Source organism: Cellulosimicrobium sp. GQ32 (assembly GCF_059758455.1).
On the sequence record NZ_JCAXEP010000016.1, the window covers coordinates 1 to 56,015 of the forward strand.

Below are 56,015 nucleotides of genomic sequence, written 5' to 3' on the forward strand. Positions count from 1 at the left end.
GGGCGCCCACACCCCCGTCGCCCGCCCCACGTCCCTGCTCACCGGCAAGGACATGAACATCTCCTGGTCGGCGAACTGGGACGACGACCTCGCCGGCTCCACCGCCACCATGGCCGACGACCCGATCCTGGCGCACATGTCCGAGCACGTCGCCACCGAGCTCGACAAGACCTTCATGTTCTACCTGCCCCGCATCTGCGAGCACTGCCTCAACCCCGCCTGCGTCGCGTCCTGCCCCTCGGGGGCCATGTACAAGCGGGCCGAGGACGGCATCGTCCTCGTCGACCAGGACCAGTGCAGGGGTTGGCGCATGTGCGTCACCGGGTGCCCCTACAAGAAGGTCTACTTCAACCACAAGACCGGCAAGGCCGAGAAGTGCACCCTGTGCTACCCGCGCATCGAGGTCGGCCTGCCGACCGTCTGCTCGGAGACGTGCGTCGGGCGCCTGCGCTACCTCGGCCTCGTCCTCTACGACGCCGACAAGGTCACCGAGGCCGCGAGCGTGGCGGACGAGCACGACCTCCTCGCCTCCCAGCGCGCCGTCTTCCTCGACCCGAACGACCCCCAGGTCATCGCCGCCGCGCGTGCCGAGGGCATCCCCGAGGACTGGATCACGGCCGCCCAGCGCTCGCCGATCTGGGACCTCATCACCAAGTACGAGGTCGCGCTGCCCCTGCACCCGGAGTACCGCACGCTGCCGATGGTCTGGTACATCCCACCCCTGTCCCCCGTCGTCGACGTCGTCGCCGCCTCCGGCAACGACGGCGAGGACGGGCGCACCCTGTTCGCCGCGATCTCGAAGATGCGCATCCCCCTCGAGTACCTCGCGGGACTGTTCACCGCCGGCGACACCGCCCCCGTCGAACGCGTTCTGCGCCGCCTGGCCGCCATGCGCTCCTACATGCGCGACATCAACCTCGGCCGCGACCCCGACGAACGCACCGCAGCCGCGGTCGGGATGAGCGGGCAGCAGGTCCAGGAGATGTACCGCCTCCTGGCCATCGCGAAGTACGAAGACCGGTACGTGATCCCCACCGCCCACACCGAGATCGCCCGCGAGCTCGACGAGCTCTCCTGCTCGCTGGACTACGACGGCGGACCCGGCATGGGCGGCATGGGCCTGACCGGCGGTGGGCCGTTCGGCGAGACGTCGGGGAGCCCGGTGCCCGTCGCGGTCGAGAACTTCCACGTGCTCCAGGCCCGCCAGACGGCGGACTCCCCGTACGGGCCGTCGACCCCCGGACGCGTCAACCTCCTCAACTGGGACGGCAACGGCCGCCCACCGGGACTCTTCCCACCCGGCGAGGACGCGACGACCGGCGGGACCGGAGCGGGAACGCGGACCGGCGGCGTCACGCCCGGCGCCCCCGGCTCGCTGCCCGGCGGGCGGCAGGACGCGCGGCACGACACGATCCCCGACCCGTCGTCGGCAAGCGGACCGGCGAGCGGACCGGCGAGCGGACCGGCGCCCGGGAGCGGACCCGGCGTCGAGCCCGACGGGGGCACCCGATGAGGACGCGCTCGCTGCTCCCGACCCCCGTGCTGCGACCTGGGGCGCGACCGCGCGGGCCGCAGCCCGACCACCTGTCGCCCGTCGCGGCGTCGAGCACCCAGCGCCGCACGGCCCACATGGCCGCGTCCGTGCTGCTCGCCTACCCCGACGCGGACGTGCTCGACGCGGCCGTGGCCGTCCGGGCGTCGACGCCAGGGCTGCCCGTGCCGGTCCGCGAGCGCCTCGACGCGTTCTGCGACGTGCTGACGGCGTCCGCGGACGCGACGGACCTGCGCGAGCTCCAGGCCCGCTACGTCGCGACGTTCGACCTCAAGCGCAAGTGCTCGATGTACCTGTCCTACTACGCCGCGGGTGACACCCGGCGGCGCGGGACGGCGCTCGTCGCGTTCGTCGAGGCGTACCGGGCCGCGGGCTGGGAGGTCACCGGCTCGGAGCTGCCCGACTACCTGCCGACCGTGCTCGAGTTCTCGGCCCGCACCGAGGGCGACGACGCGACGATCGCGGCAGGGCTGCTCGCCTCGCACCGCGACGGGATCGAGGTGCTGCGGACCGCGCTCGAGAGCATGGCGAGCCCGTGGACCGGGCTGGTCGAGGCGGTGTGCCTCACGCTGCCCCCGCTCGACGAGCGCACGCAGCAGCGGTACGTCGAGCTCGTGACGGCGGGACCGCCCGCCGAGCTCGTGGGGATGGAGCCGTTCGCGCTGGAGCCGTACGGCGCGGGTGCCGGCCGAACCGGAGGAGCGGAGCGATGAACGGGGTGAGCACGGGCGAGATCCTGCTGTGGGTGGTGTTCCCGTACGTGACGTTCGCGGTGTTCGTCGTGGGGTCGATCTGGCGGTACCGGTACGACAAGTTCGGCTGGACAACGCGGTCGAGCGAGCTCTACGAGAAGCGGCTCCTGCGGCTCGGCTCCCCGCTGTTCCACTTCGGTCTGCTGTTCGTGATCCTCGGGCACCTCATGGGGCTCGTCATCCCGAAATCGTGGACGGAGGCGGTGGGCATCAAGGAGGTCGCCTACCACTTCGTCGCCACGTACATGGGCTCGATCGCGGCGGTCGCGCTCGTCGCCGGGCTGCTCATCCTCATCTACCGTCGCCGCACCACCGGCCCCGTCTTCCGCGCGACGACGCGCATGGACAAGACCATGTACGTGTTCCTCGCGGCGTCGATCCTGCTCGGCTCGTGGGCGACCGTGCAGACGCAGCTCCTCGCCGGCGGCCACGGGTACGACTACCGGGAGACGATCTCCCCCTGGTTCCGCTCGCTCTGGTACCTCCAGCCCCAGCCCGCGCTCATGGAGGGCGTGCCCGCGGCCTTCCAGCTCCACATCGTCGCCGCCAACCTGCTCTTCATCCTGTGGCCGTTCACGCGGCTCGTGCACGCGTTCTCCGCGCCCGCGCCCTACCTGTTCCGCCCGTACGTCGTGTACCGGTCGCGCGAGGCGTCGGTCGCCGCGCGCGCCCCGCGGCCCGGCTGGGACCCCTCGGAGCGCCCGCGCGGGCGGTGATCCGCGCAGCAGCGCCGCGCTCGCGGAGCACCAGGTCAGCGACCGGAAATCGCTGTGGCGCCCCCAGCAGCAACCGGGGACCACCGGGTGAAATGGGCGCCAGGGCGACCACGGAACGTCCTGACGCCCCCTCCTTCCAGGGGCGGTCACCCCGACCGCGACCGTCACCCGGAAGAGGTTTCGAGCATGTCCACCACCGCCCCGACGACCGCCGGTCGTCCCCGCGCCGTCCGCCCGTCAGCGTCCTCGACCACCCCCGTCGCCCGCCGCCGCGTCGCCGTCCTGACCGAGCGCCTGACCGGACGCGTCGACACGGCCGTCGCCGCCACCGCGCGGTTCCTCACCCGCTGGTCCGTCCCCGCGCTGCGCGTCGCCCTCGGCCTCGTGTTCCTCGGGTTCGGCGTCCTCAAGTTCTTCCCCGGTGCGAGCCCGGCGGAGTCGATCGCGGCACGGACCGTCGAGACGCTCACGTTCGGCCTCGTCGGTGGGACCGCGGCCGTGATCTTCACCGCCGTCCTGGAGACGTTCATCGGGCTGACCCTCCTCACGGGCCGCCTCCTGCGGGCCGGGCTGGTCGCCCTCGCCGTCGCGATGGCCGGCATCCTGTCGCCGATCGTGCTCTTCGCCGGCGAGCTGTTCGGCCACGGCATGACCCTCCTGGGCCAGTACGTGCTCAAGGACCTCGTGCTCGTCGCCGGCGCTGCCGTCGTCGCCGCCGTCGCCCTCGGGGCGCGTCTGAAGCTCGACGCATGACACCTCGGCGCTCCCACGCCACCCTGACCCGACCCGAGGACCCCGTGACCGCACCCGTCACGGGGTCCTCGACGTTGGAGCCTCGCCCTTCCTTGGAGCGAGAGGTCGAGCGAACGCTGTTCTGATCGTCGGCGCTCTCGCGGCTCACACCGCTCTCGGTCTCTGGGTGACACAGGCCGCAGCCCGCTCGCTCGCTACGCTTCCACGTGCCTCGCCGTGTGGCATGGAAGCGGGGCACCAGCACGGAGGGGGCGGTGTGGTTACCTACGAAGAGCTCCGGATCGAAACCAGGAGAGACAGGAAGCGGAACTTCAAGAGGACTCCGAGAGTTCTCTTCGGAAGCGTTTGCGACGACGAGATGATTCGCCGACTCGTCCACGAGGGCATCGACCGCGAGGACTGGGCGAGGGCCTCGGTCGCGGCCGACAAGGCGGTCGATGACGCGACCACCCATGCCATGGTCCAGCCGGCACTGAGCATCGCGATCTGGGTTGCGACTGCCGCCATCGCGCTAGGGGGCGTTCAGATCGCCCTGACGCTCTCACCCACGTCGACGGATCCTCGGGCGCTGCAAGCGTCCGGGCTCGCGATCATCGGCTTCTTCGTGGGTGCCGTCGCCAGCGTGGCTCTCGGGATCTGGTTCGCAACAGAGAGCCGCAACCAGACCGCGGACCGCCATAACGCGGTCGCGTGGCGGTGCGCCCTCGCCAAAGCCCTCGTCCACGGCCCTGTCGTCGCCGAGGGTGCTCAGCCAGGGATGCGCGACGGCAAGCGGTCGCCGGGTCTCTTCGCGTGGTTCTGCTGGCCGAGGAGCAGATGACCCCACACCGATCCAGGTCGGAACGTTGCAGATCCGGCAGCGGGACGAGGCGTCCGGCCTGTCCAAGGGCCACGGCCAGCGAGCCGGTGCTTCCTGAGGCGGTCTCAGAGCACCCTGGACAGGTACGCGCTGTTCGGGTCGTCCGTGTAGTCGGCGAACGGTGCGCACGGGACGAACCCGTGGCGCGCGTAGAGCCGACGCGCCGCCGCGAAGTAGTCCTCCGTACCCGTCTCCAGGCTCACGCGGTCGAGACCGCGGTCGCGCGCGACGTCGAGCAGGTGCGCGAGGACCGTGGCCGCGACGCCCCGGCCCCGCGCGGCCGCCGTCGTGCGCATGGACTTGAGCTCGCCCAGCGTCGCGTCGTGCTGCTTGAGCGCGCCGCACCCCAGGAGACCGCCGTCCGCGGACCGCGCGGTGACGAACGTGATGTCCGACGCGCGCAGCCGCTCGACGTCCAGCGCGTGGACGCTCTCCGGCGGCGACGTCGCGTGCATGTCGTCCAGGTGCTCCTGCAGCAGCGCCAGCACGTCGTCGGCCGTCGGGTCCTCCACGGCGACGCGCACGTCCGCCCGGGTCGTGGTCTCGCTCACGCCCCGAGCGTCCCACACCACCCAGCGCCGCTCGGGTGAAACCCCGCAGGTGCGGGTCTATCATCGAATCCATGCCGCACTTTCGGATCCGCGAGGCCGCGAGCCTGCTCGGGGTCAGCGACGACACCGTCCGCCGCTGGGTCGATGCCGGGGACCTCGCCGCGAGCGCCGACGACGCCGGGCGCAAGGTCGTCGACGGCGCGGAGCTCGCGCGCTTCGCCGTCGCCCAGTCGCACCCGACGCCCGACCCGTCCGGCGTCGCGCGCTCGGCGCGCAACCGGTTCGTGGGGATCGTGACGGACGTCGTGAGCGACACGGTCATGTCCCAGGTCGAGATGCTCTGCGGGGGCCAGCGCGTGGTCTCGCTCATGAGCACCGAGGCCGTGCGCGAGCTGCGCCTCGAGCCCGGGAGCCTGGCCGTCGCGGTCGTCAAGGCGACGACCGTCATCGTCGAGACGCCGGGAGGAACCGCGTGAGCGCGTCCACACGGCCCCGCACGACCACCCGCCCGACCGCCTCCCGCCGCCGCGCCCGAGGAGCCCTCGCCGGGCTCGGGACGGCGGTCCTCGTCGCCGCGCTCGCCGCATGCGGCACGGACGCCGGGGACGGCGCCGCGTCGTCGGACGGGGCCACGGACGCCGCGAGCACGCCGGCCGAGGAGCGCACGCTCACGGTCCTCGCCGCGGCGTCGCTGCGCGACGTGTTCACGGACCTCGCGGCCGACTTCGAGGCCGAGCACGAGGGCGTCACCGTGGCGCTGTCGTTCGCCGGGTCCGCGGACCTGGGCGACCAGATCCTCGCCGGGGCGCCGGCCGACGTCTTCGCCTCCGCGGACGAGCGCACCATGACGCGGGTCGTCGACGCGGGCGACGCGTCCGACCCCGTCGCGTTCGCGACGAACGCGCTGACGATCGTCACCCCGCCCGGCAACCCGGCCGGCGTCGAGACGTTCGCCGACCTCGCGCGCGACGACGTCAAGGTCGTCGTGTGCGCACCGGAGGTCCCGTGCGGTGGCGCGACCGACACGGTCGCCGAGGCCGCGGGCGTCACGATCCACCGCGTGAGCGAGGAGGCCAGCGTCACCGACGTGCTCGCCAAGGTGACGTCGGGCGAGGCCGACGCGGGCCTCGTGTACGTCACGGACGCGACTCTCGCGGGCGACGCCGTCGACGTGGTCGACGTGCCCGAGACCGACGCCGCGCTCAACGTCTACCCGATCGCGCTCGTCGCGGCGTCCGAGGAGGCCGGCCCGGAGCAGGTCGAGGTCGCGCGGGCGTGGATCGACCTCGTCGCCGGCGACGCCGGGCAGGCCGCGCTCGCCGCCGCGGGCTTCGGCGCCCCGGACGCGGCGACGCCATGACGTCCGGCCCGCCCCGCAGGTCCTGATGCGCGGGCTCCCCCGCTGGGTCCTCGTCCCGGCGCTGCTCGGCGCGCTGTTCGTCGTCGTCCCCGTGGTGGCGATGGTCGCGCGCGTCGAGCTGGCGCCGGGGCCGGACGGGACCGGCGGCTTCTGGGCCCTCGTGACCTCCCCGGCCGCGCTCGACGCGCTCGGCCTGTCCCTGCGCACCGCGCTCGTCGCGACGCTGTGCTGCGTGCTGCTCGGCACGCCCATGGCGCTCGTCCTCGCGCGCACCACGTTCCCCGGGCAGCGCGTCGCGCGCGCCCTCGTGCTGCTGCCGCTCGTGCTGCCGCCCGTGGTCGGCGGCATCGCGCTGCTCCACACGTTCGGACGCCGCGGGCTGATCGGCCAGCACCTCGAGGTGCTGGGGATCGAGATCGCCTTCACCACGACGGCGGTCGTCCTGGCCCAGACGTTCGTGGCGCTGCCGTTCCTCGTGCTGAGCCTCGAGGGCGCGCTGCGCACGCAGGACACGCGCCTCGAGGACGTCGCCGCGACGCTCGGCGCCGGGCCGACGACGGTGCTGCGCCGCGTCACGCTCCCGCGCGTCCTGCCCGGGCTGCTGTCGGGCGCGGTGCTCGCGTTCGCGCGGGCGCTCGGCGAGTTCGGCGCGACCATCACGTTCGCGGGCGCGCTCCAGGGCGTCACGCAGACCCTGCCGCTCGAGATCTATCTCCAGCGCAGCGCCGACCCGGACGCCGCCGTCGCGCTCTCGTTCGTGCTCGTCGTCGTCGCGGTGCTCATCACGGCGGCCGTCCACGGCCCGCGCGTCCTCGGCGGCCCGGACGCCCGGACGCCCCGTCCTCGGCGGGTCGGCCGGGTGGCCCGCGGGTCGGGCACCCTGCCCGACGGCGACCGGGTCGTCCGGGAGGACGTCTCGCCCCGGAACGGCGCCGACCCGGCGTCGGCGCCCGCCGCGGACCCGACTCCGCACCCCGACGCGGCGCCCGCCGCGCTCTCCGTGCGCGCCGTCGTCCGCGACCGCGGCCTCGACGTGGACCTCGCGCTCGCCCCGGGCGAGGTCGTGGCGGTGCTCGGCGAGAACGGCGCGGGCAAGTCGACGCTCGTGCAGGTCGTCGCGGGCCTCCTCCCGCCCGGCGACGCGCACGACGACCGGGTCGCCGTCGGGGGCGACGAGGTCACGCGCGCCGCGCCGCGCCGCCGCCGGCTCGCGTGGCTGAGCCAGCGGCCGCTGCTGTTCGAGAACCTGTCGGTCGAGGACAACGTCGCGTTCGGTCTCCGGGCGCGGGGCGTGCCACGCTCGCGCGCCCGGCGCGAGGCCCGGGCCGCGCTCGGGCACGTCGGCGCCGCCGACCTCGCGACCCGGCGCGCGACCGACCTCTCGGGCGGGCAGGCGCAGCGCGTCGCGATCGCCCGGGCGCTCGTCACCGACCCGCGCGTGCTCCTGCTCGACGAGCCGCTCGCCTCGCTCGACGTCGGCGTCGCGCAGCACGTGCGGTCGGTGCTGCACCACGCGCAGCGCGAGCACCCGCGCACGACGCTCCTGGTGACCCACGACCTGCTCGACGTGCTGCTGCTGGCGGACCGCGTCGTCGTGCTGGACGCGGGTCGCGTCGTCGAGGACGGTCCGGTGGACCAGGTCCTCACGCGACCCCGGTCCCGGTTCGCGGCCCGCCTCGCGGGCGTGAACCTCCTGGCGGGGACGGTCGTGCACGTCGCCGTGCCGGAGCCCGTCACGGCGGGGAGCCTCGGGACGGAGCCGGACGGGCCGGGCTCCGGCGGGGCGGACGCGGCCCTGGTCCCGACCGAGGCGGGGCCGGACGACGAGGCCGCCGCACGCGAGGCGACCCTCGCCGTCGACGGCACGGAGGTCTGCGTGCACGGGACGGCGGGCGAACCGCTCGCCGCCGGGGACGGGGCCGTCGCGGTGTTCGAGCCGCGCGCGGTCGCCGTCCACCGCGCGACGCCCGAGGGCAGCCCCCGCAACGCGTACCGCGTCGTCGTGACGAGCGTCGAGCCGCACGGCCCGCTGCTACGCGTCTGGGGTCGCGTGGCCGGCGAGGACCCAGGTGCCCCGGCCGCGGAAGCCCCGGCCGCCGTCGGCCACGACACCCCGCACCTGGCCGCGGACCTCACGCCGCGTGCCGTCGCCGAGCTGCGCCTGACCCCCGGCGAGCACGTCTGGTTCGTGGTCAAGGCCGCGGAGGTCCGCGTCCACCCCCGCTGACCCCACCCTGCCGAGGTAGAGCCCTGGTTCGCCGAGGTAGAGCCCTGGTCATGACCAGGGCTCTACCTCGGCGAACCAGGGCTCTACCTCGGCGGATCGTCGTGTCAGACGGCGGCCGGTGCCTCCGGTGCGGGGGCGGGCACCGCGTCGCGCGGCGAGGGCTGCACGGCTCGCGACCACTCGCCGCCGCGGGCGCGGACAGCGACGAGCAGGACGACGAGCCCGACGGCCGTCATCGCCGCACCCGCCCACAGGGGTGACGTGAAGCCGAGCCCGGCGGCGATGGTCAGGCCGCCGATCCAGGCGCCGAGCGCGTTGCCGACGTTGAAGGCGGCGATGTTCGCGCCCGACGCGAGGGTGGGCGCGCCCTGCGCGTAGGACATGACGCGCATCTGGAGCCCGGGGACGGTCGCGAACCCGAAGGCGCCCATGAGGACCAGGCTCACGACGGTCATCACCTGGCTGGTCGCGGTGAGCGCGAAGACGCCCAGCACCACGGTGAGCGCCGCGAACAGCACGACGAGCGTCGTGCCGAGGCGGCGGTCGGCCGCGCGCCCGCCGACGAGGTTGCCGACGAACAGCCCGCCGCCGAACAGCACGAGCAGCCACGGGACCGACGCCGACGTGAACCCGCCCACCTCGGTGAGCGTGAACGCGATGTAGGTGAAGGCGCCGAACATCCCGCCGAACCCGAGCACGGTGATCGCGATCGAGAACCACACCTGCGCGCTGCGGAACGCGGCGAGCTCGCCGCGCAGCCCCGTGCGGCCCGACGCGCGGTGCGTCCCGGGCGAGGCGCTCCCGCCGGGCGAGGGGACGCCGTCGCGCGACCCGACCCGCGACGGGACGAGCAGCGCGATCCCGGCGAGCGCGACGACGCCGATGGCGGTGATGGCCCAGAACGTCGCGCGCCACCCGGCTGCCTGGCCGAGGAACGTGCCGAACGGGACGCCGAGCACGTTCGCGATGGTCAGCCCGGCGAACATGATCGAGATGGCCCCGGCACGCTTCTCGGGCGCGACGAGGTCGGCCGCCACGACGGCGCCGATCCCGAAGAACGCGCCGTGGCACAGCGCCGCGACGACGCGGCCGAGGAGCATGACCTCGTAGGTCGGAGCGACGGCGGACAGCAGGTTGCCCGCGATGAACAGGACCATGAGGCCGAGCAGGGCCTTCTTGCGGTCGACGCGTGTCAGGGCCGCGGTGAGGCCGATCGCGCCGACGGCGACGGACAGCGCGTAGCCCGAGATGAGGTAGCCGGCGACGGACTCGGTGACGCCGAAGTCGGCGGCCACCTCGGGCAGCAGGCCCATGATGACGAACTCGGTGAGCCCGATGCCGAAGCCCCCGATGGCGAGGGCCCAGAGGGCGACTGGCATGACGATCTCCTGGTTCCGGGAAGGTGCGGGTCTCGAGGGCGACGCCACGAGGAGCTCCTGGACGACGAGCGGGAAGGATGGGCGTTGCGCACGCGTTCACCTGGCGTCTGCACTTGTTGCAGACGCGCACTATCGATAGTTGCACACGCCGATTAGTTGCACAAGCGCTATAGTTGTGACGGCACGCACGCACCGAGGAGGACCCCATGGGCATCGCCGACGACGCCGTCGAGATCCGCGCGCAGGGCTGGCGCACGCTCGCCGCGCTGCACGGGCTCATCGACGCCGCGCTCGAGCGCGCCCTCCAGGCGGAGCACGACCTCTCGGTCGTCGAGTACACCGTGCTCGACGCGCTCTCCCGGCAGGACGGCTGGCACATGCGCATGCAGCAGCTCGCGCGCGCCGCCGCGCTCTCCCCCAGCGCGACCACCCGGCTCGTCAACCGGCTCGAGGACCGTGGCCTGCTCACGCGCATCCTGTGCCAGGACGACCGCCGCGGGATCTACACCGAGCTCACGCCCGCGGGCGAGGCCCTCCTGCTCGCCGCGCGGCCCACCCACGACGCGACCCTCGAGGCGGCACTGCACGACGCGACGGAGACGCCCGAGCTCGCGTCGCTCGTCGACGCGCTGCACGCGCTCCCGACACCCGTCGACGCGAGGTAGCCCCGCCGGACGGGCGCACGCGCGAGGGTCCGGTCAGGCTTGCCGGTCGACCCCGCCGAGCGCGGTGCGCACCTCGCCGACGATCGCCGCCATCGCCGCCTCGGCGGCGCGCGGGTCGCCGCCCGCGACCGCCCGTGCGACGGCCTCGTGCTGGTCCAGCGCCTCGGGCACCGGGGACGCGGGCATGAGCCCCAGGTGCGTCCGCCCGCTGAGCACCGCGGCGACGACGCCGGCGAGCGCGCCGAACATCTCGTTGCCGCTCGCGCGGAGCAGGAGCTCGTGGAAGCGGACGTCGAGCGCGAGGAACTCCTCGAGGTCGCCCGCCTCGCCGAGCATCCGCATGCGCGCGGCCGCCGCGACGAGCTCGGTGCGCTCGTCGTCGGTCGCGTGGACCGCCGCCCCCGCGGCCGCGAGCGGCTCCACGGCGTGGCGCAGCTCGGTGAGCGTGCGGAGCTGGGGGTCGCGGCCCGGGCCTTCGAGGCGCCAGCGGATGACGCGCGGGTCGAGCACGTTCCACTCCTCGAGGCCGAGGACGACGAGGCCGACGCGACGCTTCGACCGCACGAGGCCGAGCCCTTCGAGCAACCGCATGACCTCGCGCGCGACGGTGCGCGAGACGCCGAACTCGGACCCGATCGACTCGAGCGTGAGCGGCGCGCCCGGCGGGACGTCTCCGCTGGTGATGCGGCGTCCGAGGGCGTCGAGCACGGTGGTGTGCAGGACCGTCGTCGCCATGGTCAGCAGCCTAGTGGCGGTCATTGGTGATATCAATCACTTGCCAAAGGTGCTACCAATACCGCACAGTGGTCGGCAGTGGGGACCACGACGGTCGTCACCCGGGACGGGGACCGCGCCGCGAGAGACGCACCCGCACCGGACGCCCCGCCCGACACGGAAGTCGACACATGGACACGGACGTCAGCACCACGGCCCGCGCCGAGAGCGCCGCGACCGCCACGACCCCGGCAGCGCCCCCGACGCTGCCCCAGCACCTCGTCGTCATGGGCGTCGCAGGCTCCGGCAAGACGACGGTCGCGACCCTGCTCGCGCAGCGGCTCGGCACCGAGTACGCCGAGGCCGACCAGTTCCACCCCGAGGCCAACATCGCCAAGATGAGCGCCGGGACGCCGCTCACCGACGACGACCGCTGGCCGTGGCTCGAGGCGATCCGCGACTGGCTGAGCGCCGAGGCGGACGCCGGGCGCTCCGGCGTCGTGACCTGCTCCGCGCTCAAGCGCTCCTACCGCGACCTGCTGCGCACCGCGCGGGGCCACGTCTGCTTCGTCCACCTCGACGGCAGCCCCGACCTCCTCGCGGAGCGCATGGCGCACCGCAGCGGCCACTTCATGCCCACGTCGCTCCTGCCCTCGCAGCTCGCCACGCTCGAGCCCCTGGACGACGACGAGCCCGGCTTCACGGTCGACGTCACCCGCACGCCCGAGGAGATCGCCGACCTCGTGCTCGACCGGCGCGCCGGCTGCGGGCGGACCGACGCCAGCACCGCGACCGGGACCTCGACCGGGACGGGGGTGCGGCGATGATCGGCACGCTCACGCAGCACGCCGCCACGGCCGCCCCGTCCGCCGTCGCGGCCGGCGCGCGCGCCGCGGAGGGCGCCCCCGTGACCGACGCCGGGACGGCCCAGCTCGTGCTCGCCGCCGTCGTCGGCATCGCGACGATCGTCGTGCTCATCGTGTGGCTCAAGCTGCACCCGTTCCTCGCGCTGATGATCGGCTCGGCCGTGCTCGCCGTCGTCGCGGGCATCGACTTCGTCGACGCGTTCACGAGCTTCTCCGCGGGGCTCGGCTCGACGGTCGCCGGCGTCGGCGTGCTCATCGCCCTCGGCGCGATCATCGGCAAGATGCTCATCGACTCCGGGGGCGCCGACCAGATCGTCGACACGATCCTCGGCAAGACGACGCCGCAGCGCCTCCCGTGGGCCATGGCGCTCATCGCGTTCGTCATCGGGATCCCGCTGTTCTTCGAGGTGGGCGTCGTCCTCCTCGTCCCGGTGGTGATGCTCGTCGCGAAGCGCGTGCGCACGAACCCGATCCTCGTCGGCATCCCGGCGCTCGCCGGCCTGTCGGCGCTGCACGGCCTCGTGCCCCCGCACCCCGGGCCGCTCCTCGCGATCGACGCGCTCGGCGCCGACCTCGGCCTGACGCTCGGCCTGGGCCTGCTCGTCGCGGTCCCGACCGTCATCGTGTCCGGCCCCCTGCTCGCCAAGCCCCTCGCGCGCTGGGTGCCGCTCCCGCCGCCGACGTCGGTGCTCGGCGTGTCCGAGCGCGACGAGGACGCGCCGCGCCCGAGCTTCGCCGTCTCCGTGGGCGTCGTCCTGCTGCCCGTGATCCTCATGCTCGCCCGCACCCTCGTCGAGGTCAGCGGGTCCATCGACACCGGCTGGGGCCGCGTCTTCGAGTTCGTCGGGACGCCGCTCGTCGCGCTCCTCATCACGGCGCTCGTCTCGCTCGTCGTCCTCGGCTCCGCGCTCGGCCGCACGCGCGACCAGGTGAGCAAGCTCGTCGACTCGTCGTTCGCGCCGATCGCGGGCATCCTCCTCATCGTCGGCGCCGGCGGCGGGTTCAAGCAGACGCTCGTGGACTCGGGCGTGGGCGACGTCGTCGCGAAGGGCATCTCGGACGCGAACGTCACGCCGCTCCTCGCGGGCTGGCTCGTCGCCGTGCTCATCCGCGTCGCCACCGGCTCCGCGACCGTCGCGACGATCACGGCCGCAGGCATCATGGCGCCGATCGCGGCGACCCTGCCGCCCACGCACGCAGCGCTGCTCGTGCTCTCGATCGGCGCCGGGTCGGTGTTCCTCTCCCACGTCAACGACGCGGGCTTCTGGCTGGTCAAGGAGTACTTCGGCATGACGGTCGGGCAGACGTTCAAGACGTGGTCGCTCATGGAGTGCGTCCTGTCCGTCGTCGCGCTCGTCGTGGTCCTCCTCCTCGGCCTCGTGGTCTAGCCCCCGGGTGAGGGCTCCCGGCATCGTGGGACGCCGACGCGCTCGCCGCGCTCGACCGAGAGATCGAGCGCTCCACCGCGGCGCCGCACGCCTGGGCGCGCGACGCCGCCGCGCCGCGGTCGTTCCGGGTGCTCCCTGGCCAGGACCGTCTCGACCGCGTCGCGAGGACCGCCCGGGCACGAGGCCCGGGCGGTCCCGTCATGGTGAGCGTCAGCTCCGGTCGGCGAAGACCGGGGTGTAGGCGGCCGGGTCCGCGACCCAGGACTTCCGGCGGAAGCGCTGGAGCGACAGGCCGAGGAGCGTGAGCAGCCCGGCCATCACGAGCAACCCGAGGTCGCCACCCGCACCGGTGGTGGCGAGGGCCGTCGGCGCCGACGCCATGGCGGTCGAACCGCCGGCCGCGGCAGCCACGGCGCCGTTCCCGGTCACCGGGTTGAGCACACGGGTCACGGTGCCGTCCGTCCCGCCCGACGTCCCCGGGTCAGCAGGACCCGTCGGGTCCGTGGGGTCCGTCGGGCCCGTCGGGTCCGTGGGGTCCGTCGGGTCCGTCGGGTCCGTCGGGTCCGTCGGGTCCGTCGGGTCCGTCGGGTCCGTCGGGTCCGTCGGGTCCGTCGGGACCGTCGCCGTCGGGCACGCGGCGGAGGCGTCGCCCAGCAGGCCCACGCCCACGCCGCAGACCGTGACGGGGACCGTCACCGGCAGGTCGACGTCGAGGTCGGGCAGCGAGCCGAGCACGCCGTCGTCCCCGAGGACCCCGTCGAGCAGGCCGTCGTCGCCGAGCACGCCGTCCAGCAGACCGTCGCCCGACGAACCGCCGCCGAGCAGGTCGTCCACGAGACCGTCCTCGCCGAGGACCGCGTCCAGGACGCCGTCGTCCCCGCCGAGCACGCCATCGCCCAGGAGACCGTCGCCGAGCAGGTCGTCCACGAGGCCGCCGTCACCCAGGACACCGTCGAGCACGCCCGAGCCGTCGGACGCGTCGCCGGAACCGGCCCCGTCCCCGGAGCCCTCACCGGCGCCACCGCCGACCGTCGCGTCGCCGCCGACACCGACCGCGACGCCCGAGACGTCCACGGGGATGGTGACCGGCACGTCGACGTCCACGTCCGAGCCGGACCCGGTCGCTCCGTCGTCGGTACCGTCGGCCGGGGCAGCCGGAGCTGCCGGGGCCGGCGTGACCGCCGCGTCACCCAGGACGCCCACCGCGACGCCGGACACGTCGACGGGAACCGTCACGGGCACGTCGACGTCCACGTCGCCCGCGTCGGCGGGCGCGGGGGCAGGGGCCGGTGCGGGCGCCGGCTGCGGGTCCGCGGCCGGCGCCACCGCGGCGTCGCCCAGGACTCCGACGGCGACGCCGGACACGTCCACGGGAACCGTCACCGGCACGTCCACGTCGACGCCCGCCGGACCTGCCGGGGCGGGCTCCGGTGCGGGCGCAGGCGCCGGCTCGGCGGACGGTGCGGGGGTCGAGGTCACGGTCGCGTCACCGAGGGCGCCCACCGCGACGTCGGACACGGTCACGGGGACGTGCACGGGCACGTCCACCGAGACGTCGGGCAGAACCTCGGTCACCTGGCTCAGCGGAGCCTCGACCGACACGTCCAGCCCGAGGTCGCCGAGGAGGTCGCCCTCGGCTGCGTGGGCCGCTCCGGCCCCGACGACCACGAGGCCGCCTGTGACGAGCGCTGTGCGCAGCGCGCGCCGAACGAAGGTGTGCATGATCGTTCTCTTTCCTGCTCAAGGGTGGTGGCGCACGACGGCGCCGGGTCGCGTCTGCCGCGCGGCGCGCGGCGGCGGACCACCTCAGGCAGGAGAGACGGGGACCTCGAAGAACGTCGAGGGGTGCTTCGACCGCGCGTCGTCCACGACGGCGGTCCAGGACGAGAGCGTGGGGGCGTCGGCGCCGTGGCCGACCGCCGCGAGGTCGCCGCCCGACCCGGCGCGCTGCGCGTTGCCGGAGGGGCTGGGCGAGGTGCCGAGCGCGCCGTCGGAGGGGCCTCCGCCAGGCGCCGTCGGGCCGCCCGCGGGCGCAGCGGTGCCCGGCGGAGCGGTGGCCTGGTCGACGAGGTTCCCGCCGGTCCCGTCCCCGAGCGGCGCGCCGAGTCGGGCACCGAGGGTCGGTGTCAGGCCCGCGCCGTCCGCACCGGCCGGTGGAGCGGACGTCGGCTCGCCACCGGCCGGGAGAGGCACCACCGGGGCGGCGAGACCGTGGTCAGGGCCGGGGCCCACCACGCCCGGTGTCGCCGGATCGACCGTGCCCGGGGCCTCCGGACCGGTCCCGGGCGCCTCGGGGAGCACGGGCGCGAGCGGGTCCAGCGGCGCGAGCGGCCCGGTGACGGGACCGAGCACAGGGTCGGTGACCGGGGCCAGGACGTCGAGGACCGGGGTCAGCGCCTCCAGGACGGGCGTGACCGGGTCGAGCGCCGGTGCCACGGTCTCGAGGACGGGGTTCACCACGGGGGCGACCGCCTCGACGACCGGCGTCGCGGCCGGCACGACCGCGTCCAGGACCGGCGTGGTCACCGGCGCGACGGCGTCGGTCACGGGCTGCACGACGGGCGCCACCGGCGCCACGGCCTCCTCGACCACCGGAGCGGCCGGCGTGACCACCTGCTCCACCACCGGGGCGACGGGCCGCACGACCTCCTCGACCACGGGCGCGGCCGGGGTCACGACCTTCTCGACGACCGGGGCGACCGGCTGGACGACGGGGGCGACGACATCGCGCACGACGGGCTTGACGACGTCCTGCACGACCGGGTCGACGACGGTCTGGACCGTCGAGGTCACGGGAGACAGGGCCTTGCCCAGACCGAGCGGGTCGTCCGCGGCGGAGGCGCCGCCCGCGGTCGCGACGGCGAACGCGAGGCCTGCGCCGAGACCGCCACCGGCCACGAGCGCGCGCACGAGCCAGCGACGGGCGGCTGGTGCGCGCCTGCCCTGCGCGTCGTGCGTCACGTCCATCGTGCGCCCCGTGGGTCGTCGGTGCAGCGAACGGCGGGCCGACAGGCCCGTCCCGGGGTCACGGTAGGCATGCCCGTGTGACGCTCACCACCGGAAGCGTCCGATTTCACCCGACGGTTGCCCCGAACACCAGGCCGAGGAGGTAGGTCGCGGCCGCCGCGCCGAAGCCGATGCCGATCTGCCGCAGCGCGCGCGTCAGCGGCGACGTCCCCGAGAGCAGGCCGACCGTCGCGCCGGTCGCGAGGAGCGCGATCCCCACGAGGAGCGCCGCGACACCCACGGCGACGAACCCCGTGAGGCCGAAGAGGTAGGGCAGCACCGGGATGAGCGCGCCCGACGCGAAGAACAGGAACGACGACACCGCCGCCCCCATCGCCGTCCCGTGCGTCTCGTGCTCGTCGGTGCTGGGCGGCGGGGCGATGACGGTCTGCTGCGTGTACGTCGCGAGGACGTCGGCGGCGTGGTCCTCGGCCTCGGCGGGTGCCATGCCGCGCGCCCGGTAGACGAGCGCGAGCTCGTTCGCGTCCACGTCGAGGTCAGGCAGCGCGGCGGACGCCTGCGGGCTGGGGGTCGAGGCGTCGAGCAGCTCGCGCTGCGACCGCACCGACACGTACTCCCCCGCGCCCATCGACAGCGCGCCCGCGAGCAGGCCCGCCAGCCCCGAGAGGAGGACGGTGCTGTTCGAGGCCCCCGACGCCCCGATGCCGAGGATCAGCGCGAGGTTGGACACGAGCCCGTCGTTCGCGCCGAACACCGCGGCCCGGAACGTGCCCGACATCCGGTTGCGCCCGCGCGTCGCGAGCCCCCGCACGACCTCCTCGTGGATGCGCTCGTCGGCGGCCATCCGAGGCGTCGCGTCGGCGTCGGTCTCGTAGGTCGAGCGCGCCTCGGCGCGCTGGGCGAGCGCGAGGACGAACACGCCGCCGAAGCGGCGCGCCAGCCAGCCGAGCATCCTCGTGCGCCAGTCGCCGCGCAGCGGCTTGCCGACGTCGTCGCCGAGCAGGTCGAGCCAGTGCTGCTCGTGCCGCCGCTCCGCGTCCGCGAGCGCCAGGAGGATGTCACGCTCCTCCCCGCTGCGCCGGCTCGCGAGGTCCCGGTAGACGGCGGCCTCCGCGCGCTCGTCGGCGAGGAACCGGCGCCACCGCCGGATCTCCCGCGGGGTCGGTCGGTGCCCGACGGCGGGGGCCGGGCCCGCGCCCGGCGTCACCCCGCGCGGGGTGCCGGCGGGCAGGCCGGTGTGCGGCTCAGGCGTGGAGGACATGCCTCCATGATGGCGATCTTCGGCCGCGCCGTGTTGCGCGCGGCCGAACGCGGGGCCGGGGGTATCCCCGACCGGTGTTCCGGGCGCCCCCAACCTCAGGCCCGCCCGTCGTCCGCCGTCGTGGTTGGATCGGAGCATGACCACTGGAGAGAACGAGCTGTCCCGCCCCGAGGTCGACGCGCCGGAGGGCCCTGCGCCCACGGAGCTCGTCGTCGAGGACATCACCGTCGGTGACGGCCCGGAGGCCACGCCGGGCGCGACCGTGAACGTGCACTACCTCGGCGTCGAGTACGAGACGGGCGAGGAGTTCGACGCCTCGTGGAACCGCGGGCAGTCGATCAACTTCCCGCTGCGCAGCCTCATCGCGGGCTGGCAGCAGGGCATCCCCGGCATGAAGGTGGGCGGGCGCCGCAAGCTCGTCGTGCCGCCGGAGCTCGCCTACGGCCCCGCGGGCGGCGGCCACCGCCTGTCGGGCAAGACGCTGATCTTCGTCATCGACCTGCTCGGCGTGTCCTGATCCGACGCGCTGACGAGCTGGAGGGCCCCGGTCGTCGACCGGGGCCCTCTGCTCTTCGTCCTGCGGACGACCCGCGTGCGACCAGGCCCTACCGCGCCGGGCCGGGGCAGGGCACCAGCGCGGCGTCGGTCTCCAGGGTGTCGGCACCGGGCGCCGGGCTCGTGACGGGCCCCGGCGCCAGGGCGGCGACCCGCTCCCGGCGGGCCGCCCGGAGGCGGACCACCGTGTCGACGAGGACGCCGAGGAGGATCCCGCCGACGACCCCCACCACGACGGCGAGGAGCGGGCTGTCGCCCACCCAGGCGGCGGCGAGCGTGCCGATGAGGACCGAGTAGGTGGCCCAGGCGACCGAGGCGACGGCGGAGAGCGCCATGAAGCGGCGCCGCGAGAAGCCCACGGCCCCGGCGGTCACGTTGACCGCCGTCCGCCCGACGGGCACGAACCGGGCGCCCAGGACGACGGACGCGCCGCGTCGGTCGAGGGAGCGGGTGGCCCATGCGACGGCGCGCTGACCGCGCGGCCCGCGCAGCACCGGCAACGCCCGCGTGCCGAGCGCCCGGCCGAGCGCGTAGGCGAGCTGGTCGCCGCACCAGGCGCCGAGCGCCGCGACGAGCAGGACCAGACCCCAGGCCACGCCCCCTCCGGACTGCGCTCCCACCGCGAGCATCACGATCACGGTCTCGCCGGGGATCGGCGGGAAGAACCCGTCGCCCGCGGTCGTCGCGAAGAGCGTCGGCAACGCCCACACGGAGTCGACGAGCGCGAGCAGCCACGCCTCGACCTGTCCCCACAGCTCCACGACCCACGCGACCATGCGTCCCAGCCTCGACCGCGTGCGCGCGCGGCACCATGGGGTATCCCCCCGGTTCTCCCCTGAGGCGACCCCGACCAGACGCCCGCGGACAGGTGGTCCGGCGACCCCCCGGTCCGGGGGACAATGTGGCTCGACGCATTCGCCTCCCCGCGCCGCAGCCGGCGGGCGGGGACGTCCGTGATCGAGGAGCGCTGTGATCACTGTCAGCACCGACGGCTCGTGCCTGAGCAACCCGGGCGGCGCCATCGGGTGGGCGTGGATCAACCACGACGGCACGTTCGACTCCGGCGGCGCCGTGAGCGGGACCAACCAGGTCGCCGAGCTGACCGCGCTGCTCCAGGCGGTCCGCGCGCACCCCGGGGCGGAGCCGCTGCTCATCGAGTCCGACTCGCAGTACGCCATCAAGTGCGCGTCGGAGTGGGTCGTCGCCTGGAAGCGCAAGGGGTGGCGCACCGCCGGTGGGCAGCCGGTGAAGAACCTCGAGCTCGTGCAGGCGATCGACCGGGTGATCACCGAGCGCGCGGGGCCCGTGCGGTTCCGCTGGGTGCGCGGCCACGTCGGCGACCCGTTCAACGAGCGCGCCGACCAGCTCGCGGGACTCGCCGCCCAGGACTGGGCCGCCGGTCGTGGCGACCTCGACGGCACGCTCGTCCCCGAGCTCGGCGACCCCACGCGCCCGCCCGGCCGGATGCCCGCCACGGCGCCCAGGCAGCCGACGCCCGAGCCCGCGTGGGACATGGACACCCTGTTCGACTGACGCCCCGCCCGCCGAACACGACCTTGGTGTCGTTATCGAGCGGATAGCGACATCAAGGTCGTGCTCGACGCCGCGCAATGTCGTGCTCGGCCGTCGGCGGCGGGTGCGACGATGGTCCGGTGACCGTCCTGCCGAGCCCGCGCGCTGTCGTCGGTGGAGCGCTCGTCCGACGCGTCCGGTCGGACCGGCCCCTGGACCTGCACCTCACGCTCGGCCGGCTCTCCCGCGGGCCGTACGACCCGACGTTCCGCCGGACGCCGTCCGGCGACGTCTGGCGCACGACGCGGATGCCCGCCGGTCCCGCGACGTGCCGCCTCGCCCAGACCGCGCCGCGCGACGTCGTCGGGCACGCCTGGGGACCGGGCGCCCAGGAGGCGCTCGACGCCCTCCCCCACCTGCTGGGCGAGTACGACGACGACACCGGCTTCACCCCGCCCGCGCCCCTGCGCGACGCGCACCGGCGCAGCACAGGGCTGCGCATCCCCCGCACCGGCCGCGTGCTGGAGGCGCTCGTCCCCGCGATCCTCGAGCAGCGCGTCCAGACGGTCGCCGCGTGGCGGTCGTGGGGGTGGCTCCTGCGCCGGTACGGCGAGCGCGCACCCGGTCCGGCGGGCGACGCCGGGATGCTCGTCGTGCCCGACGCCGCCACGTGGGCGAGCGTCCCGTCGTGGGACTGGCACCGGGCGAACGTCGACCCGGGTCGTGCACGGACCGTCGTCGCGGCCGCGCGCGTCGCCCGCCGCCTCGAGGAGTGCGGCGCGCTGCTCGACGCGCAGGGCGCCGCCGCCGCGCACGCCCGGCTCCAGGCGGTCCCGGGCGTGGGCGTGTGGACCGCGGCCGAGGTCGCGCAGCGCGCGCTCGGCGACGCCGACGCCGTGTCCGTGGGCGACTACCACCTCGCCAAGGCGGTGGGCTGGGCGCTCGTCGGCGAGCGCGTCGACGACGAGCGCATGCTCGAGCTCCTCGCGCCGTACTCCCCGCACCGCTATCGCGTCGTCCGGCTCCTGGAGCTCTCCGGCAGGGCGCACGCCCCCCGGCGCGGGCCGCGCCTCTCGATCCAGGACCACCGGTCGAACTGACGGCCACGCGCCTCCCCCAAGACAGGAAAGAGCCGCCGGAACCTGGCGTTCGGGCGACTCTCTCCTGCGCTCACAGGTCTACTCGGGGAGCGCGCACACCCCGTCGACGCAGACCGCGGCGTCGTCCGCGCCCACGAGCGTGAGCGACGGCGCGGCCTCGCGGTGCGGGGCGGCCGCGTCCGCGGCGCTCACGCTCATGAGCGTCGTGCGGCGCGGGTTCGCGATGGAGTGGTAGAGGTTCGTCGTGGTGTCGGTCATCTGAGGCCTCCTCGTGGGAATCACGGGCGCCGGTGCACGTGCGGAGCCGGCGTCGGTGCGGGCTGCGTCCCAGTCTCGGTGATACCGAGTCGCAGGTCCACCGCACCGGGGTGTGAGATACGTCGCTCTCCGAACCGCGTCTCGCAGAGCGGACGAGTCAGGCGGCGTCGCGCTCCGCGACGGCCTGCTGGAGCACCTGGACGAAGACCGCCGGGTCCTGGGCACCCGAGACGCCGTACCGGCCGTCGACCACGAAGAACGGCACCCCGTTGATCCCGTAGGCACGCGCCTGGTCGATGTCCGCCTGCACGTCCTCGGCGTAGCGGCCGTCCTCGAGAGCCGCGACGACCTCGGCGCGGTCGAGACCGACCTCCGCCGCGAGGTCCGCGAGCTCCTGCACGCGGCCCACGTGCCGGCCCTCCTCGAAGTACGCCTTGAGGAGGCGCTCCTTCATCTCGACCTGCTTGCCGTGCGCCTTCGCGTGGTGCAGCAGCTCGTGGGCGGTGAGGGTCTTGGTGTGCTGGAGCGCGTCGAAGTCGTAGCTCAGGCCCTCGGCGGCGGCGAGCTGGGTCATCTGCCCGAGCATCTGCTCGACCTGCGCGCGCGGCATGCCCTTGTGCCCCGCGAGGAAGTCCACCTCGGTGCCGTCGAAGTCGACGGGCGTGTCCGGCGCCAGCTCGAACGAGTGGTACTCGATGTCGACCTGCGGGCCGTCACCGGCCTCGGCGAGCCGCCCGAGCGCCGTCTCGAGGCGCCGCTTGCCGACGTAGCACCAGGGGCACGCGACGTCGGACCAGATGTCGATCTTCACCGTGGGGGCCGTCGCGTCCGGCGCGGCGGGGCTGTTCGTCGTCATGTGACCGTTCAACCATCTGGAGGACCGCACGATTCCCCCGGGCCGACCGTCAGGGCGTGACGTTCGCCGCACGGTAGAGGTCCTGGAGCACCATGATCTCGGCGCCGTGGTGGATCAGCTCGCGGTTCATGTGCGCGACGAGGTGGACGAAAGGCGACTGCGCGTCGATCTCCGTCGCCTGGCTGAGCCCGACGGTGAACGCCCCCTCGTCCGGCAACGCGTCCACGCCCGCCCGCCACCGGTCCACCTCGTGCCGCAGCCCCGCGACGGCGGCGCCGACCTCGCCCGAGAACGCCACCGCGTCGCGGCGGCGCTCGTGGGGTCCGAACGTCCACTCCCACCGTTCGAAGAAGGCCTCGGTGAGGTGCGCGACCAGCCACCCGATCGTCCGTGGCTGCGACGAGTCCGGGCCCTGCGGCCACTCCATCACCCAGTCGCCGACGCCGAGCGTGCGCGGCGTGCGCTCGGTGCCGCGCCGCACGACGCGCAACGCGTCCGGGCCGGGCTCCCACTCGAGCTCCGCCTGGGTGAGGGTCGCGAGCCGTTCCGCGACCTCGAGCCACGAGAACCCGAGCTGGCCGCGCACCACCGCGAGCGCTGTCGGGACCGTGAGGATCGACCAGTCGAACTCCGGGCTCCCGTACGCGATCTCCCCGTCCGCCGTCTCGTGCACCATCTCGTCCCCCTCCCCCGGCGGCGTCGTCGCCGCCCTTCCGTGTCCGTACCGACGCTAACGGGGACCACCCACCCCGGCGCGCGAGAATGGGGTCGACCGCCCCATCCCCACCCCCGACCTCCGGAGTCCCCGTGCGCGTCCGCCCCCGCACCGTCCTGCTCGTCGCGACCGGGATCGCCGTCGTCCTGCTCGGCGCCCTCGTCGTGTTCCTCGCGATCAACGGCATCGACGGCGTCCCGGACTGACGCCCCCGGCGCGCGCCCCGGGCGCCCCCGGGTGATCCTGCTGGAGGACCCCCCACAGGAAGGCCGACCCCGTGACCGCGAACGACACCGCACCCGACCCGCAGCTCGTCCTCGTGCGCCATGGCGAGACCGAGTGGAGCGCGAGCGGCCGCCACACCGGGCGCTCGGACATCCCCCTCACGGTCGCGGGCGAGCAGCAGGCCGTCGCGGCCGGCGTGTGGCTCCAGCGGTGGGCCGACCGCCGCGGACGACGCCCCGCCGTCGTGCTCTCGAGCCCGCGCCAGCGCGCGCGACGCACCGCCGACCTCGCGGGGTTCCCGGACGCGGAGACCGACGACGACCTCGCCGAGTGGGACTACGGCCCCGTCGACGGCCGGACCGCGGTCGACGTCGGCGAGCAGCTGGGCCACGAGTGGCTGATCTTCCGGGACGGCGTCAACGTGCTCGCGGCGGCGAACGGCCACCGCGGCGAGGAGCTCACGGACGTGGCCGAGCGGGCCGGGCGCGTGGTCCGGCGCATCGAGCCGACGCTGCAGGGTGGCGACGACGTCGTCCTGTTCGCGCACGGGCACCTGCTCCGCGTCCTCGCCACCGTGTGGCTCGGGATCGACCCGTCCCTGGGCGCACGGTTCGAGCTCGGCACGGCCGCGATCTGCCTGCTGGGCTACGGTCACGGACTGCGCACGGTCGAGGGCTGGAACCTCTCGGCACAGGCCTGAGCCCCGCGCGGCCGACCGGCGGGACGGCCCTCCCCCCGGGGTCCGGGAGGTGGCACGATGCTGCCCATGGGTCTGAGCGAGAAGCACCTCACCGAGGGCGAGCACGTCGTCATGGAGCTCAAGGAGCACGCGAAGGCGCTGTTCTGGCCGTTCGTGCTCCTCGTCGTCCTCGTCGCGGCGGTGGTCGTCACAGTCGTGCTCGTCCCGAACGACGTCGTCCGCTGGGTCGTCGCGGGCCTCGCCCTCGTCGCGGCGATCGTCTGGGTGTTCGTGCCGTGGCTGCGCTGGCGGACCACGGAGTACACCGTGACGAACAAGCGCATCGCGATGCGCTCGGGCATCATCACGCGGACCGGGCGGGACATCCCGCTCTACCGCATCAACGACGTGAACTACGAGAAGGGCCCGATCGACCGGATCTTCGGGTGCGGGACGCTCGTCATCTCGGACGCGACCGACAAGCCGGGCCTGAACCTGCACGACGTCCCCGACGTCGAGAACGTGCAGGTCCGCCTGCACGACCTGCTCTTCACCGCCGACGACGGCTCGGACGACGGCGAGTGGCCCCCGAACGAGCCGCCGCGCGGCCCGCGCGCCCCCCGCATCCCGCGCGCGGAGCGCTGACGGCACCGGCCCGCCGGCGCCCGGAGGGCACCGGCGGGCCGGTCGCATCCGCGTGCGGAGGTCAGAGACCGCCGTCCGCGGAGACGGAGACGATCGAGCTGACCGACGGCGCGCTCGCACGCGAGATGCCGCCCTTGGCCACCCAGGCGCCGTACGCCACCCTGACCTGACCGTTCGACACGTACTTGACGACGACACGCGCCCGCGTGCAGCTGAGGTTCGTGACGCTCGCCGTCGCCCCGTTCAGGGTGGGCCCGCTGACGCTGCACCCGACGACTGCGGCCGACGCGGCCGGGGCCGTGGCGGCGACCGCACCGGTCGCGAGGAGACCTGCCACGAGGGCCGCGCTGAGGAACTTCTTCATGTCGTGCTCCCTGCTTGATCGACATTGATACGAGTGAGCGCTCAGCAGGGAGCGTAGTGGAGCGCGGCCAGTTTGTCAGTGGTGCGCATGAATTCACTCGACGCGCCACCGTGGTGTTGTCGCCGCAGGTGGGACGCGTTCCGCTCAGTCCTCGATGCGCCGCCCGGCCGCGATCTCGGCGCGGGCGCGCAGCTCGTCGGACAGCCGGACGTCGCCCTCGAGGTGCGCGGCGAGGAGCCGGCGCGCGACGCCCGCCGCGCGCTCCGGCTCCGCGCCGCGCGCGTTCCACGCCCCGAACCAGTCGGCGAGGGTCACGCCGTGCTCGGGCCGGTAGCAGACGGTCACCGCATCTCCCGCCGCCAGCTCGCCGTTGCGCACGACCCGCAGGTACGCGCCCGTCCGGTTCGCAGCGGTGAAGCGCTTGACCCACTTGTCCTCGCCGAGCCGTCGCGCGAACGTCGAGCAGGGCGTGCGGGGCTGGGTGACCTCGAGCAGCGCGGTACCGACGGACCAGCGCTCCCCCACGACGGCCTCGCTCACGGGGATGCCGCGCACCCGCAGGTTCTCCCCGAACAGGCCCGGTGGGATCTCCCGCTCGAGCTGCCCGACCCACCAGTCGGTGTCGTCCTGCCCGTACGCGTACACGGCCTGCTCCTCGCCGCCGTGGTTCGCGCGGTCGGCCTGGAGGTCGGCGTAGAGACCGAGGCGGCGCACCTTCACCGGCCCGTCCACGGGCCGCTTGTCGATCGCCGTGACGCCGACGGGCCCCGCGTCGGGCAGGAGTGCGTGCACGCGGCACACGGCGAGGACCTCGCCCGTCGGGGCGCTGGAGGCGAGGTCGGTCACGGGCGCGGTGCCGGGTACGGCGGGCGGTGCGGCGGGAGACATCCTCCGATTCTCGCAGCGCGCCGAGGCGGAGGGCACCGGGGACCAAGGTCACGGGACCGGTCTCACCCCGCGCGGGTAGCGTCGTCGCCATGAGCGCCACCCGTCCCTCCCGCTGGGAGCAGAAGACCGCGGCCGACCCGTCGCACTCCACCTGGTACGTCGAACGGTTCCGCACGATGGCGGCCCGCGGGGCCGACCTCGCGGGCGAGGCGCGGCTGGTCGACGCCATGCTGCCTCGCGGCTCTCGGGTGCTCGACGCCGGGTGCGGGCCGGGGCGCGTCGGCGCGGAGCTGTTCGCGCGCGGCCACACGGTCGTCGGGGTCGACGTCGACCCGGTCCTCGTCGAGGCCGCACGCACCGACCACCCGGGGCCCGACTGGCGCGTGGGCGACCTGGCCGAGCTCGACCTGCCGTCCGAGGGTGTCACCGAGCCGTTCGACGCGATCGTGTGCGCGGGCAACGTCGTGACGTTCCTCGCGCCGGGCACCGAGGTCGAGGTCCTGCGCCGCTTCCGGGCGCACCTCGCGCCGGGCGGGCGGGCCGTCGTCGGCTTCGGGACCGGACGCGGCTACGCGCCCGAGCGGTTCCTCGCCGACGCCGAGGAGGCCGGGCTGCACCTCGACCTGGCCCTCGCCACGTGGGACCTGCGCCCGTGGACCCCGGACGCCGACTTCCTCGTCGCCGTGCTCTCCGCCGACGCGGCAGGCTGAGCGCCGCCGCCGACCGCACGGCTCAGGCGGGCGTGAACGTGAACGTGACCGCTCCGCTCGAGCTCCCCGGCTCTCCCTCCACGTCGTCGACGTGGAGCATGCCCGCACCGTGGAGGTCGATCGTGTCCCCGAGGTCCGCCCGCAGGACGTCCTCGCCGCGAGGCGAACGGACGGCGAGCTGCGCGAGCGCGCGCCCCGCGCCGACGCCGACGCGCATCACGCCCACCCGCACGTCGGCGAACTCCGCCTGCGCGCCCTGCGGCACGCGCGCCCGGCGCACCTCGTCGTTGCCTGCCATGCGTCAGCCTCCCGTGTAGACCGAGTCGAAGTTCTCCTTGTACTCCTGCTCGGTGAGCCAGAGGTCGCCGACCTTCTGCTCGCCGTCCAGCATGCCGCCGCCGGGTCCCCACGGGTTGACGACGTGGATCTTCAGCTCGCCGTCGACCTCCTTGACCTCGGTGACGACGTACGCGTGGTTGGGGACGATGCGGCTGTCGTCGACCTCGTCCTCCCAGAACCAGAACGCGTCGTCGTCCTCCGTGCCCACGGCGACGGGCCCGTCCTTCAGCCGGTCCTGGATGTCGGAGAGGCTGAGCTCGCCCGACCGCTCGGCAGGACGGCCCGTGATCGCCTCGAACGCGTCGTCGGAGTGCCCGCCGTCGATGTCCTGGTAGTCGCCGCCGAAGTACTCGGCCGCCGCCTTCTCGTAGATCGAGACCCAGTTCGGCTCGCCGTTCTGGCCGCCGACGCCGTTCTCCGGGACGGTGGGCTCCACGACGATCTCGACCGGCTCGCCGTCCTTGTACATCGTCACGGTGTACGTGCCGTCGTCGTTGAGCCGGATGTGCTCGCGCAGGAAGTTCGGGTCGGTCGTGGTGACGGCGCCCAGGCCGGCGAGGAACCAGCAGTCCCCGACCTGGCCCTGGTTGATGTCGTCGATCGAGAAGTCCTCGTTCTCGAGGTCGATCGGCGGGACGTCCTCGTAGTCGCCGAGGTCGTCGGTGAGGTCCGGGTCGCCGGGCCGGTCGCCGTCCTCGCCCGGCGTGCTGCGGTCCCCGCCGCCTCCGCCCGACCCACCCCCACCCGGGCCGCCGACCCCGTCGGTGCTCGCGCTCTCCTGCTGGTCCGCCTGGCGCACGACGGCGGCCGCCGCGTCGCCGAGGATCGCGCCGACCGCCGCGACGGCCGGGCCGTGCGACGTCGACCACTCCCCGCGCAAGGCGTCGCCGTCCGGCCCCTCCCAGGGGCTGGACGTCACCAGCGCGTCGAGCTCGCCGCGCAGCGACGTCAGCCTGTCGGCGGCCTCGGACAACCGCTGTCCGAGCTGTCGCAGCCGTGCGACGTCCGCCCCGTACATCCCGCTCATGTCTCCCCCTCGCCCGCAGGTCGCCGCGACGGTACCGCCGTCCGCCCACCCGGGGCCATGGGTCGTGCTCCCCATCCAGCCGCGGGTCGCGCGTCCGACGGCGCTGGTAGCGTCCCCCGCGGACGCGCACGCGACGACCGAGGGGGACCCATGACGGAGCAGGCCACGACACGGCGCGAGAGCGCACCCGCGCGGGCCGCGGGGGTGGTGCTCGTGCTGGCTGCTCTCGCCACCGTGGCCGCGTGCGGCGCCGACGAGCCGGCGGAGCCGCCCGCGCCGGACGCCGTCACGCAGTACGAGCAGACAAGGCAGGACGTCCTCGCTGCCGTCCAGGGCGTCTACGGCGCGGACGGCTGGACCGACGACGGCGGGGGCGCCACGGCGACGGCGCAGGACGACGGTCGCTGCGTCGTCTTCCTCCCCGACGCCCGGGCCACGCCGGGGGGCGAGGACGCGTACGGCCTGATCGCCGAGGTCCCCGACGCGATCGCCCCGGTGCTCGACGAGCACGGGTTCGGCGAGCCGTCCGACGTGGTCGAGGCCGAGCACGGCGGGTCCGCCTCGGTCGAGGCCACGGACCCGGCGGGGTGGTCGGTGCGCGTGACGGCCGACGGCGACCTGGTCCGCCTCGACGTGTCCGGCCCGGTCGACCTCGACCCGTGCGACGAAGCCGGGCTGCCGGGGCTCGGCTGAGCCGTGCCGTCGTACCGCGTGACCCTCACCGTGGGTCTGCTGCGCCCGGGCGCCGACCCCGAGGCCGTGCTCCCCGCCGCTGCGGCGGCGGCACGCGCCCTGACGACGGTCGAGGCGTACGACGTCGGCGTCGTGCGCGGGGAGGCCCGCGTCACCGTCCGCTTCCTCGCCGACACGGACGCCGCCGCGCACGCGGTCGCCGACGCCGTGGAGGTCGGCGTGCGCGCCCACGCCGCGACGTCCGGCGGCCGCCTGACCCGCCGCTGGGGGGCGCGCTGGCACCCGGCCTGACCGCCGTCCGCTCGGGGCAGGGCGCCGGACCGCCACCGCGCGACGTCGGCGCGGGACCGGTTCAATGGACGGACCTGTCACCGACGCCGGGGAGGCGAACCCGTGGCCACGAGGACCGGCCTGTTCCGTCGCAAGTCCGTCGAGGACTCGCTCGCGGCGATCGACGACCCGGAACGCTCGCTCAAGCGCAGCCTGACCTCCTGGGACCTCGCGGTCCTCGGGGTCGCGGTCGCGGTCGGCGCGGGCATCTTCTCCGTCGGCGCGACGGCTGCCGCGAACTATGCGGGACCCAGCGTCATCGTCTCGTTCGTCATCGCGTCGATCGTGTGCGCCCTGGCCGTCATGTGCTACGCCGAGTTCGCGTCCGCGATCCCCGTCGCCGGGTCGGCGTACACGTTCTCCTACGCGACCATGGGCGAGCTCGTCGCGTGGATCATCGGGTGGGACCTCATCCTGGAGATGCTGCTCGCGTCGGCGGTCATCGCGAAGTTCTGGGGCGTCTACCTGGGCGACGCGTTCGGGCTGTTCGGCATCGACCTGCCGCTGACCATCCCGATCGGTCCGGTCGACCTCGAGTGGGGCCCGGTGTTCATCGTCGCGGTGTTCACCACGCTGCTCGCGATCGGCACCAAGCTCAGCACGCGCGTCAACAGCGTGTTCACGGTCATCAAGGTGGGCATCACGCTGTTCGTCATCGTCGTCGGGTTCTTCTTCGTCGACGCGTCGAACTACTCGCCGTTCGTGCCGCCCGCCCAGCCCGCGCCGGAGCAGTCGGCGCTCGAGCAGCCGCTCGTCGGCTTCCTCACGGGGCTCGAGCCCACGACGTACGGCGTGATGGGCCTGCTCGCGGGCGCCGCGCTCGTCTTCTTCGCGTTCATCGGGTTCGACGTCGTCGCGACCACGGCCGAGGAGGCCAAGGACCCGCAGCGCACGCTCCCGCGCGGCATCCTCGGCGGCCTCGCGATCGTCACGGTCCTGTACATCCTCGTGACGCTCGTCGTGACGGGCATGGTGTCGTACACCGAGCTCGCGGAGTCCGACGCGCCGTCGCTCACGACGGCGTTCATCCTCGTGGGCGCGGACTGGGCCGGGCGCGTGATCTCCGTGGGCATCCTCATCGGCCTGACGACCGTGATCATGGTGCTGCTCCTCGGCCTCACGCGCGTCGTCTTCGCGATGAGCCGCGACGGTCTCCTCCCCCGCGGCATCTCGCGGACCTCCCACCGGTACCACACGCCGATCCGGCTCCAGGTCGGCATCGGGATCGTCGTGGCGCTCATCGCCGGGCTCTCCCAGGTGGAGCTGCTCGAGGAGATGATCAACATCGGGACGCTCTCCGCGTTCGTCCTCGTGAGCTTCGGCATCCCGATCCTCCGCCGCTCGCGGCCCGACCTGCAGCGCTCGTTCAAGGTGCCGTGGTCGCCCGTGCTGCCGATCGTGTCCGGCGTCGCGTGCCTCTGGCTCATGGCCAACCTCACGACGCTCACGTGGCTCCGCTTCCTCGGCTGGGTCGTCGTGGGCCTGGTGATCTACGCGTTCTACGGTTACCGGCACTCGGTCGCGGCCCGCGACACCCTGAAGGGTGACGTCGCCGCGTAGGGTCGCCGCGTCGGTACCGTGGGCGCGATGAGCGCCACGGAGACCGCGACCACGGCCGACCTCGTCCGCGAGGCGCTGGCGGAGCAGCACCCCGACCTCGCCGGGCTGCCGCTCCGCGAGGTCGCGGGCGGCTGGGGCAACCAGATGTGGCGGCTCGGCGACGACCTGGCCGTCCGGGTGCAGCGCATGGACCCGACGCCGGAGCCCCAGCTCAAGGAGCGGCGGTGGCTGCCCGTGCTCGCACCCCGCCTGCCGCTCCCCGTGCCCACGCCCGTGCGGCACGGCGAGCCGTCCGCGCGGCTCCCGCGGCACTGGACGGTCATGACGTGGGTGCCCGGCGAGCCGCTGGACCACGGCGCGATCACGCGGGGCGAGCACGCCGCCGACGCACTGGCGGGATTCCTCCGGGCGCTGCACGTCGCGGCGCCCGCCGGCGCGCCGACGTCCACGGACCGGGGCGCCCACCCCCGCGACGCCACGAACGGCTTCGAGGGGTTCCTGCGCGCCGTCGCCCCCGACGACGCCGCCGCCGTCCGGTCCGTCTGGGCCGACGCCGTCGCGGCCCCCGCGTGGGAGGGCCCGCCCGTGTGGGTGCACGGGGACCTGCACCCCGCGAACGTCGTCGTCGCGGACGGGACGCTCGCGGGCGTCGTCGACTTCGGCGACCTCTTCGCGGGCGACCCGGCGTGGGACCTCGCCGCCGCCTGGGTGCTGCTGCCCGCCGGCACCGTCGCGCGGTTCTTCGACGCCTACGCGCGCGCCGACGACGCGACGGTCCGGCGCGCCCGCGGGCTGGCCGCGCTCAAGGCCCTCTTCCTCCTGCTCATGGGACAGAACGGCGACCGGGGCCTGCCCGGCGGCAAGGCCCACTGGGGACCCGCGGGCCGGGCTGCGCTCGACCACGTCCTCGCGGGCTGACGCCTCGCCGCGCGCTGTCCTCCCCTGCTCGGCACCGGGGCCGCACAGAACCTACGCAACCGTAGGTTACGGTGGCGTAGTGAACACTCTGGCGACGAGGCCGTGGACCGACCGCTACGCTCCCGGCGTCCCGACGGACGTCGAGATCCCCGACGAGCCGGTCACGGCCGCCCTCTACCGCGCGGCCGAGCGCTGGCCGGACCGCGTCGCGATCGACTTCTTCGGCGCGACCACGACCTACGCGCGGCTCGTCGCGCAGGTCGAGCGCGCCGCGAGCGCCCTCCATGACCTGGGCGTGCGCCACGGCGACCGTGTCGCGCTCGTGCTGCCCAACAGCTCTTCGCACGTCGTCGCGTTCTACGCCGTCCAGCGCCTCGGCGCGGTCGTCGTCGAGCACAACCCCACGTACACCGCAGACGAGCTCGCGCACCAGCTCGCCGACTCCGGGGCGAGCGTCGCCGTCGTGTGGACCAAGACCGTGCCCGCGGTGCTCGAGGCCCGCACGCACGCGCCCGACCTGCGCACCGTCGTCGGGCTCGACATCGCCCGCGACCTGCCCCGCGGGAGCCGCCTCGCGCTCCGCCTGCCCGTCGCCCGCGCGCGGGTCCAGCGCGACGCGCTGCGCGGCCCCGTCCCCGCAGGTGTCCCCGACTGGCACGACCTCGTCCGCCGGGCGCGGGGGCTCCCGCCGGCGCTCCCCCACCCGGGCGCCGACGACGTCGCGCTCCTCCAGTACACCGGCGGCACCACGGGCACCCCCAAGGGCGCGGTGCTGACGCACCGCAACCTCGTCGCGAACGTCGTGCAGGGCCAGGCGTGGGCGACGTTCGAGGAGGGCGCCGAGACCGTCTACGGCGTGCTGCCCTTCTTCCACGCGTTCGGGCTGACGTTCTGCCTCACCCTGCCCGCGCGTATCGGCGCGACGCTCGTCGCGTTCCCCAAGTTCGACCCCCAGGCGTTCGTCACCGCGCAGGCGCGCCGTCCCGCGACCTTCCTCCCCGGCGTCGCGCCGATGTTCGACCGCATCGTCACGGCGGCCGTCGACGCGACCGGGGCGGGCTCCGACCTCACCTCGATCCGCCTCGCGTTCGCGGGCGCGATGCCCATCACCCCCGAGACCGCGCGGCGCTGGGAGGACGCGACGGGCGGGCTGCTCATCGAGGGTTACGGCATGACCGAGACGTCGCCGATCTCGCTCGGCAATCCCTGCTCCGACGACCGGCGCCCCGGCACGCTCGGCGTCCCCTTCCCCAGCACCGAGATCCGCGTCGTGGACGCCGACGCGCTCGACGCGGGCGACCTGCGCGACGCCGACCCCGAGCCCACGGACGACCCCGCAGCGCCCCGCACCGTGCGCGGCGAGCTCCTCGTGCGCGGCCCGCAGGTGTTCCGCGGCTACTGGAACCGCCCCGAGGAGACCGCGCACCAGCTCCTCGACGACGGCTGGCTGCGCACCGGCGACGTCGTGCGGGTCGCGCTCGACGGCCCTGACGCCGGTCTCGTCACGCTCGTCGACCGCATCAAGGAGATGATCGTCACCGGCGGGTTCAAGGTGTACCCCTCCCAGGTGGAGGAGCACCTGCGCGGGATGCCGGGCGTCCGCGACGTCGCCGTCGTGGGCGTGCCGGGCAGCGGCTCGGACGAGCACGTCGCGGCCGTCGTCGTGCTCGACGACGCGGACGAGGCCGCCTCGCCCCCGCGCGTCGACCTCGCCGCCGTGCGCGAGTGGGGCGAGAAGCGCCTCGCCCGCTACGCCCTGCCCCGCACGCTCGCCGTCGTGCCGGAGCTGCCGCGCTCCCAGATCGGCAAGGTCCTGCGCCGCGTGGTCCGTGAGGACCTCCTGCACCGCGACGACGTCGAGCACCACCGCGCCTGACCCCCCGCCCCGACCCGGCGACTGCCGAGGTAGAACCCCGGTCGCGCGAGGTAGAGCCGTGGTCGCGCGAGGTAGAGCCCTGGTCGCGCGAGGTAGAGCCCTGGTCGCGCGAGGTAGAGCCGTGGTCGCGCGAGGTAGAGCCCTGGTCGCCGAACGAGAACCCAGGTCATGCGGTCGCCCGGGGTGCGTGCGGACCAGGGTGAGACGACGCCGGGCGGGGTGGGTGGTGGTGCCGCGTCGTGGCGGGCCTGGAACGCGGGATCGTCCGGAGTGAGCCGGCGAACGCAGGACGATCCCGACCGAGAGCACGGGAGCCGCGAGGAACGAGCGGCGCATGGTCGACGCGGCACCACCACCCACCCCGACCACCCCAGGTGACCAGACCGCCGTCGGGCAACGTGACCACGGCTCTACCTCGCGCGACCACGCCTCTACCTCGCGCGACCAGGGCTCTACCTCGCGCGACCACGCCTCTACCTCGCGTGACCAGGGCTCTACCTCGCGCGACCACGGCTCTACCTCGCGTGACCACGCCTCTACCTCGCGCGACCACGGCTCTACCTCGCGTGACCACGGCTCTACCTCGCGCCGCGGCGCCCTGGTCGGCGCGGGGGCGGGGTTCGCCGTAACCTGGCAGACGTCGTCGGCGACGTCCGCGACGCAGGCGGGCGGGCACCGGCGCTCTCCCACCCCGTCGCCCCGAGGAGGCCCCGTGCCCGAGCCCGTCACCGCTGCCCCCGCACCGGCAGCCGCCGCCCCCCTGCCGCACGTCGTGGTGGTCGGCGCCGGGTTCGCCGGTCTCGCCGTCGTCAAGGGGCTCGCGAAGGCGCCCGTGCGCGTGACGCTCGTGGACCGCCGCGTCTACAACACGTTCCAGCCGCTGCTCTACCAGGTCGCGACGGGCGGGCTGAACCCCGGCGACGTGACCTACTTCCTGCGCGGGCTGCGGCTCAAGCAGAAGAACGTGCGGGTCGTGCACGAGCACCTCGTCGGCATCGACCACGAGGCGCGGCGCATCCGGCTCCTCAACGACGAGTGGGTCGACTACGACTACCTCGTCGTCGCGAACGGCGTCACGGCCAACTTCTTCGGCACCCCGGGCGCCAAGGAGAACTCGTTCCCGATGTACTCGCGGTCCCAGGCGATGAAGATCCGCGACACCCTCTTCATCCGCCTCGAGAAGGCGGCGGCGAACCCCGGGACGGACGAGGGGCTGCGCGTCGTGGTCGTGGGGGGCGGCGCGACGGGCGTCGAGGTCGCGGGGGCGCTCGCCGAGCTGCGCACCGCCGGCCTGCGCCCGGCGTACCCCGAGATCCACGGCGACGCGTTCGAGGTGAAGATCGTCCAGCGCGGCGGCGAGGTGCTGAAGTCGTTCCACCCCAGGCTGCGCCGCTACGCCGCCGAGGAGCTGCGCCACCGCGGCGTCGGCCTGCACCTGGGGGCCGGGGTCGCGGAGGTGCTGCCGGACGCCGTCGTGCTCACGGACGGCACGCGCATCCGCTCCGACCTCACGGTCTGGTCGGCGGGCGTCCACCCGCACGAGGAGGTGGACGACTGGGGCCTGCCGCGCGGCGAGGGCGGGCGCGTCGTCGTGGGCGACGACCTCCAGGTCGAGGGTCTGCCCGGCGTCTTCGCGGCGGGCGACATCGCGATCTCCCCCGCCGGGCTGCCACAGCTCGCGCAGCCGGCGATCCAGGCGGGCGAGCAGGTCGCGCGCAACATCGAGGCGCTGCTCGCCGGGCGCCCGACGTCTTCCCTGCGGTACTTCGACAAGGGCACCATGGCGGTCATCGGACGGCGTGCGGCGATCGCCGAGGTGGTCGGGAGGCTGCGCCTCACGCGCGGTGTCGCGTGGCTCGCGTGGCTGTTCGTCCACATCATGGGGCTCATCGGGCCGCGCAACCGGCTGACGACGCTCGCCGGCCTGGTCACGCGCTACGGGTTCCCGTTCCACCGTCGCCCGATCCCCATCGTCGGCGACGTCCCGACCGTCCGGCCGCCCAAGCGCACGCCGCCCCGTCGCGGCTGAGGCGTCCGAGGATCACCCGCCGTCCTCGGTTCCCCCGGCCGCGGCCGGCGCGACCGTCACGTACCCTCGAAGACGCAAGGAAGTTTGCAGGGGCAACCGGGGGCACGTGTGGTGGCAGGACGAACGACGGCACCGTCGACGACGACGGGCCGGACGCAGAAGGACATCTCGCAGCAGCGCAGAGCGCATCGCGGAGCTCGCTCGGGCCCGGCGACGGTGCCGCGGCGCGCGCGCGTGGTCGTGCTCGCCGCCGTCGCGGTCGCGGCACTGGCCGGGTGCCGCGCCGAGGCCCTGCCCGGCGGCCCCGGGACGCCGACGCCGTCACCCACCGCGCTCCCGACCGCGACCCCCACGACCGAGCCCACCGACGAGCCCACCGGCTCCCCGACCTCCGGGCCGGGAGCCCCGGTCCCGCCCGGCGGGTCCGACGGCGTCGAGGTCTCGGTCGAGATCGAGCCCGCGTTCCCGATGCCGAACCTCGTGGAGACCAGGCTCAAGCAGGCACGCGCGGACCTCGAGAAGCGCGGCGCGGCGAGCGTCGTCGTGGTCGACGCGCGCGACCCGGGCGCGGGCACGCTGCCGGGTGCGTCGAACGGCTGGACGGTGTGCGCCCAGGACCCTGCGGGCGGAGACCTCCTCCGCGGGTCGGCGACCGTGACCCTCGCCGCGGCGCCCAACGCGCGACACTGCCCCTGACGCCTTCCCACACCCTGACGCCGGCCCGGGTGGCGGCGTCGGCCTCGGGAGAGCACGGTGGGATCCTCACCGCGAGATCGGCCGGACCGTCTCGAGATCGGCCTCCTGTGGGTCGATCGCGACCCCTCGGGTCGATCTCGACGTCAGCAGACAGGAGTCCGCCGCATGAAGATCGCCCTCGTCGGTGCCCACGGCAAGGTGGGTCGGCTGCTCGTCCCGATCCTCGTCGACCACGGCGCCGCCGTGACCGGGATCGTGCGCGCCGAGGAACAGCTCCCGCTCGTCCGCCGCCTGGGCGGCGAGCCGCTCCTGCTCGACGTCGAGCACTCCCCCGTCGACGCGCTCACCGCCGCGCTCGGCGGGTTCGACGCCGTCGTGTGGTCCGCCGGGGCGGGCGGCGGGAGCCCGGAGCGCACCTACGCCGTCGACCGCGACGCCGCCTGCCGCTCGATGGACGCCGCCGCGGCCGCCGGCGTCGGCCGCTACCTCATGGTGTCGTGGATCGGGTCCGTGCCCGACCACGGCGTCGACCCGGACTCGAGCTTCTTCGCCTACGCGGACGCCAAGCTCGCCGCCGACGACCACCTGCGCGGCACCGACCTCGACTGGACCATCCTCGGGCCGGGCACGCTCACCGACGACGACCCGACCGGCGCGATCCGCGTCGTCGGGGACGGCGCCGACGGGCTCGACGGCGCCGACGACGTCCCGGGCGGCGCCGCCTCGCAGGTCTCGCGCGCGGACGTCGCGATGGTCGTCGCGCAGGCCGTGCGCACCCCCGCGACGGTCGGCCGCTTCGTCCGGTTCACCGCCGGCGACACCCCCATCCTCGAGGCGCTCGACCGGTAGCCGTCAGCGCCCGAGGCGCCGTTCCACGCGCTCGCGCAGGTCGAGGGCCGTGCGGCGCCACGTCGCCGCACGCGCGACGACCGACCCGACGCTCGTGTCCTCCGCCCGCACGTGCACGACCTCGACCCCGCGCTCCGCGGCGGTGCGGACGATCGTGTCCGTCGCGCCGCGCAGCGCGAGCTGGAGCAGGACGGACGTCGTGCTGGCCTGCGCCTCGCCCGTCCCGAACCGCCGCCGGTAGACGACCTGCGTGACCACGCGGTCGAACATCGGGTCCGGTGGCACGTCGGCCGCGTCCGCGCCGTCGGACCGGTCCGCAGCCCCGCCCTCGACGCCGGACGCGCCGAGGAGCGCGTGCGCGTCGGCGACGACGTCGGCGCCGTCCGCGTCCGGCGGCAGCACGGCGAGGTAGAGCGAGAGCAGGAGCTCGCTGATCTTGCGGAGCACCCACGCACGGCCGGGCAGCGGGGGCAGCGCCACGACGTACTGCGCGAGGTTCACCTCGAGCGCCTCGGCCGACAGGCACGTCCACGCGGGAGCGGTGCGGACCTCGACCACGCGCTCCCAGTCCACGTCCTTGCCGTCGAGGCCCACGCGCTGCGGGCCGATCGTCACGGCGCCGAACCGGTCGAGCAGCGCGAGCGGCGCCGTCGCGAACCGCGGCACGTACGGGACGAGCCGCACGACCCCCTGGACAGACACGTCCCACTCGCGCTCGAGCGGGTACGACGGCCGCGGGTAGGCGGCGATCGCGCGCCGCACCCAGTCCGCGACGACCTCGTCGAACGCGCCGTCGTCCGCGGCGTCGTCGAGCAGACCCCCGTCCGCGGCATCAGCGTCGTCGGTGCCGTCGGCCACGGCACCGTCGTCCCCGAGCGCCTCGACGAGCGCGTCCTCGAGCGCGGTGTCGAGGTAGGGCTCGGGAGCTGCCTCGGGCGCCGGGTCGAGGTCGTCGCGCCGCGCCCGACGGCCGGGGAGCGCCACGGGCAGCGAGAACGACGGCCGCGGGAACGTGGGGCGCGGCAGCGCAGGGAGGGCGGGGACGCGCAGGAGGCGCTTCTCGCCGAGCAGCCGCGCGAGGGTGCTGCGCTCGTCGCCCGACGTCGTGCCGGGCAGGTCGGGGCCCTCGCCCGGCTCGTCGCCCGTCGTCGTGAGGAACGGTTCCTTCGCCACCTGACCCCCTCGTCCGCCGCGCCACCCGACGGCGCACCGCGGGCCAGCGTAGACCCGGCGAGACCCACCCCGCCGACCGGTCGTGGCGCGCGACGTGCTGCCCACGGCGCACGTCGTCGGACGCAGGCGGGGCCGCCCTCCGTGGAGGACGGCCCCGCCTGTCCGGGTGACCCGGCCGCGTCAGCCGCAGGCGATCGCGTCGTACGCGACGTCGTACGTCTGGGTGTGGTTCTCGCCGCCGCCCGCGAGGCGCGCGACGACGCTCACGGTGCCGGCGTCGACCGACGCCGACCGGGTGGAGAACGACTGGTACGCGTTCGCGTCCGGAGCCACCTGGCCGAACGCCCGCTGCCCGAACGGCGTCACGAGCCGCAGCGAGACGGGCTCGTCCTCGCCGTTGGTCGCGCGGACGGCGACGTAGGCCTTGCCGTTGAGGCACCGTGCCTCCGCCTCGATCCCGTCGACGCGCGGGTTGCCCACGCCGTTGATCGCGAACGTGTCCTCGGACAGCGACGCGACCGCGTGGCCGATCGCGCGCGACATGATGTCGAGCGCGGTCGCGTCGACGTTGTCGATCGTGTCGGCCGGCGAGTGGTAGTTGGGGTCGTAGAAGATGCCCTCGGTGCCGCCGAACAGCGCGACCTCCTCGGCCGTCTTCGAGCCGTCCGCCCCCGTGAACAGGCCGGACGCCGGGACGCCGTTCTCGATGAACGCCTGGTAGTCGGAGCGTCCGGAGAACTCGGTGTCGACCCACGCCTGGTCGATGCCGTCGAAGTAGTCGGTGAACACGGCCTCCGTCTCGGCCGAGCCCGGCGGCACCTCGACGGGCGCGGGGTACGTCGACTCGTTCGCGTCGTACACGCCGATGATGTAGTTCGGCGAGCCGACCATGTCGAAGTTGAGGTACGTCGCGATGTCGTCGAGCGCCGCGGGGTCGTTCGCGGCGAGGTCGCTCACGTAGTGGGTCGAGCCGCGCAGCCCGACCTCCTCCGCGCCCCACCACGCGAACCGGACGGCGTTCTCGACGTCCTGGCCGCCGTCGGTCGCCGCGGCGAGCTGGACCGCGACCTCGAGGATCGCCGCGGACCCGGAGCCGTTGTCGTTGATGCCCGGCCCGTCCTCGACGCCGTCGAGGTGCGCGCCGACCATGACGACGTTGTGGTCGCGGCCGCCCGGCGTCTGGGCGAGCACGTTGAACGTCTCGAACTCCTCGACGTGCGTCTGGAGGTCGTACGTCGCGACCGCCTCGGCCCCGCCCGCGATCGCGGCGAGGATCGCCTGGCCGTCGGCCTGCGTGATGCCCACGGTCGGGACCCAGACGTCGCTCGCCTCACCGAGGGTCGGGTTCAGCGCGCCGTCGGTGTTGTTGTAGAGGATGACGGCGGCGGCACCCGCCTCAGCGGCGAACCGGGCCTTGTCCGCGAACGGGCACGCGCCGCGGCTGACCAGCGCGACGGCCCCCTCCACGGCGACCCCGTCCCAGGTGTCGGCGGTGCAGCCCTGGACGAGCGCGTCGGCGGGCTGGACGATCGGGCCCGTGACGCCGTCGTCCGGGGTGTCCGGCGCGAACTCGGCCGGGTAGACGTCCGACGTCACCTCGACGCCGGCCGCGGTGAGGGACAGGTCGTCGATGACCAGGTCCTCGAACGTGAAGTACTGGCGCTCGGGCTCGTAGCCCGCGGCCCGCAGGGCGTCCTCGACGTAGACGGCGCTCGCCTCGTAGCCGGGCGTCTCCATCGCGCGGTTGCCGCCGTTGGCGTCCGCGATGTCCTGGAAGTCCTGGAGCCGCTGCATGACCGCGTCGCCGGTGACGAGGTCCTCGAGCGGGGGCGGCCCGTCGGCGGCTCGGAGGCCGCCTCCGGGGGCAGCGCCGACGGGCGCTGCGGTCAGCGCCGCGAGCACGAGGCTCGCGGCGGCGGCAGACGGGACGATCGTTCGTGGTCTCACGCATCCTCCTCGACAGTGGCCCCCGCCGACCGACCCCGGTCGTGTCGGGGTCCGGCCGAGTCGCACACGAGACGCGACGCTGCGGAGGCTCGTGTGCTCGCGAGCGTAGGCCCACAACTCCCTGCGCGAAACCCCTGCGCGTGCACGGGTCGCCGCGCGGTCCGCCCGGGTGGTGACGAGGCGTGGGCGGCGTCGGGCAGACTGTGCCCGTGCCCGGATTCGCCGTCGTCGACCTCGAGACCACGGGGTTCTCCCCTCGCCTCGGCGACCGGGTGGCCGAGGTCGCGGTGGTGCTGGTCGACGCCGCGGGCCGGGTCGAGGACGAGTGGTCCACCCTGGTCAACCCCGAGCGCGACCTGGGCCCCCAGCACGTGCACGGCATCGCGGCGGCCGACGTCGCGCTCGCCCCGACGTTCGACCGCGTCGCCCCCGTGCTCCTGCGCCTGCTCGCCGGGCGCGTCCTCGTGGCGCACAACGCCGCGTTCGACACGCGGTTCCTGCGCGCGGAGATCGGGCGCGCGGGCATCGCGGCCGCGATCGACCCCGTCGCGTGCCTGTGCACGCAGCAGCTCGCGAGCCGCTACCTCACGGGCTCGCGCGCGCTCGCCGCGTGCTGCGCGGCGGTGGGCGTCGTGCACGACGGCGTCCACTCGGCCCTGGGCGACGCGCGCGCGACCGCGGGGCTGCTCGGGTACTACCTCGACGTGGCTGCCGACGACGAGTGCTGGGACGTGGCGCGCGCCGCGGCCGACGGGGTGCGGTGGTCGCTGCCCGCCGCGCTCCCCTGCGTGGAGCCGGTACTGCGGGGCGCGAGCCGCGCCCACGGTCACTGGCTCGCCGGGCTCGACGAGGCGCCGGGCGCCCGCACGGGTGCCGCGCCCGCACGGACCGAGCGCCCTGACGTCGACACCGCGACCTACCTGCGCCTGCTCGACGCCGCGCTCCTCGACCGCTACGTCTCGCACTCGGAGCGCGCGGCGCTCCTCGCCGAGGCGCGGCGGGCCGGGCTCGACCGCGCCACGGTCGAGAGCGTGCACCGCGACTACCTGACCGCCCTCGCCCGGGCGGAGCTCGACGCCCTCGACGGCGCGACCGCCACGGGCGACCGGGACGGCGACAGGTCCCTGCTCGACGACCCCGCGCTGCACGAGGTCGCGGGCCAGCTCGGCCTCGACGCCGACGACGTCGCCGGCGCCGTCGAGGCGGCGCTCTCCGCGCGGCTCGCGGACGACCTTGCCGTCGCCCTCCGCCCCGCGTTCGTGCTCGCCGAGGGCGACGAGGTCGTGCTCACCGGGTCGATGTCGCGCACACGCGAGGCCTGGGAGCGCGACGCGCGCGCCGCGGGCCTCTCCCCCTGGCCCTACGTGACGCGCCGGAGCCGGCTCGTCGTCGCCGCCGACCCGGACTCGCTCTCGACGAAGGCTCGCACCGCACGCCGCTACGGCATCCCCGTCGTCACCGAGGCGGCCTTCGCGGCCCTGCTCGCCGCCGGGGACCCGGCGAGCGGGCGCACGTCCGGCACAGGGGTGCGACGCTGGGCGTCATGAGCCCGAAGGCCCCGCGCGGCGCCGACACCCCGGTCGGGGACGGTACCGACGTCGACGCGCTCGTCGACCGGCTCTTCGCGCTGCCGCTCGAGCAGTTCGTCGTCGCCCGCACGGCTGCGGCGAAGGAGATCAAGGCGTCGGGGGACGCCGTCGGCGCGGAGCGCGTGGCGCGGCTCGCCAAGCCGACCGTGGCCGCGTGGGTCGTCAACCAGGTCGCGCGCGAGCGGCCCGACGACGTCGCCGCGCTCGTCAGCCTGGGCGACGAGCTGCGCGACGCCACGACCGACCGTGACCGCACGCGCATCCGCACGCTCGACCGGCTGCGCCGCGAGCGCGTGGAGCGGGTCGTGGGCGAGCTGCGCGACGCGGGCGAGGTCGCGGGCCGGGCGGTCTCCGCGACGGCGCTCGACCGGCTCGCCGAGACGCTGACCGCCGCCGTCATGGACCCGGACGCGGGCGCGCTCGTCCGCGCCGGTCGGCTCTCGCAGGCTCTCCAGCACGTCGGGTTCGGGATCGTGGACGAGGGCGGCGAGCCCGCCGACGTCGTCGAGCTCCGGGCGCGGACCGGCGGCACCGCGGGCGCTCCAGGAGCCGCAGACCCGGCGACGGGCACGACGCGCGGCGGGCGCGGCGCCCGGTCCGCGCGGGCCTCCGGCCCGGCCGACGGCGAGCCTCCCGAGGAGGACGCCGTGGCGGCCGCCGAGCGGGAGGTCGAGGAGACGGCGGCCGAGGTCGACCGCCTCGAGGCCGAGCGCGACGAGGCGGACGCGCGCGTGCGCGCGGCGGGCGACGCCGTCGGGCAGGTGGAGGACGAGCTCGGGCGCGTCGAGGACGAGCTGGCCCGGCTCGCCGACGAGCGCGAGGACCTGCGCGCGCGGCTCGCCGAGGCGCGCGACGCCGTGGCCGCGGCCCAGGAGTCGCTCGACGGCGCCGACGCGCGGCTCGACGCCGCCGAGGAGCGCGCAGCGGCCGCCCGCAAGGCCCGGCGCGCCGCGCGCCGCGGCTGAGCGGACCCGCCCGGTCCCGGCGTCCGCCGCGTGGGTGCCGTGCGGGCCGGCGCGCTACGCAGCGGTAGGGAATCCCCGTACGCCGGTGCGGGAGAACCACACGATCGGCCGCCGACCGTTGACCTGCGGCGGGTGCGGCGGCACCGTCGGCCCATGCCCCGCACCGCACGCGGCGACGCCGCCCACTCGCTCCCGGCCCCGACCTCGGCTCCGGCCCGGCCCCGTCGCGGCCTCACGGTGCTCGTCGGGATGGTCGTCGGAGCCTGCGCCGCGCTCGCCGGGGCGCCTGCCCTCGCCGCGAGCGCGGTGGCGAGCGACGCCGTCATGCACGTCGCCACCGCGAACGAGCTGCGCGCCGCGCTCGCCGCCGCCACGCCGGGCCAGACCATCGAGCTGGCCGACGGGACGTACGTCGGCAACTTCAAGGTCACGGGACGGGCCGGGACGGCGAGCGCGCCCGTCGTGCTGCGCGGGAGCGCGGCGGCCGTGCTGCGGACGTCGAGCGGCGGCGGGAACGTCCTGCACCTCACCGACGCCGACCACTGGACGGTGCAGGGCATCACCGTCCAGCACGGGCAGAAGGGCATCATGGTCGACTCGTCCGACCACGTGACGATCGACGCCGTCACGGTGCACGACCTCGACATGGAGGGCATCCACTTCCGGTCGTCGAGCGCATACGGGGTCGTGCGCGGCTCGACGATCCACGACACCGGCCAGAACCTGCGCGGCATGGGCGAGGGGGTCTACGTCGGCTCGGCGAACGACTACTCCGACCGCTCCGACCACGTGCAGATCCTCGACAACACCATCGGGCCGCTCGCCCGCGGGGAGAACGTCGACGTCAAGGAGGGGACGACCGGTGGCCGGATCGCGGGCAACACGTTCGTCGGCGACGGGCTCACGGGCGCGAACTTCGACGACTCGTGGGTCGACGTGAAGGGCAACGACTACGTCGTCGAGCACAACGTGGGGACGGCCACGACGAAGTCCGGTCTCCAGACGCACCAGCAGTCTCCCGGGTGGGGCTGCGGGACGGTGTTCCGCGGCAACCACGCCGACCTCACCGGCGCGACCGGCAGCGGCCGGTACGCGATCGAGGTGACGGTGCACGACCCCGTGACCTGCCCGGTCACGGTGACGGACGACAACACGGTCGTCGGCGGCGACGGGCTCGTGAACCCCGGCGTCCCCGTGGTGGCCGCGGGCGGCACGCCCACCCCGGACCCGGAGCCAGAGCCGGAGCCGGAGCCGGAGCCGGAGCCGGAGCCGGAGCCGGAGCCGACGGGCACCCCCACGCCGGAGCCCGAGCACCCCGCGGAGTGCGACGACGCGGCCCTCACGGCGTGGTCCCCGACGGCCGTCTACGTCGGGGGTGACCGGGTGCTCCACGGCGGGAGCCTGTGGCGGGCACGCTGGTGGACCCAGGGCGAGGCGCCGTCGTACGCCGCCTGGGGGCCGTGGCAGCACGTCGCGCTCTGCTGACCGCACGGGGTCGGGTCGCGCTGGTCGAGCCCCGTCGTTCGTCGTCCGCGAACGCGGGACTGAGCCGGGCACGCTCAAGGTTGGAGAGGTCAGGACGCCACGGGCCGACCGTGGCACGACAGACCTGGAGGACCACCATGATCAGCACCTACACCGTGGCACCGTTCCGCCCGCTGCCCACCGAGCGCGTCGTGCGCCAGCTCTGGACACGGCCGAGCGGCGCGCCCGTCGCGCGGACGGGGTTCGCGCCCGCCGCGGACGTCTACCGCGAGGGCGACGACCTCGTCGCCCGCTTCGACCTCCCGGGCGTCGACCCGGAGCGCGACGTGACCGTCGAGCTCGAGGGCCGTCGCCTCGTGGTCCGCGGCGAGCGTCGCGACCAGCGGGTCGTCGACGCCCCCGCGGCGGAGACGACCGAGACGGCCGACGGGGAGCAGCCCGAGTCGGGCACGGACGAGACCGGCGCCGACGAGGCGGCCGAGGTCGCCCCGGCCGGGCGCCGCGTCCGCGAGGTGCGGTTCGGCGAGTTCCGCCGCACCGTCACCCTGCCGAAGACCGCGGAGGCCGACGCCGTCCGCGCGTCCTACGACGCGGGCGTGCTCACCGTGACCGTCGCCGGCGTGTTCGCCGGGCGCGCTCCCCAGCGCATCGCGGTCACGCGCGCGGCCTGACGCCGCACCGCCGGCGCGACGTCCGTCGTCGCGCCGGCACCCTGACCCCGGTCGCGCCCGCCCCCTGCGCGACCGGACCACGGACGGGGCCGGCGCCCTCGGGTGCCGGCCCCGTCCGTCTGCCCGGCTCAGCCGAGGAACGACCGCAGGGCCTCGGTGACGAGCGCGTGGTCGTCGCCCTGGGCGAGCCCGGACACCGTCACGACGCCGACGATGCCGACGCCCTCGACCCGGACCGGGAAGGCGCCGCCGTGGGCGGCGTACTCCTGGAGCGCGAGCTGGTGCTGCTCGGCGAACGTCGTCCCCTTCGCCCGGGCGCGCAGGCCCACGAGGTACGACGACGCCCCGAACCGCTCGACGACGCGCACCTTGCGCTCGACCCAGGAGTCGTTGTCCGGGGTCGTGCCCTCGCGTGCCGCGTGGAACACCTGTTGCGGGCCCTTGCGGACGTCGATCGTCACGGGCAGGTCGCGCTCGTCGGCGAGCTCGACGAGCAGGCAGCCGAGCCGCCACGCGTCGTCGTGCGTGAAGGTGCGGAGCACGAGGTCGCGCTCGTCCGCCTCGACAGAGGCGATGAGGGCGGCGAGGTCGTCGAGCGTCGTGGTCATGCCGTCATCGTGGCACGATCGCGCCGTGACCACGACGCCGCCTCCGCCCGCCCGTGCGCTCCTCGACCCGCTCGACCACGCCCTGCTCGACCGCGCGTCGGGCGTGCTGCTCGCCCAGGCGGCGGGCGACGCGCTCGGCGTGCCGTACGAGTTCGCGCAGCCGCCCGGCCCGGGGCAGCCGGAGGCGGTGGCGGTCATGCGCGGCGGCGGCCTCGGCCCGTACGCCCCCGGCGAGTGGAGCGACGACACCCAGATGTCGGTGTGCGTCGCCCGGGTCACGGCCGCCCACGACGTGCTCTCCCCCGTCCCGGACGCGTTCGGCGCGACACCGCTCGACGAGATCGCGGCTGCGTTCGAGGCGTGGCGCACCGGGGGCGCGACCGACGTCGGGACGCAGACCGCCGCCGTGCTGCGCGACGCCGCAGCCCGCCGGGGACCCGCCGCGACGCGCCTGCGCGAGGCGTCCGCAGCACTGCACGCGGCGACCGGTCGCACGGCCGGGAACGGCGCGCTCATGCGCACGGGCGTCGTCGGGCTGGTCGCTCTCGACGACCGGGACGCGACCGCCCGCGCGGCCCGGGCCGTCGCGGAGATCACGCACACCGACCCGCTCGCCGCCGAGTCGTGCGTGCTCTGGTCGGAGGCGGTGCGCGTCGCCGTGACGGAGCAGCGGCTCGACGTGCGCGCGGGGCTGGACCTCCTCGACCCGGACGCGGCGGCGCGCTGGTCCGCGTGGATCGCGGACGCCGAGCTCGCACGGCCCGCGGCGGACCTGCGCCAGAACGGCTTCACCGTCACCGCCCTCCAGGCCGCGTGGCACGCGATCGCGACCGCGACGCCGCCGGAGCGCTCCCGGTTCGCGGGCCGGGACCACCTCGTCGCTGCGCTCCAGGCCGCGGTCGCGACCGGCGGCGACACCGACACCGTCGCGGCCGTCGCGGGTTCGCTGCTCGGCGCGCGGTATGGCGCCCGCGCGGTGCCCGACGACTGGTCGGCAGCCGTGCACGGCTGGCCCGGCATCGGCCGGCGCGTCCTCACGGCGCTGGCGCGCCGCACCGCCCAGGGCGGTCTCGTGCGCTCCGACGCGCTGCTCCTGCCCGACGGCGACGCGCGGCCCGCCCATCACTGTCCGGTGTGCGGCACGCTGCTCCGGGAGAATCCCCGCTACCCGCGGCACGTGTGCGCGTGGTGCGCGGCCGACGTCACCGACGAGGCGGGTCGCCCCGTCGTGCTGGCGAACGCGAGCCTCACGGGCGGGTTCACCGCGCATCGGCCGGACGGATCGCCGGCGTCGCCCGAGGTGCTCGCCGGCCGGGTCTGGATCGGCGGCGTCGAGCACCGGGCGGGCGAGGCCCGCTTCGGCGGGACCGTCGTCCAGCCCTTCGACGACGCGACCGGACCCCGCCCTTCCTGAGGCACCGCGCCTGGGGCCATCGTCGCCCGCACGTGGCGAACCCGGGGTCACGCGTCACCGGACGATCCGGGTGACGCGCGACCCCGGGTTCGCCGGGCCGGACGGCCGGTCGCTTCGGGTGCGTCCGCGGCCTAGCCGCAGGTGACCGCCGGGTAGGCGGCGTCCTGCGCGGAGGAGGCGCCGCCGTCGGGCAGGGTGCCCGTCACCGTGACGGAGCCCGCCTCGACCGCGACGGACCGCGTCGAGAACGACTGGTACGCGGCCTTGCCCGGCGCGACCGCCGCGAACGTGCGCGTGCCGAACGGCGTCGCGAGCGTGACGTCCGCCGGGACGTCGCCGGTGTTCGTCGCCCGGACCGCGACGTACGCGGTGCCGGCGAGACAGCGCGCGCTGGTCTCGACGTCGAGCGCGGGGCCTCCCGCGTCGTCGCGCTGGAGCGTCACCCGGTCGACGACGCGCTGCGACCCGGTCGCGTAGGTGGTGACGGTCAGCGACGTGGGCGTGACGTCGAGGTCGGAATAGCTCGCCTCGCGCGACTGCTCCCACCGCGCGGTCCACGGCTTGGCGCCGTCGAAGTCGTAGAACTTCGAGCCCGACGACGAGTTGCCCGTGAGGTAGAGGACCTGGCCCTCGTCGGGAGTGAGCACGTCGCCCTCGGCCGGCGCCGCGGCCGGGACGACGGGCGTCGCGCCCTCCATGAGGTACGAGCGCGTGTAGATGTGGTCGTGGCCCGCGAGGACGAGGTCGACGCCCAGGTCGCTGAAGACGGGCGACAGCGCCTCGCGCATGCGGATCACGTCCGTGTCGCGCGAGTGGAACGCCTGGCTGTAGAGCGAGTGGTGGAACGTCACGACGACCCAGTCGTACGCGTCGCCGTGCGTGCCGATCACGTCGCGCAGGAACGCCTCGTGGCCGGCGATCTCGGCCGGGTCGGAGTCGTTCGAGTCGATCGCGACGACGAGCACGTTGTTGTAGGAGTACCAGTAGTCGCGGCGCTGCTCGGTCGACAGGTTCGGCATCGCGTAGTGCTGGTCGTAGAGCGCGGACGCGGTGTCGTGGTTGCCGTCCTGGACGGCGAAGCGGAGCTCGCGCATCTGGCGCGGCGCGAGGAAGCCCGTGTACTGCTGGGTGCTGCCCGCGTTCTCCACCTGGTCGCCGGCGGAGATGAGGAACGCCGTGTCGGGGTGCAGCGCCGTCATCGTGTCGAGGTTCGAGGCCCACCGCGTGGCGTCGTTCGCCGCGTTGCCGCTCGCCCCGATCTGCGCGTCGCCGATGAACAGCGCGCTGAACTCGTCGCCGAACGTGCCCGTCGTGAAGGCCGTCGGCTCCGACCAGCCGGTCGCCGCGCTGCCCACGCGGTAGACGTAGGCCGTGTCCTCCTCGAGCCCGGTGATCGTCGCGTGGTGGTAGGTCGCGCCGTCCGCGGCCGTGCCGTCCCGGGACGACGACGTCGCCGCGGCCCGCCAGTCGACCTCGCCGTCGTCGGCGCGGGCCCACTGCACCTCGCCCGCGCCGGGCAGCGTCGAGAACCACGCGACGTTCGCCTGCGTCTCGTCCGCGCCGACGTTGAGGGCGACGTCGCGCACCTCGCCGTGCGTCGGGACGAGCGAGCGCACGTCGAGGTAGATGTCCGAGCTCGTCGGCGCGTCCTGGTAGAGCGCGACGGAGATCGTGTTCTCGCCGGGCGCGAAGGCACCGGACGGGATGACGAACGTGCCCGTCACCGGGTCCGTGCGGCCGTTGCCGTGGTACTGGAGGTTCTCCGTGATCTCGCGCCCGTCGTCGCCCAGGCGCACGACCTCCTCGCCGTTCACGTAGACGATCGCGGCGTCGTCGTACACGATCTCGCCCTCGAACGCGGGGACCCCGTCGAGGTCCGCCGCGGTGAGCTCCACGTCGGTGCGGAAGAAGAACGTGGGGACGTCCGTCGTCGTGCCCTCGATGTACTGGGCGAGGAGCGTGGTGATCGGGAACGCGGCGCCGATACCCGTCGCTGCGCCGCGCTTCGCGCCGAACGCGCCCGTCGCTGTCTTCCACGCGGAGTCGTCGAACGCCGTCGTCGTCCAGACGCGCTGGTCCGCCGAGGCGCCGGCCGGGTTCGTGTTGTCGTCGAGGTAGCGCCAGGTCGTGCCGGACGTCGAGAGCAGGGACTCGTCTGCGGCGGCCGTCGGGGTCGCGGTCGCGGCGACGAGCACCGTGCCGACGAGCGAGACGGCGAGCGCCGACGCCGCCGCGCGCGTCAGCGCGCCGGGCAGCCGGGAGGCGTGCGGGTTCATGGGTTCCTTCGCAGGTCAGGGGTCCGCGCGGCGACGACCGTCGGACCACCGTGGCGGCGCCGGACCCGTGGTGGGAAGCGCTGTCACCGTACGGAGCCGGAGTGGCGGGCACCCGTCGTCCCGGTGAACTCCCGAGGGCGGGAAGGTGGCCGTCCCGGACGTGCCCGGGACAGGACGACGCCGCGCCCCCGAGGTCGGGGACGCGGCGTCGGGCCGCGCGCGAGGTCGCGGGTCAGGCGTCCTGGCGGCGGCGCAGGAGGAGGACCGTGGCCCCCAGCGCGACGAGCACGAGCGCCGCGAGCGCGACGCCCCCGGCCTGCACGCCGGTCGTGGCCAGGCCGTCGGAGCCGCCGTCGGCGGCAGGAGGCGTCGGGGCGTCGGGCGTGACGGGCGCGGTCGGGGTCGTGGGCTCGGTCGGGGTGGGGGTCGACGGCGTGGGCGTCGGCTCGACCGGCGCGTCCGCCGTGTTGGTCAGCACCACCGCGACGTCCGCCGTCGTGCCGATCTCGACGCGCACGGTCCCGTCGTCGCCCGGCTCGACGCCGGCGCCGTCCACCTGCCACGCAGGCTCGCCCCACTCGACGCCGTCCACGGCGGGGAAGCCCGGCTCGGACAGCACGACCTCGGTGCCGAGCGGGAGGTCGTCGACGGTCGCGGAGCCATCGACGGGCACGGTGAGCTCGCCCGTCGTCCCGTCCGCGTCGTACGCGACGGTGAAGGTCGTCCCGTCCGGCACGGTCGAGGCCGCGTCGCCCGCGAGGCGCTTGGTGACCGTGAGGCTGCCGGTCTCCACGACGGGCTCGGTGGCGCACGGGATCGATCCGGCGAAGAGGTAGGCGTGCGCCTCGCCGCCGAGCAGCGTGAGGTTCCGCGCGACGACCTGGCCGTCGAGCGGCGCCGCCTCGACCGTGAGGTCCGCGGTCGGGGCGTAGACCGACCCGTCGAGGCGCGTCCCGCCGGTGCCGAGGGTGACCGCGCCGTCGAGCCGCGAGAGGTCCCACAGGACGTGACGGGCCGCCGCGCCCTCGGCGCCGAACACCGAGCCGCGCAGCGCGGTCGTCCCGGCGGGGACGGAGACGATCAGCGGGGTGTCGGCCGACGGGAGCACGCCGTCCGCGAACTGCACCGTGTACGCGTCCGCGATCGTCGCGTAGTCGACGACGTTCGGCCGCCCGGGCTCGAGCGCCGAGAGGACGACGCGGTCGCCGGCTTCCTCGGCCACCGTGAGCACGTGGGCCGCACCGCTCGGGACGAGGTCCGCGAGGCACTGGCGCACCTCGGCCGGCCCCGTGGCGCCCGCCTCGACGTACGCGGCGACGGAGTCGCGCTCGGTCGCCACGGTCGCGGCGCCGTCGGGCCACGTCTGGTTGGTCGCGTCGATCGACGGGGCCTCGTCGACATCGGTGCGGTACCGCACCCAGTCGCCGCGCTGGTACGTGCCGAACGCGGGGTCGGCACCGACGACCTTGAGGTAGCCCTCGAGCTCGAGCCCGCGGCCCGCCGGGACGCCCGCGTTGGAGATCTGCGCCAGGCCGGACGTCGGCGCGTACGACCCGACGAGCAGACGGGTCGGGTCGCCGTCGACGGTCGGGATCGTGTAGTCCGCGGTCCCGGCCACCTGGTGGACGATCGGGTACATGCCGCCCTCGGCCCGGACGGTCAGCTCGCCGCCAACGGCGACGGACCCCTCCGTCTCGTGGTTGTCGAGGCGGGCGTCCTCGCGTGCGTAGACGCTGAAACCTCCGGCCAGGTCGAACGGGTTGATCGCGTCGGCGGCCGCGGCGCTCGTCGCGGGGACGACGAGGCCGGCACCGGCGAGGAGGCCGACGGCGAGGACCGCGGCGGCCGGGCGTCGCCGCCGGAGGCGACGGGGGGTCGAGGGGAGCTGCTGTTCAGGTGTCAGGGTCGAGCGGGTCATCACTACCTGGATCTCGGTGTCGCGGGCGACGGGGTCGGACGACCCGTCCCGACCACCGTAGGCAGACCTGGACGGTCGTCCAGGTCTGGGTGCCGGGTGAAGTCACACCGGTGTGATCAACCCCACCAGCACAGCCCACGCAAGGATCCGCATGTGTCGGTCATGTCCGGAACGCGGGCACCGGGCTCAGGAGATGACGAGACGCGCGATCAGTCCGTCGTGCAGGAGGATCGTGAAGGTCGCGGGACCGTTGTACCCGTCGCCGGACACCGTGAGGTCGAGCAGGACCTCGTCCGGGGTCGCGCCGTCGCGCAGCCCTGTCACGTCGAAGCGCGACCGTCTGCCGATGTTGTCCGTGCGGTCCCAGCTCGCGAGCTCGTCGTGCCCGCGGAACTGACGACCCCAGTCGTCGAGGAACCCGTCGTCGGTGAACGCGGTGAGGAAGCGCGCGGGATCACCCGCGTTCGTGGCGTCGATGAGGGTCCGCAGGGCGGGCGGGAGGTCGGGCGTGGGGTCGCTCATGTGCCCACTGTGCCCCCGTCAGCGCCCGACGACGACCTGGACGTGCCGCGACGCGACCGTCGCGAGCGACGTGCGGAGGTTGTCGAACAGGGCCACGCTCGCGGCACCGGGCCAGTCGGCGGGCAGGGCCGAGGACGGCAGCCCCGGGTCTGCGTACGGGATCGGCCGCCAGTCGTCGACGGCGCGCACCCACCGGGCGAACGCCTCGCGCGGCGAGCCGTCCTCCGGGGTCGCCGGGGCGCCGTCGGGAACCGTGCCTCGCCCCGACCGGGAGCCTCCGTGGCGCCCGAGGAACGCGCGGTGCAGCGCCGCGACCCGGTCGAGGTCCCACCACCGCGCGGCGACGTCGGCGAACGCGCCCGCGACGCGCGGGCGCCCGGCGACGAACACCGTCGCCGCGTCGCGGACCTCGAGCGCGCCGAGGATCTCCTCGACCTCGTCCACGAGGTGGCCCGGCGCGATCCACAGCCCGTCCGCGACGCTCCCGGCCCCGATCCACGCGAGGTGTCGCCGGAGCTGGTGGCGCACGTCGCGCCGCTCCTCCGGCAGCGAGTACGACACGAGGCACCACGGGTCGTCGTCGCCCTGCTGCCGGTAGGCGAAGATGCGCCGGTCGCCGCGGACGAGCATCGGCCCGGCGTCGGGCGCGAGCCGGTAGGCCGCTCGTCCCTCGACCGTCTCGGGGACGAGCAGCCCCTTGGCCTTGACGCGCGAGATCGCGCTCCGCGCTCCCCCGGGCGCGACACCGAGCGCGCCGAGCAGCTCGACCAGGTCCGCCACCGCGACCGCGCCACCGAGGTCGCGCAGGTACAGCCCGACGACGGTGCGCAGCAACGACGTCGTGCTCCCGGGCCGGGAGTCGAGGTCGTCGAGGATCACGCGGTGCCGTCCGCGCCCGCCGACACTGCCCCGGCGGCCTCCGCAGACGTCCGGGCGCCGAGCACCTCGCGCAGCGCGTCGCGGACCGCCTCGACGCCCACGCGCACCTCCTCGAAGCTCGTGGAGAGCGGGGACAGGCCGAGGCGCAGGCCGTCCGGGCGGCGGAAGTCGGGGATCACGCCGCGCTCCCACAGGAGCGGGAGCGTCGCCTCGAACGCGTCGTGGTCGACGGTGACGTGGCTCCCCCGGCGGTCCGGGTCGCGCGGCGACGCGTACCGCGCGCCGAGCGGGAGCAGCAGGTCGTCCACGAGCGCGGTCGCGTGCTCGGTGAGCGCGAGGGACTTCGCGCGCACCGCCGCGATCCCCGCCTCGTCCACCAGGTCCAGCATGTCCTGCATCGCGAGCATCCCCACGATCGCGGGCGTGCCGGAGAGGAAGCGCCGGACGCCGTCGTGCGGCGCGTAGGCCGGGCCCATCTCGAACGGCGCGGCGCTCCCCATCCAGCCCTGGATCGGCTGGGTCAGCGCGTCCTGCAGGCCCGTCCGCACGTAGCCGAACGCGGGCGCGCCCGGACCGCCGTTCAGGTACTTGTACGTGCAGCCCGCCGCGAGGTCCACGCCCCACGCGTCCAGCTCGACCGGCAGCGCCCCGACCGAGTGGCACAGGTCCCACAGGACGAGCGCGCCCGCGTCGTGCGCGAGCGCCGTGATCGCGGCGGCGTCGCTCACGTACCCCGACCGGTACGCGACATGGCTGAGCAGCACGAGCGCGGTGCGGTCGGAGAGCACCGCGGCGACCTGCTCGGGCGTGACGCCGGCGTCGTGGTCCGGCGTGATCCAGCGCAGCGTCGCGCCGTGCTCGCGCGCGACGCCCTCCAGCACGTAGCGGTCGGTCGGGAAGTTGCCGGCGTCGAGCACGATCTCGTCGCGGCCGGCAACCTGCGGCGCCGAGAGCGCGGCGCGCACGAGCTTGTAGAGGATCACCGTCGTCGAGTCGCCGACGAACGTCTGCCCGGGCGCCGCGTCGAGCGTCACCGCGCCGATCCGGTCGCCGAGCGTGAGCGGGAGGTCGTACCACTCCTCGTCCCAGCCGCGGATGAGCCGCGCGCCCCAGCGCTCGGTCGCGAACCGTGCCAGCCGCTCGGCCGACGCGCGCGTGGGCCGCCCGAGCGAGTTCCCGTCGAGGTAGGCGATCACCTCGTCCGACGTGACGAACGCGTCGCGGAACCGCGCGAGCGGGTCGGCGGCGTCGAGCGCGGCGGAGCGGGCGGCGTGGTCCTCGGTCATGGTCGTCCTTCCGGTGGGGCGAGGTCACGGGTGGGATCACGCTCGACGACGACGGCCCGCGCGAGCCACGTGGCGACGGCATCGGGGTCGCCGAGGTCGGGCGGGTCCCCGGGGACCCAGGTCGCGAGCGATGCGTCCGTGCTCGAGTGCTGCGTCCCGGGACGCAGCACCCGACCGGGAACGCAGCGCTCGGCCGCGGCGTCGTGCGTGAGGGCCGCGACCAGCGCGTGCGCGTCGAGACCCGCCGCCGCGAGCGCCCGCAGCTCGCGCGGGTTCACGCCGAGCGGCAGCGGCCCGTTGCCGAGGTCGGTGCCGTAGACGACCGTCCCGCCGAGCGCGACGAAGCGCCCCACGTTGTCGATCGCGACGTCCTGCTCGGCTGTCGGGCTCCCCCACCCGTGCACGTCGAGCGTGCTCACCCAGCCCACCCGGCTCCCGCCGAACACGACCTGAGGGTCGTTATCCGGCCCTTTTCGACCGTCAGGTCGTGCTCGACGGCGGGCAGGGTCGTGCTCGGGGTGGGGGTGGGGGTGGGGGCGGGCCATCTTGGCGAGAAGGTCGTCGGGCAGGCGCTCGGAGAACGGAGCGTGCGCGAGCCGGTCGACGCCCGCCTCGACGGCGCGCGCCGCCATGCCCTTCCCCTCCACGTGCGCGACGACGTCCCGGCCCCGTGCGTGGGCGTGGCCGACGAGCGCGGCGAGCGTGACGTCGTCGGGCACGGGGCCGGCGCCGGAGTGCAGGGCGACCTTGACGAAGGACGCCCCCGCGGCGACCTGGCGGTCGACGGCGGCGACGGCCGCCTCGGGCGAGCCGACCCCCTCGACGGACCCGGCGGGCGCCCACGACCGGTCCGACGGGTAGCCGCCCGGTGCGGTGAGGAACGCGCCCGCGAACGCGACCTCCGGGAAGCCGGGACGCCCCGGCCACGTGCGCGCGACGTCGGGGACCCATCCCAGGTCGTGCACGACGGCGATCCCGCCGCGCCGCACCGCGACGGGGTCGACGAGGCCGAGGTGCACGTGCGCGTCCGCGAGCGGCGGGAGCCAGGTGCCGCCGTCGCCCGCGCGGCCGAGGCTCACGACCGCCCGATCTCGGTGCGCACTGCGAACAGCTCGGGGAAGAACGTGAGGTCGAGCGCCTTCTGGAGGAACCCGACGCCGCTGGACCCACCCGTGCCACGCTTGGTGCCGATGATGCGCAGCACCGTCTTCATGTGGCGGAACCGCCAGAGCTGGAAGTTGTCCTCGAGGTCGACGAGCTCCTCGCACGTCTCGTACGCGGACCAGTACGTCTCCGGGTCGTCGTAGATGCGCCGGAAGACCTCGACGAGGTCGTCGTCGAGCGTGTGCGCGACGGTGACATCGCGGTCCAGGACCCGCTGCGGGACGTCGTGGCCGTGCCGCGCGAGGTGGCGCAGGAACTCGTCGTAGACGCTCGGCTCGGCGAGCAGCCGGGCGAGCTCGGCGCGGGCGGCGGGCTCGGTGTCGAACACCGCGAGCATGCGCGCGTTCTTGTTCCCCAGCAGGAACTCGACCGCGCGGTACTGCCACGACTGGAAGCCCGACGCGTGGCCGAGGTACCCGCGGAACTGCGCGTACTCGCTCGGCGTGAGCGTCGCGAGGACGGACCACTGCTCGGTGAGCGTGCGCTGCACGTGCTTGACGCGCGCGATGCGCTTGAGCGCGGCGCCCAGCTCGTCGGCGGCGAGCAGGTCGCGTGCGGAGAGCAGCTCGTGCAGCACGAGCTTGAGCCAGAGCTCGGTCGTCTGGTGCTGGACGATGAACAGCATCTCGTCGTGGTGCTCGGGGTCGCTCACGGGCTCCTGCGCGGCGAGCAGCGTGTCGAGGTGCAGGTACGACCCGTACGTCATCTGCTCGCGCAGGTCCGTGACGATGTCGGACTCGAGCGCGCGCTCGTTCGGCGCGGGCAGCGGTGCGTCGGCCATCCGGCGAGCGTATGTCACGAACCTGACGACCGCCAGATCCGTGCGACATCTCGGGGCGACAGCCGATCAGTCGGTCGCGGCGCGGCGCTCCTCCTCCGCGACGGACTCGCCCGTCGGGTCCTCGGCGCCGAGGTCGTCCAGCGCGGCACCGCCGAGCGGCCCGTCGCTCAGGCCGACGAGTCGCCAGCCCGACGCCGGGTCCCCCTCGACCTCCACGAGCCCGGTGTTGGCGAGCGGGGTCCAGGCGAGCAGGTCGAGGTCGACGCCGTCGACGCGCGCGCACGCCCACGCGCGGATCGCCGCCCCGTGCGACACGACGACGGCGGTCCGCCAGCCCGTGCGCGCGACGCTCGCGACGGCGTCGTCGTAGCGGGCGAGGAACTCGGCGCCGTCGGGGCCGCCGGGCATCCGGCGGCCGGGCTCGCCGCGGCCCCAGGCGAACACCGTCTCGAGGTAGGTCGCGTGGTCGTCGTGCTCGGCCGACATCTCCAGGTCGCCCGCGT

Annotated in this window: 55 protein-coding genes (1 of these 55 running past the window's edge); 30 read left to right on the forward strand and 25 right to left on the reverse strand. The window is 74.9% G+C overall.

From position 1 onward, the window contains the following. From narH to AC6CH9_RS19380, 5 genes are all read left to right on the forward strand, one after another. Positions 1–1,513 (forward strand): nitrate reductase subunit beta (gene narH / locus AC6CH9_RS19360; protein ID WP_498156345.1); only part of this gene is annotated, 1,513 nt, incomplete at its 5' end. Next, positions 1,510–2,265, forward strand: a complete 756-nt coding sequence (narJ, locus tag AC6CH9_RS19365) for a nitrate reductase molybdenum cofactor assembly chaperone (RefSeq protein ID WP_498156346.1) — start codon at positions 1,510–1,512, stop codon at positions 2,263–2,265. The genes narH and narJ, both read left to right, overlap by 4 nt. Then, positions 2,262–3,020 carry a respiratory nitrate reductase subunit gamma gene (narI, locus tag AC6CH9_RS19370; protein ID WP_221928207.1) on the forward strand — a complete coding sequence of 253 codons (759 nt, stop codon included), beginning with the start codon at positions 2,262–2,264 and terminating at the stop codon, positions 3,018–3,020. Before narJ ends, narI begins: the two co-directional genes overlap by 4 nt. A 186-nt stretch (positions 3,021–3,206) precedes the next feature. Continuing rightward, a complete protein-coding gene (locus AC6CH9_RS19375; RefSeq protein ID WP_498156347.1) occupies positions 3,207–3,773 on the forward strand; it encodes a DoxX family membrane protein in 567 nt (188 codons plus the stop codon). A 256-nt stretch (positions 3,774–4,029) separates the two neighbouring features. After that, on the forward strand, positions 4,030–4,593 hold the full coding sequence (locus AC6CH9_RS19380; protein WP_498156348.1) for a hypothetical protein: 564 nt from the start codon (positions 4,030–4,032) through the stop codon (positions 4,591–4,593). A 104-nt stretch (positions 4,594–4,697) separates the two neighbouring features. On the opposite strand, the gene AC6CH9_RS19385 is transcribed toward AC6CH9_RS19380, so the two are convergent. Further along, the gene (locus AC6CH9_RS19385; RefSeq protein WP_498156349.1) at positions 4,698–5,183 is read right to left on the reverse strand and encodes a GNAT family N-acetyltransferase; all 486 of its coding nucleotides are present in this window, start codon (positions 5,181–5,183) and stop codon (positions 4,698–4,700) included. A gap of 71 nt (positions 5,184–5,254) precedes the next feature. Here AC6CH9_RS19385 and AC6CH9_RS19390 point away from each other — a divergent pair, with 71 nt between their 5' ends. From AC6CH9_RS19390 to AC6CH9_RS19400, 3 genes are read left to right on the forward strand one after another with little or no spacing between them, the layout of a single operon-like run. Next, a complete protein-coding gene (locus AC6CH9_RS19390; RefSeq protein ID WP_363465404.1) occupies positions 5,255–5,659 on the forward strand; it encodes a TOBE domain-containing protein in 405 nt (134 codons plus the stop codon). Next, entirely contained in the window at positions 5,656–6,543 is an 888-nt protein-coding gene (modA, locus tag AC6CH9_RS19395; protein ID WP_498156350.1) for a molybdate ABC transporter substrate-binding protein, read from the forward strand. The genes AC6CH9_RS19390 and modA overlap by 4 nt, the downstream gene beginning before the upstream one ends. 25 nt (positions 6,544–6,568) lie before the next feature. After that, on the forward strand, positions 6,569–8,770 hold the full coding sequence (locus tag AC6CH9_RS19400) for an ABC transporter permease (RefSeq protein WP_498156351.1): 2,202 nt from the start codon (positions 6,569–6,571) through the stop codon (positions 8,768–8,770). A gap of 104 nt (positions 8,771–8,874) precedes the next feature. Here AC6CH9_RS19400 and AC6CH9_RS19405 read toward each other — a convergent pair whose 3' ends face one another. Next, entirely contained in the window at positions 8,875–10,149 is a 1,275-nt protein-coding gene (locus AC6CH9_RS19405) for an MFS transporter (protein WP_498156352.1), read from the reverse strand. A 206-nt stretch (positions 10,150–10,355) separates the two neighbouring features. On the opposite strand from AC6CH9_RS19405, the gene AC6CH9_RS19410 reads away from it, so the two are divergent. Next, positions 10,356–10,814 carry a MarR family winged helix-turn-helix transcriptional regulator gene (locus AC6CH9_RS19410; protein ID WP_498156353.1) on the forward strand — a complete coding sequence of 153 codons (459 nt, stop codon included), beginning with the start codon at positions 10,356–10,358 and terminating at the stop codon, positions 10,812–10,814. 33 nt (positions 10,815–10,847) lie between these two features. Here the strand turns inward: AC6CH9_RS19410 and AC6CH9_RS19415 are convergent, their stop codons facing one another. Continuing rightward, positions 10,848–11,549, reverse strand: coding sequence for a FadR/GntR family transcriptional regulator (locus AC6CH9_RS19415; protein ID WP_498156354.1), 702 nt, complete (start codon positions 11,547–11,549; stop codon positions 10,848–10,850). A gap of 170 nt (positions 11,550–11,719) precedes the next feature. On the opposite strand from AC6CH9_RS19415, the gene AC6CH9_RS19420 reads away from it, so the two are divergent. Then, on the forward strand, positions 11,720–12,355 hold the full coding sequence (locus AC6CH9_RS19420; protein ID WP_498156355.1) for a gluconokinase: 636 nt from the start codon (positions 11,720–11,722) through the stop codon (positions 12,353–12,355). After that, complete coding sequence (locus AC6CH9_RS19425) at positions 12,352–13,782, forward strand: GntT/GntP/DsdX family permease (protein WP_498156356.1); 1,431 nt, start codon at positions 12,352–12,354, stop codon at positions 13,780–13,782. Before AC6CH9_RS19420 ends, AC6CH9_RS19425 begins: the two co-directional genes overlap by 4 nt. 210 nt (positions 13,783–13,992) lie before the next feature. Here AC6CH9_RS19425 and AC6CH9_RS19430 read toward each other — a convergent pair whose 3' ends face one another. The 3 genes from AC6CH9_RS19430 to AC6CH9_RS19440 all read right to left on the reverse strand — a co-directional run bounded on the left by AC6CH9_RS19430 (position 13,993) and on the right by AC6CH9_RS19440 (position 18,010). Then, entirely contained in the window at positions 13,993–15,504 is a 1,512-nt protein-coding gene (locus AC6CH9_RS19430; protein WP_498156357.1) for a hypothetical protein, read from the reverse strand. Between the two features lie 84 nt (positions 15,505–15,588). After that, the gene (locus tag AC6CH9_RS19435) at positions 15,589–16,749 is read right to left on the reverse strand and encodes a hypothetical protein (RefSeq protein WP_498156358.1); all 1,161 of its coding nucleotides are present in this window, start codon (positions 16,747–16,749) and stop codon (positions 15,589–15,591) included. Between the two features lie 106 nt (positions 16,750–16,855). Beyond that, the gene (locus AC6CH9_RS19440) at positions 16,856–18,010 is read right to left on the reverse strand and encodes a VIT1/CCC1 transporter family protein (RefSeq protein ID WP_498156359.1); all 1,155 of its coding nucleotides are present in this window, start codon (positions 18,008–18,010) and stop codon (positions 16,856–16,858) included. Between the two features lie 136 nt (positions 18,011–18,146). Here AC6CH9_RS19440 and AC6CH9_RS19445 point away from each other — a divergent pair, with 136 nt between their 5' ends. After that, positions 18,147–18,527 (forward strand): FKBP-type peptidyl-prolyl cis-trans isomerase, encoded by a 381-nt coding sequence (locus AC6CH9_RS19445; RefSeq protein ID WP_087470098.1) that lies wholly within the window; start codon positions 18,147–18,149, stop codon positions 18,525–18,527. Between the two features lie 88 nt (positions 18,528–18,615). On the opposite strand, the gene AC6CH9_RS19450 is transcribed toward AC6CH9_RS19445, so the two are convergent. Continuing rightward, complete coding sequence (locus AC6CH9_RS19450; RefSeq protein WP_498156360.1) at positions 18,616–19,341, reverse strand: DedA family protein; 726 nt, start codon at positions 19,339–19,341, stop codon at positions 18,616–18,618. A gap of 193 nt (positions 19,342–19,534) precedes the next feature. Here AC6CH9_RS19450 and AC6CH9_RS19455 point away from each other — a divergent pair, with 193 nt between their 5' ends. Then, positions 19,535–20,098 carry a ribonuclease H family protein gene (locus AC6CH9_RS19455; RefSeq protein WP_498156361.1) on the forward strand — a complete coding sequence of 188 codons (564 nt, stop codon included), beginning with the start codon at positions 19,535–19,537 and terminating at the stop codon, positions 20,096–20,098. A gap of 119 nt (positions 20,099–20,217) precedes the next feature. Beyond that, entirely contained in the window at positions 20,218–21,177 is a 960-nt protein-coding gene (locus AC6CH9_RS19460) for a DNA-3-methyladenine glycosylase family protein (protein WP_498156362.1), read from the forward strand. A gap of 78 nt (positions 21,178–21,255) precedes the next feature. Here AC6CH9_RS19460 and AC6CH9_RS19465 read toward each other — a convergent pair whose 3' ends face one another. From AC6CH9_RS19465 to AC6CH9_RS19475, 3 genes are all read right to left on the reverse strand, one after another. Next, positions 21,256–21,435 carry a hypothetical protein gene (locus AC6CH9_RS19465; protein ID WP_498156363.1) on the reverse strand — a complete coding sequence of 60 codons (180 nt, stop codon included), beginning with the start codon at positions 21,433–21,435 and terminating at the stop codon, positions 21,256–21,258. A 157-nt stretch (positions 21,436–21,592) separates the two neighbouring features. Beyond that, positions 21,593–22,291 (reverse strand): DsbA family oxidoreductase, encoded by a 699-nt coding sequence (locus tag AC6CH9_RS19470; protein WP_498156364.1) that lies wholly within the window; start codon positions 22,289–22,291, stop codon positions 21,593–21,595. A 49-nt stretch (positions 22,292–22,340) separates the two neighbouring features. Next, positions 22,341–22,967 carry a DinB family protein gene (locus AC6CH9_RS19475; protein WP_498156365.1) on the reverse strand — a complete coding sequence of 209 codons (627 nt, stop codon included), beginning with the start codon at positions 22,965–22,967 and terminating at the stop codon, positions 22,341–22,343. A 316-nt stretch (positions 22,968–23,283) separates the two neighbouring features. Here AC6CH9_RS19475 and AC6CH9_RS19480 point away from each other — a divergent pair, with 316 nt between their 5' ends. Both AC6CH9_RS19480 and AC6CH9_RS19485 read left to right on the forward strand, forming a co-directional pair. Further along, positions 23,284–23,931 (forward strand): histidine phosphatase family protein, encoded by a 648-nt coding sequence (locus AC6CH9_RS19480; RefSeq protein ID WP_498156366.1) that lies wholly within the window; start codon positions 23,284–23,286, stop codon positions 23,929–23,931. A 57-nt stretch (positions 23,932–23,988) separates the two neighbouring features. Continuing rightward, positions 23,989–24,555 (forward strand): PH domain-containing protein, encoded by a 567-nt coding sequence (locus AC6CH9_RS19485; protein WP_498156367.1) that lies wholly within the window; start codon positions 23,989–23,991, stop codon positions 24,553–24,555. 61 nt (positions 24,556–24,616) lie between these two features. Here AC6CH9_RS19485 and AC6CH9_RS19490 read toward each other — a convergent pair whose 3' ends face one another. Both AC6CH9_RS19490 and AC6CH9_RS19495 read right to left on the reverse strand, forming a co-directional pair. Then, positions 24,617–24,919, reverse strand: coding sequence for a hypothetical protein (locus AC6CH9_RS19490; RefSeq protein ID WP_498156368.1), 303 nt, complete (start codon positions 24,917–24,919; stop codon positions 24,617–24,619). Between the two features lie 144 nt (positions 24,920–25,063). After that, a complete protein-coding gene (locus AC6CH9_RS19495) occupies positions 25,064–25,807 on the reverse strand; it encodes an MOSC domain-containing protein (protein ID WP_498156369.1) in 744 nt (247 codons plus the stop codon). A gap of 89 nt (positions 25,808–25,896) precedes the next feature. On the opposite strand from AC6CH9_RS19495, the gene AC6CH9_RS19500 reads away from it, so the two are divergent. After that, positions 25,897–26,517 (forward strand): class I SAM-dependent methyltransferase, encoded by a 621-nt coding sequence (locus AC6CH9_RS19500; RefSeq protein WP_498156370.1) that lies wholly within the window; start codon positions 25,897–25,899, stop codon positions 26,515–26,517. A gap of 22 nt (positions 26,518–26,539) precedes the next feature. Here the strand turns inward: AC6CH9_RS19500 and AC6CH9_RS19505 are convergent, their stop codons facing one another. After that, positions 26,540–26,815, reverse strand: coding sequence for a hypothetical protein (locus AC6CH9_RS19505; RefSeq protein ID WP_205206671.1), 276 nt, complete (start codon positions 26,813–26,815; stop codon positions 26,540–26,542). A gap of 3 nt (positions 26,816–26,818) precedes the next feature. Continuing rightward, positions 26,819–27,883 (reverse strand): C2 family cysteine protease, encoded by a 1,065-nt coding sequence (locus AC6CH9_RS19510; RefSeq protein ID WP_498156371.1) that lies wholly within the window; start codon positions 27,881–27,883, stop codon positions 26,819–26,821. Positions 27,884–28,033: 150 nt separating this feature from the next. On the opposite strand from AC6CH9_RS19510, the gene AC6CH9_RS19515 reads away from it, so the two are divergent. From AC6CH9_RS19515 to AC6CH9_RS19550, 8 genes are all read left to right on the forward strand, one after another. Then, complete coding sequence (locus AC6CH9_RS19515) at positions 28,034–28,576, forward strand: hypothetical protein (protein WP_498156372.1); 543 nt, start codon at positions 28,034–28,036, stop codon at positions 28,574–28,576. 3 nt (positions 28,577–28,579) lie between these two features. Continuing rightward, entirely contained in the window at positions 28,580–28,867 is a 288-nt protein-coding gene (locus tag AC6CH9_RS19520; protein WP_498156373.1) for a hypothetical protein, read from the forward strand. Positions 28,868–28,969: 102 nt separating this feature from the next. Continuing rightward, on the forward strand, positions 28,970–30,466 hold the full coding sequence (locus AC6CH9_RS19525) for an amino acid permease (protein ID WP_498156374.1): 1,497 nt from the start codon (positions 28,970–28,972) through the stop codon (positions 30,464–30,466). A gap of 27 nt (positions 30,467–30,493) precedes the next feature. Next, positions 30,494–31,384: an aminoglycoside phosphotransferase family protein gene (locus AC6CH9_RS19530; protein ID WP_498156375.1), complete on the forward strand. Its 891-nt coding sequence runs from the start codon at positions 30,494–30,496 to the stop codon at positions 31,382–31,384. A gap of 79 nt (positions 31,385–31,463) precedes the next feature. Next, positions 31,464–33,260 carry an AMP-binding protein gene (locus AC6CH9_RS19535; protein ID WP_498156376.1) on the forward strand — a complete coding sequence of 599 codons (1,797 nt, stop codon included), beginning with the start codon at positions 31,464–31,466 and terminating at the stop codon, positions 33,258–33,260. Positions 33,261–33,594: 334 nt separating this feature from the next. Beyond that, complete coding sequence (locus AC6CH9_RS19540) at positions 33,595–35,289, forward strand: NAD(P)/FAD-dependent oxidoreductase (protein WP_498156377.1); 1,695 nt, start codon at positions 33,595–33,597, stop codon at positions 35,287–35,289. Between the two features lie 111 nt (positions 35,290–35,400). Further along, complete coding sequence (locus AC6CH9_RS19545) at positions 35,401–35,985, forward strand: PASTA domain-containing protein (protein WP_498156378.1); 585 nt, start codon at positions 35,401–35,403, stop codon at positions 35,983–35,985. 165 nt (positions 35,986–36,150) lie between these two features. Next, positions 36,151–36,834 (forward strand): SDR family oxidoreductase, encoded by a 684-nt coding sequence (locus tag AC6CH9_RS19550; RefSeq protein WP_498156379.1) that lies wholly within the window; start codon positions 36,151–36,153, stop codon positions 36,832–36,834. Positions 36,835–36,837: 3 nt separating this feature from the next. Here the strand turns inward: AC6CH9_RS19550 and AC6CH9_RS19555 are convergent, their stop codons facing one another. Both AC6CH9_RS19555 and AC6CH9_RS19560 read right to left on the reverse strand, forming a co-directional pair. Beyond that, positions 36,838–38,007, reverse strand: coding sequence for a hypothetical protein (locus AC6CH9_RS19555; protein WP_498156380.1), 1,170 nt, complete (start codon positions 38,005–38,007; stop codon positions 36,838–36,840). 180 nt (positions 38,008–38,187) lie between these two features. Then, positions 38,188–39,954, reverse strand: coding sequence for a M28 family peptidase (locus tag AC6CH9_RS19560; RefSeq protein ID WP_498156381.1), 1,767 nt, complete (start codon positions 39,952–39,954; stop codon positions 38,188–38,190). Between the two features lie 209 nt (positions 39,955–40,163). Between AC6CH9_RS19560 and AC6CH9_RS19565 the strand changes: the two genes are divergently transcribed. The 4 genes from AC6CH9_RS19565 to AC6CH9_RS19580 all read left to right on the forward strand — a co-directional run bounded on the left by AC6CH9_RS19565 (position 40,164) and on the right by AC6CH9_RS19580 (position 44,664). Next, complete coding sequence (locus AC6CH9_RS19565; protein ID WP_498156382.1) at positions 40,164–41,501, forward strand: exonuclease domain-containing protein; 1,338 nt, start codon at positions 40,164–40,166, stop codon at positions 41,499–41,501. Beyond that, complete coding sequence (locus AC6CH9_RS19570) at positions 41,498–42,508, forward strand: hypothetical protein (RefSeq protein ID WP_498156383.1); 1,011 nt, start codon at positions 41,498–41,500, stop codon at positions 42,506–42,508. The genes AC6CH9_RS19565 and AC6CH9_RS19570 overlap by 4 nt, the downstream gene beginning before the upstream one ends. A gap of 153 nt (positions 42,509–42,661) precedes the next feature. After that, positions 42,662–43,993 (forward strand): carbohydrate-binding protein, encoded by a 1,332-nt coding sequence (locus tag AC6CH9_RS19575; RefSeq protein WP_498156384.1) that lies wholly within the window; start codon positions 42,662–42,664, stop codon positions 43,991–43,993. Positions 43,994–44,130: 137 nt separating this feature from the next. After that, entirely contained in the window at positions 44,131–44,664 is a 534-nt protein-coding gene (locus AC6CH9_RS19580) for an Hsp20/alpha crystallin family protein (RefSeq protein ID WP_498156385.1), read from the forward strand. Positions 44,665–44,792: 128 nt separating this feature from the next. Here AC6CH9_RS19580 and AC6CH9_RS19585 read toward each other — a convergent pair whose 3' ends face one another. After that, the gene (locus tag AC6CH9_RS19585; protein WP_498156386.1) at positions 44,793–45,272 is read right to left on the reverse strand and encodes a heme-degrading domain-containing protein; all 480 of its coding nucleotides are present in this window, start codon (positions 45,270–45,272) and stop codon (positions 44,793–44,795) included. A 25-nt stretch (positions 45,273–45,297) separates the two neighbouring features. Between AC6CH9_RS19585 and AC6CH9_RS19590 the strand changes: the two genes are divergently transcribed. Further along, entirely contained in the window at positions 45,298–46,686 is a 1,389-nt protein-coding gene (locus AC6CH9_RS19590) for an ADP-ribosylglycohydrolase family protein (protein ID WP_498156387.1), read from the forward strand. Positions 46,687–46,817: 131 nt separating this feature from the next. Here the strand turns inward: AC6CH9_RS19590 and AC6CH9_RS19595 are convergent, their stop codons facing one another. The 8 genes from AC6CH9_RS19595 to AC6CH9_RS19630 form a co-directional block, all read right to left on the reverse strand. After that, complete coding sequence (locus tag AC6CH9_RS19595) at positions 46,818–48,962, reverse strand: purple acid phosphatase family protein (protein ID WP_498156388.1); 2,145 nt, start codon at positions 48,960–48,962, stop codon at positions 46,818–46,820. Positions 48,963–49,194: 232 nt separating this feature from the next. After that, on the reverse strand, positions 49,195–50,880 hold the full coding sequence (locus tag AC6CH9_RS19600) for a collagen-binding domain-containing protein (protein ID WP_498156389.1): 1,686 nt from the start codon (positions 50,878–50,880) through the stop codon (positions 49,195–49,197). Positions 50,881–51,066: 186 nt separating this feature from the next. Then, positions 51,067–51,402: a nuclear transport factor 2 family protein gene (locus AC6CH9_RS19605; RefSeq protein WP_498156390.1), complete on the reverse strand. Its 336-nt coding sequence runs from the start codon at positions 51,400–51,402 to the stop codon at positions 51,067–51,069. An 18-nt stretch (positions 51,403–51,420) separates the two neighbouring features. Beyond that, positions 51,421–52,281 carry a PaaX family transcriptional regulator gene (locus AC6CH9_RS19610; RefSeq protein ID WP_498156391.1) on the reverse strand — a complete coding sequence of 287 codons (861 nt, stop codon included), beginning with the start codon at positions 52,279–52,281 and terminating at the stop codon, positions 51,421–51,423. Further along, positions 52,278–53,567: a kynureninase gene (locus tag AC6CH9_RS19615; protein ID WP_498156392.1), complete on the reverse strand. Its 1,290-nt coding sequence runs from the start codon at positions 53,565–53,567 to the stop codon at positions 52,278–52,280. Before AC6CH9_RS19615 ends, AC6CH9_RS19610 begins: the two co-directional genes overlap by 4 nt. Further along, a complete protein-coding gene (locus AC6CH9_RS19620) occupies positions 53,564–54,646 on the reverse strand; it encodes an amidohydrolase family protein (RefSeq protein ID WP_498156393.1) in 1,083 nt (360 codons plus the stop codon). The genes AC6CH9_RS19615 and AC6CH9_RS19620 overlap by 4 nt, the downstream gene beginning before the upstream one ends. Beyond that, entirely contained in the window at positions 54,643–55,512 is an 870-nt protein-coding gene (locus AC6CH9_RS19625; RefSeq protein ID WP_498156394.1) for a tryptophan 2,3-dioxygenase, read from the reverse strand. Before AC6CH9_RS19625 ends, AC6CH9_RS19620 begins: the two co-directional genes overlap by 4 nt. Before the next feature lie 66 nt (positions 55,513–55,578). Next, positions 55,579–56,015, reverse strand: the 3' portion of a protein-coding gene (locus AC6CH9_RS19630) for a histidine phosphatase family protein (protein WP_498156395.1). It continues 250 nt past the right edge of the window; the window shows 437 of its 687 coding nt (coding positions 251–687); its start codon lies off the right edge, out of view; its stop codon occupies positions 55,579–55,581.

Coding starts and splice junctions, on each gene's coding strand:
- narJ (WP_498156346.1), top strand. CDS start 1,510: ATGAGGACGCGCTCGCTGCTCCCGACCCCCGTGCTGCGACCTGGGGCG.
- narI (WP_221928207.1), top strand. CDS start 2,262: ATGAACGGGGTGAGCACGGGCGAGATCCTGCTGTGGGTGGTGTTCCCG.
- AC6CH9_RS19375 (WP_498156347.1), top strand. CDS start 3,207: ATGTCCACCACCGCCCCGACGACCGCCGGTCGTCCCCGCGCCGTCCGC.
- AC6CH9_RS19390 (WP_363465404.1), top strand. CDS start 5,255: ATGCCGCACTTTCGGATCCGCGAGGCCGCGAGCCTGCTCGGGGTCAGC.
- AC6CH9_RS19400 (WP_498156351.1), top strand. CDS start 6,569: ATGCGCGGGCTCCCCCGCTGGGTCCTCGTCCCGGCGCTGCTCGGCGCG.
- AC6CH9_RS19405 (WP_498156352.1), bottom strand. CDS start 10,149: ATGCCAGTCGCCCTCTGGGCCCTCGCCATCGGGGGCTTCGGCATCGGG.
- AC6CH9_RS19410 (WP_498156353.1), top strand. CDS start 10,356: ATGGGCATCGCCGACGACGCCGTCGAGATCCGCGCGCAGGGCTGGCGC.
- AC6CH9_RS19415 (WP_498156354.1), bottom strand. CDS start 11,549: ATGGCGACGACGGTCCTGCACACCACCGTGCTCGACGCCCTCGGACGC.
- AC6CH9_RS19420 (WP_498156355.1), top strand. CDS start 11,720: ATGGACACGGACGTCAGCACCACGGCCCGCGCCGAGAGCGCCGCGACC.
- AC6CH9_RS19425 (WP_498156356.1), top strand. CDS start 12,352: ATGATCGGCACGCTCACGCAGCACGCCGCCACGGCCGCCCCGTCCGCC.
- AC6CH9_RS19430 (WP_498156357.1), bottom strand. CDS start 15,504: ATGCACACCTTCGTTCGGCGCGCGCTGCGCACAGCGCTCGTCACAGGC.
- AC6CH9_RS19435 (WP_498156358.1), bottom strand. CDS start 16,749: ATGGACGTGACGCACGACGCGCAGGGCAGGCGCGCACCAGCCGCCCGT.
- AC6CH9_RS19440 (WP_498156359.1), bottom strand. CDS start 18,010: ATGTCCTCCACGCCTGAGCCGCACACCGGCCTGCCCGCCGGCACCCCG.
- AC6CH9_RS19445 (WP_087470098.1), top strand. CDS start 18,147: ATGACCACTGGAGAGAACGAGCTGTCCCGCCCCGAGGTCGACGCGCCG.
- AC6CH9_RS19450 (WP_498156360.1), bottom strand. CDS start 19,341: ATGGTCGCGTGGGTCGTGGAGCTGTGGGGACAGGTCGAGGCGTGGCTG.
- AC6CH9_RS19465 (WP_498156363.1), bottom strand. CDS start 21,435: ATGACCGACACCACGACGAACCTCTACCACTCCATCGCGAACCCGCGC.
- AC6CH9_RS19470 (WP_498156364.1), bottom strand. CDS start 22,291: ATGACGACGAACAGCCCCGCCGCGCCGGACGCGACGGCCCCCACGGTG.
- AC6CH9_RS19475 (WP_498156365.1), bottom strand. CDS start 22,967: ATGGTGCACGAGACGGCGGACGGGGAGATCGCGTACGGGAGCCCGGAG.
- AC6CH9_RS19485 (WP_498156367.1), top strand. CDS start 23,989: ATGCTGCCCATGGGTCTGAGCGAGAAGCACCTCACCGAGGGCGAGCAC.
- AC6CH9_RS19490 (WP_498156368.1), bottom strand. CDS start 24,919: ATGAAGAAGTTCCTCAGCGCGGCCCTCGTGGCAGGTCTCCTCGCGACC.
- AC6CH9_RS19495 (WP_498156369.1), bottom strand. CDS start 25,807: ATGTCTCCCGCCGCACCGCCCGCCGTACCCGGCACCGCGCCCGTGACC.
- AC6CH9_RS19500 (WP_498156370.1), top strand. CDS start 25,897: ATGAGCGCCACCCGTCCCTCCCGCTGGGAGCAGAAGACCGCGGCCGAC.
- AC6CH9_RS19505 (WP_205206671.1), bottom strand. CDS start 26,815: ATGGCAGGCAACGACGAGGTGCGCCGGGCGCGCGTGCCGCAGGGCGCG.
- AC6CH9_RS19510 (WP_498156371.1), bottom strand. CDS start 27,883: ATGAGCGGGATGTACGGGGCGGACGTCGCACGGCTGCGACAGCTCGGA.
- AC6CH9_RS19515 (WP_498156372.1), top strand. CDS start 28,034: ATGACGGAGCAGGCCACGACACGGCGCGAGAGCGCACCCGCGCGGGCC.
- AC6CH9_RS19530 (WP_498156375.1), top strand. CDS start 30,494: ATGAGCGCCACGGAGACCGCGACCACGGCCGACCTCGTCCGCGAGGCG.
- AC6CH9_RS19540 (WP_498156377.1), top strand. CDS start 33,595: ATGGTCGACGCGGCACCACCACCCACCCCGACCACCCCAGGTGACCAG.
- AC6CH9_RS19550 (WP_498156379.1), top strand. CDS start 36,151: ATGAAGATCGCCCTCGTCGGTGCCCACGGCAAGGTGGGTCGGCTGCTC.
- AC6CH9_RS19570 (WP_498156383.1), top strand. CDS start 41,498: ATGAGCCCGAAGGCCCCGCGCGGCGCCGACACCCCGGTCGGGGACGGT.
- AC6CH9_RS19575 (WP_498156384.1), top strand. CDS start 42,662: ATGCCCCGCACCGCACGCGGCGACGCCGCCCACTCGCTCCCGGCCCCG.
- AC6CH9_RS19580 (WP_498156385.1), top strand. CDS start 44,131: ATGATCAGCACCTACACCGTGGCACCGTTCCGCCCGCTGCCCACCGAG.
- AC6CH9_RS19585 (WP_498156386.1), bottom strand. CDS start 45,272: ATGACCACGACGCTCGACGACCTCGCCGCCCTCATCGCCTCTGTCGAG.
- AC6CH9_RS19595 (WP_498156388.1), bottom strand. CDS start 48,962: ATGAACCCGCACGCCTCCCGGCTGCCCGGCGCGCTGACGCGCGCGGCG.
- AC6CH9_RS19600 (WP_498156389.1), bottom strand. CDS start 50,880: ATGACCCGCTCGACCCTGACACCTGAACAGCAGCTCCCCTCGACCCCC.
- AC6CH9_RS19605 (WP_498156390.1), bottom strand. CDS start 51,402: ATGAGCGACCCCACGCCCGACCTCCCGCCCGCCCTGCGGACCCTCATC.
- AC6CH9_RS19615 (WP_498156392.1), bottom strand. CDS start 53,567: ATGACCGAGGACCACGCCGCCCGCTCCGCCGCGCTCGACGCCGCCGAC.
- AC6CH9_RS19625 (WP_498156394.1), bottom strand. CDS start 55,512: ATGGCCGACGCACCGCTGCCCGCGCCGAACGAGCGCGCGCTCGAGTCC.